This window comes from Pseudomonas sp. VE 267-6A, from assembly GCF_024126555.1.
Lineage (GTDB): Bacteria > Pseudomonadota > Gammaproteobacteria > Pseudomonadales > Pseudomonadaceae > Aquipseudomonas > Aquipseudomonas palmensis.
Window position 1 is genome coordinate 56,821 of sequence record NZ_JAMYBY010000011.1, and the last position, 57,275, is coordinate 114,095.

At 64.9% G+C, this 57,275-nt stretch carries 48 protein-coding genes and 1 pseudogene (1 of these 49 running past the window's edge); 22 read left to right on the forward strand and 27 right to left on the reverse strand.

Translation table 11 applies throughout. The features are described from left to right. On the forward strand, positions 1–42 hold the final stretch of the coding sequence (locus tag NJH59_RS14620) for a tripartite tricarboxylate transporter substrate binding protein (protein ID WP_054914351.1). Its footprint begins 933 nt before the window's first position; 42 of the gene's 975 nt are visible here — the last part of the coding sequence; its start codon lies beyond the left edge, outside the window; it ends in the stop codon at positions 40–42. Positions 43–81: 39 nt separating this feature from the next. Here the strand turns inward: NJH59_RS14620 and NJH59_RS14625 are convergent, their stop codons facing one another. The 4 genes from NJH59_RS14625 to NJH59_RS14640 all read right to left on the reverse strand — a co-directional run bounded on the left by NJH59_RS14625 (position 82) and on the right by NJH59_RS14640 (position 6,206). After that, positions 82–972: a LysR family transcriptional regulator gene (locus NJH59_RS14625; protein ID WP_253086920.1), complete on the reverse strand. Its 891-nt coding sequence runs from the start codon at positions 970–972 to the stop codon at positions 82–84. 89 nt (positions 973–1,061) lie between these two features. Beyond that, positions 1,062–3,461: a hybrid sensor histidine kinase/response regulator gene (locus tag NJH59_RS14630; RefSeq protein ID WP_043864032.1), complete on the reverse strand. Its 2,400-nt coding sequence runs from the start codon at positions 3,459–3,461 to the stop codon at positions 1,062–1,064. 9 nt (positions 3,462–3,470) lie between these two features. Further along, entirely contained in the window at positions 3,471–3,932 is a 462-nt protein-coding gene (locus NJH59_RS14635) for a response regulator (RefSeq protein ID WP_043864031.1), read from the reverse strand. A gap of 18 nt (positions 3,933–3,950) precedes the next feature. Continuing rightward, positions 3,951–6,206, reverse strand: coding sequence for an ATP-binding protein (locus NJH59_RS14640; protein WP_253086921.1), 2,256 nt, complete (start codon positions 6,204–6,206; stop codon positions 3,951–3,953). Positions 6,207–6,501: 295 nt separating this feature from the next. Here NJH59_RS14640 and mqo point away from each other — a divergent pair, with 295 nt between their 5' ends. Then, positions 6,502–8,148, forward strand: a complete 1,647-nt coding sequence (gene mqo / locus NJH59_RS14645) for a malate dehydrogenase (quinone) (protein ID WP_058540324.1) — start codon at positions 6,502–6,504, stop codon at positions 8,146–8,148. A 35-nt stretch (positions 8,149–8,183) separates the two neighbouring features. On the opposite strand, the gene NJH59_RS14650 is transcribed toward mqo, so the two are convergent. From NJH59_RS14650 to NJH59_RS14685, 8 genes are all read right to left on the reverse strand, one after another. Beyond that, a complete protein-coding gene (locus NJH59_RS14650; protein ID WP_253086922.1) occupies positions 8,184–9,551 on the reverse strand; it encodes an ATP-binding protein in 1,368 nt (455 codons plus the stop codon). Beyond that, the gene (locus NJH59_RS14655; protein WP_054914356.1) at positions 9,548–10,210 is read right to left on the reverse strand and encodes a response regulator; all 663 of its coding nucleotides are present in this window, start codon (positions 10,208–10,210) and stop codon (positions 9,548–9,550) included. Before NJH59_RS14655 ends, NJH59_RS14650 begins: the two co-directional genes overlap by 4 nt. An 11-nt stretch (positions 10,211–10,221) precedes the next feature. After that, positions 10,222–10,866, reverse strand: a complete 645-nt coding sequence (locus NJH59_RS14660; protein WP_116053715.1) for a tetratricopeptide repeat protein — start codon at positions 10,864–10,866, stop codon at positions 10,222–10,224. Then, on the reverse strand, positions 10,863–11,672 hold the full coding sequence (locus NJH59_RS14665; protein WP_058540321.1) for an SDR family oxidoreductase: 810 nt from the start codon (positions 11,670–11,672) through the stop codon (positions 10,863–10,865). Before NJH59_RS14665 ends, NJH59_RS14660 begins: the two co-directional genes overlap by 4 nt. Beyond that, positions 11,659–12,330: an iron-containing redox enzyme family protein gene (locus NJH59_RS14670; RefSeq protein ID WP_210014125.1), complete on the reverse strand. Its 672-nt coding sequence runs from the start codon at positions 12,328–12,330 to the stop codon at positions 11,659–11,661. The genes NJH59_RS14665 and NJH59_RS14670 overlap by 14 nt, the downstream gene beginning before the upstream one ends. Next, complete coding sequence (locus NJH59_RS14675; RefSeq protein ID WP_054914360.1) at positions 12,327–13,808, reverse strand: AMP-binding protein; 1,482 nt, start codon at positions 13,806–13,808, stop codon at positions 12,327–12,329. The genes NJH59_RS14670 and NJH59_RS14675 overlap by 4 nt, the downstream gene beginning before the upstream one ends. Next, positions 13,798–14,475 (reverse strand): thermostable hemolysin, encoded by a 678-nt coding sequence (locus NJH59_RS14680; RefSeq protein ID WP_253086923.1) that lies wholly within the window; start codon positions 14,473–14,475, stop codon positions 13,798–13,800. The genes NJH59_RS14675 and NJH59_RS14680 overlap by 11 nt, the downstream gene beginning before the upstream one ends. Positions 14,476–14,594: 119 nt before the next feature. Beyond that, the gene (locus tag NJH59_RS14685) at positions 14,595–15,413 is read right to left on the reverse strand and encodes a LysR family transcriptional regulator (RefSeq protein ID WP_253086924.1); all 819 of its coding nucleotides are present in this window, start codon (positions 15,411–15,413) and stop codon (positions 14,595–14,597) included. A 101-nt stretch (positions 15,414–15,514) separates the two neighbouring features. On the opposite strand from NJH59_RS14685, the gene NJH59_RS14690 reads away from it, so the two are divergent. Further along, positions 15,515–16,240 (forward strand): SDR family oxidoreductase, encoded by a 726-nt coding sequence (locus tag NJH59_RS14690; protein WP_043864027.1) that lies wholly within the window; start codon positions 15,515–15,517, stop codon positions 16,238–16,240. 18 nt (positions 16,241–16,258) lie between these two features. Here the strand turns inward: NJH59_RS14690 and NJH59_RS14695 are convergent, their stop codons facing one another. From NJH59_RS14695 to NJH59_RS14720, 6 genes are all read right to left on the reverse strand, one after another. Next, complete coding sequence (locus NJH59_RS14695) at positions 16,259–18,763, reverse strand: TonB-dependent receptor (protein ID WP_253086925.1); 2,505 nt, start codon at positions 18,761–18,763, stop codon at positions 16,259–16,261. A 126-nt stretch (positions 18,764–18,889) separates the two neighbouring features. Further along, positions 18,890–19,870: a FecR domain-containing protein gene (locus NJH59_RS14700; RefSeq protein WP_054914364.1), complete on the reverse strand. Its 981-nt coding sequence runs from the start codon at positions 19,868–19,870 to the stop codon at positions 18,890–18,892. Positions 19,871–19,925: 55 nt separating this feature from the next. Beyond that, on the reverse strand, positions 19,926–20,423 hold the full coding sequence (locus NJH59_RS14705; protein ID WP_043864025.1) for an RNA polymerase sigma factor: 498 nt from the start codon (positions 20,421–20,423) through the stop codon (positions 19,926–19,928). Between the two features lie 147 nt (positions 20,424–20,570). Then, on the reverse strand, positions 20,571–21,101 hold the full coding sequence (locus NJH59_RS14710; protein WP_078481125.1) for a cupin: 531 nt from the start codon (positions 21,099–21,101) through the stop codon (positions 20,571–20,573). A 92-nt stretch (positions 21,102–21,193) separates the two neighbouring features. Next, positions 21,194–22,024, reverse strand: a complete 831-nt coding sequence (locus NJH59_RS14715; RefSeq protein ID WP_253086926.1) for an alpha/beta hydrolase — start codon at positions 22,022–22,024, stop codon at positions 21,194–21,196. Positions 22,025–22,170: 146 nt separating this feature from the next. Continuing rightward, positions 22,171–24,030: an ABC transporter ATP-binding protein gene (locus NJH59_RS14720; protein WP_054914368.1), complete on the reverse strand. Its 1,860-nt coding sequence runs from the start codon at positions 24,028–24,030 to the stop codon at positions 22,171–22,173. A gap of 220 nt (positions 24,031–24,250) precedes the next feature. On the opposite strand from NJH59_RS14720, the gene NJH59_RS14725 reads away from it, so the two are divergent. Further along, entirely contained in the window at positions 24,251–25,036 is a 786-nt protein-coding gene (locus NJH59_RS14725) for a PhzF family phenazine biosynthesis protein (protein ID WP_253086927.1), read from the forward strand. 81 nt (positions 25,037–25,117) lie between these two features. After that, on the forward strand, positions 25,118–25,336 hold the full coding sequence (locus tag NJH59_RS14730) for a hypothetical protein (protein WP_043864019.1): 219 nt from the start codon (positions 25,118–25,120) through the stop codon (positions 25,334–25,336). A gap of 45 nt (positions 25,337–25,381) precedes the next feature. Here the strand turns inward: NJH59_RS14730 and NJH59_RS14735 are convergent, their stop codons facing one another. After that, a complete protein-coding gene (locus tag NJH59_RS14735) occupies positions 25,382–26,257 on the reverse strand; it encodes a helix-turn-helix transcriptional regulator (RefSeq protein ID WP_253086928.1) in 876 nt (291 codons plus the stop codon). 218 nt (positions 26,258–26,475) lie between these two features. Here NJH59_RS14735 and NJH59_RS14740 point away from each other — a divergent pair, with 218 nt between their 5' ends. The 7 genes from NJH59_RS14740 to NJH59_RS14770 all read left to right on the forward strand — a co-directional run bounded on the left by NJH59_RS14740 (position 26,476) and on the right by NJH59_RS14770 (position 33,645). After that, complete coding sequence (locus NJH59_RS14740) at positions 26,476–27,330, forward strand: hypothetical protein (protein ID WP_100632652.1); 855 nt, start codon at positions 26,476–26,478, stop codon at positions 27,328–27,330. A 163-nt stretch (positions 27,331–27,493) separates the two neighbouring features. Continuing rightward, complete coding sequence (locus tag NJH59_RS14745; RefSeq protein ID WP_253086929.1) at positions 27,494–28,729, forward strand: MFS transporter; 1,236 nt, start codon at positions 27,494–27,496, stop codon at positions 28,727–28,729. Positions 28,730–28,915: 186 nt separating this feature from the next. Next, a complete protein-coding gene (locus tag NJH59_RS14750; protein WP_043864016.1) occupies positions 28,916–29,746 on the forward strand; it encodes a dihydroorotate dehydrogenase electron transfer subunit in 831 nt (276 codons plus the stop codon). Next, positions 29,746–30,681, forward strand: a complete 936-nt coding sequence (locus NJH59_RS14755) for a dihydroorotate dehydrogenase (protein WP_253086930.1) — start codon at positions 29,746–29,748, stop codon at positions 30,679–30,681. Before NJH59_RS14750 ends, NJH59_RS14755 begins: the two co-directional genes overlap by 1 nt. Beyond that, positions 30,678–31,934: a Zn-dependent hydrolase gene (locus NJH59_RS14760; RefSeq protein ID WP_253086931.1), complete on the forward strand. Its 1,257-nt coding sequence runs from the start codon at positions 30,678–30,680 to the stop codon at positions 31,932–31,934. The genes NJH59_RS14755 and NJH59_RS14760 overlap by 4 nt, the downstream gene beginning before the upstream one ends. Further along, on the forward strand, positions 31,931–33,289 hold the full coding sequence (locus NJH59_RS14765) for a dihydroorotase (RefSeq protein WP_253086932.1): 1,359 nt from the start codon (positions 31,931–31,933) through the stop codon (positions 33,287–33,289). The genes NJH59_RS14760 and NJH59_RS14765 overlap by 4 nt, the downstream gene beginning before the upstream one ends. Positions 33,290–33,315: 26 nt before the next feature. Further along, positions 33,316–33,645: a hypothetical protein gene (locus NJH59_RS14770; protein WP_253086933.1), complete on the forward strand. Its 330-nt coding sequence runs from the start codon at positions 33,316–33,318 to the stop codon at positions 33,643–33,645. A 39-nt stretch (positions 33,646–33,684) separates the two neighbouring features. Here NJH59_RS14770 and NJH59_RS14775 read toward each other — a convergent pair whose 3' ends face one another. After that, on the reverse strand, positions 33,685–34,587 hold the full coding sequence (locus NJH59_RS14775) for a LysR substrate-binding domain-containing protein (RefSeq protein ID WP_253086934.1): 903 nt from the start codon (positions 34,585–34,587) through the stop codon (positions 33,685–33,687). Positions 34,588–34,735: 148 nt separating this feature from the next. On the opposite strand from NJH59_RS14775, the gene NJH59_RS14780 reads away from it, so the two are divergent. From NJH59_RS14780 to NJH59_RS14825, 10 genes and pseudogenes are all read left to right on the forward strand, one after another. Beyond that, positions 34,736–36,319, forward strand: a complete 1,584-nt coding sequence (locus NJH59_RS14780) for an amidohydrolase (RefSeq protein WP_253086935.1) — start codon at positions 34,736–34,738, stop codon at positions 36,317–36,319. A gap of 93 nt (positions 36,320–36,412) precedes the next feature. After that, complete coding sequence (locus NJH59_RS14785; protein ID WP_253086936.1) at positions 36,413–38,149, forward strand: amidohydrolase; 1,737 nt, start codon at positions 36,413–36,415, stop codon at positions 38,147–38,149. 14 nt (positions 38,150–38,163) lie between these two features. Beyond that, entirely contained in the window at positions 38,164–39,165 is a 1,002-nt protein-coding gene (locus tag NJH59_RS14790) for a GTP-binding protein (RefSeq protein WP_253086937.1), read from the forward strand. A gap of 186 nt (positions 39,166–39,351) precedes the next feature. Next, positions 39,352–40,953 (forward strand): 5-guanidino-2-oxopentanoate decarboxylase, encoded by a 1,602-nt coding sequence (locus NJH59_RS14795; RefSeq protein ID WP_104572546.1) that lies wholly within the window; start codon positions 39,352–39,354, stop codon positions 40,951–40,953. Positions 40,954–41,041: 88 nt separating this feature from the next. Then, positions 41,042–41,806 (forward strand): annotated as a pseudogene (locus NJH59_RS14800) (ABC transporter ATP-binding protein); the annotation flags it as partial. 80 nt (positions 41,807–41,886) lie between these two features. Next, positions 41,887–42,663, forward strand: coding sequence for a transporter substrate-binding domain-containing protein (locus NJH59_RS14805; RefSeq protein ID WP_054914377.1), 777 nt, complete (start codon positions 41,887–41,889; stop codon positions 42,661–42,663). Positions 42,664–42,699: 36 nt separating this feature from the next. After that, on the forward strand, positions 42,700–43,413 hold the full coding sequence (locus NJH59_RS14810) for an ABC transporter permease subunit (protein ID WP_043864005.1): 714 nt from the start codon (positions 42,700–42,702) through the stop codon (positions 43,411–43,413). 10 nt (positions 43,414–43,423) lie between these two features. Next, positions 43,424–44,113 (forward strand): ABC transporter permease subunit, encoded by a 690-nt coding sequence (locus tag NJH59_RS14815; protein ID WP_043864004.1) that lies wholly within the window; start codon positions 43,424–43,426, stop codon positions 44,111–44,113. Between the two features lie 44 nt (positions 44,114–44,157). Then, entirely contained in the window at positions 44,158–45,339 is a 1,182-nt protein-coding gene (locus NJH59_RS14820) for an aminotransferase class I/II-fold pyridoxal phosphate-dependent enzyme (protein WP_043864003.1), read from the forward strand. A gap of 21 nt (positions 45,340–45,360) precedes the next feature. Further along, positions 45,361–46,821 carry an aldehyde dehydrogenase family protein gene (locus NJH59_RS14825; protein WP_229590181.1) on the forward strand — a complete coding sequence of 487 codons (1,461 nt, stop codon included), beginning with the start codon at positions 45,361–45,363 and terminating at the stop codon, positions 46,819–46,821. A gap of 45 nt (positions 46,822–46,866) precedes the next feature. Here the strand turns inward: NJH59_RS14825 and NJH59_RS14830 are convergent, their stop codons facing one another. The 7 genes from NJH59_RS14830 to NJH59_RS14860 all read right to left on the reverse strand — a co-directional run bounded on the left by NJH59_RS14830 (position 46,867) and on the right by NJH59_RS14860 (position 57,164). Continuing rightward, positions 46,867–47,886: a radical SAM protein gene (locus NJH59_RS14830; RefSeq protein WP_196933054.1), complete on the reverse strand. Its 1,020-nt coding sequence runs from the start codon at positions 47,884–47,886 to the stop codon at positions 46,867–46,869. Further along, complete coding sequence (locus tag NJH59_RS14835; protein WP_185061928.1) at positions 47,886–48,776, reverse strand: cupin domain-containing protein; 891 nt, start codon at positions 48,774–48,776, stop codon at positions 47,886–47,888. Before NJH59_RS14835 ends, NJH59_RS14830 begins: the two co-directional genes overlap by 1 nt. An 11-nt stretch (positions 48,777–48,787) precedes the next feature. After that, the gene (locus NJH59_RS14840; protein ID WP_185061925.1) at positions 48,788–50,008 is read right to left on the reverse strand and encodes a hypothetical protein; all 1,221 of its coding nucleotides are present in this window, start codon (positions 50,006–50,008) and stop codon (positions 48,788–48,790) included. A gap of 20 nt (positions 50,009–50,028) precedes the next feature. Then, complete coding sequence (locus NJH59_RS14845) at positions 50,029–50,199, reverse strand: hypothetical protein (RefSeq protein WP_157811395.1); 171 nt, start codon at positions 50,197–50,199, stop codon at positions 50,029–50,031. A gap of 169 nt (positions 50,200–50,368) precedes the next feature. Further along, positions 50,369–54,688: an AAA family ATPase gene (locus NJH59_RS14850; RefSeq protein WP_236176194.1), complete on the reverse strand. Its 4,320-nt coding sequence runs from the start codon at positions 54,686–54,688 to the stop codon at positions 50,369–50,371. 5 nt (positions 54,689–54,693) lie between these two features. Then, complete coding sequence (locus NJH59_RS14855) at positions 54,694–56,274, reverse strand: hypothetical protein (protein WP_100632663.1); 1,581 nt, start codon at positions 56,272–56,274, stop codon at positions 54,694–54,696. Positions 56,275–56,291: 17 nt separating this feature from the next. Then, positions 56,292–57,164, reverse strand: a complete 873-nt coding sequence (locus tag NJH59_RS14860) for a YafY family protein (RefSeq protein ID WP_043863996.1) — start codon at positions 57,162–57,164, stop codon at positions 56,292–56,294. Positions 57,165–57,275: the final 111 nt, after the last annotated feature.

Genomic DNA, 57,275 nt, shown 5'->3' on the forward strand with positions numbered 1-57,275 from the left:
TGGGGCGAGGTGATCCGGGCGGGCAACATCACGCTGGAGTGAGGCCCGCTGCCTTGGCTGATGCGGGGCAGGGCGGGGCTGCTACAGCGCCAGCCGCTGCGCCGTGACGCTGCCGAACAGCTCCACCGGCTCCTGCAGGTTGCCCAGGTAGCTGGGGTGAAACAGCCACAGGTCGACCTGGGGCTTGAAGTCGCTGACGTTGACCACTTCAAGCAGGTCGCGATGACGGCTGGCGGCCAGCAGCGGCTCGGGCACCAGCCCCAGGCCCTGGCCGTTGGCGACCAGGCCCAGTTGCAGTTCGGTGCCGAAGGTTTCCAGGTTGATCTGCAGCGACAGCCCCTGTTCGCTCAAGGCGCGCTGCAGGCCGGCGCGAAACCCGCAGCCGTCGGGGTTGAGCACCCAGCCCTGGCTGTAGCAGTCCTTGAGCTTGTAGCTGCGCCTGCTGGCGCTGCCCTTGGCGGCCACCACCCGCAGGTGCATGCGGCCGATGGAACGGCTGGCGATGCCTTCGGGGAAGATCTTGCCGGAGGGGAACAGCGCGGCGGCCGCATCCAGCTCGCCGTTTTCCATCCTGGCGATCAGCGCGCTGCCCCAGCCGCTGGCGACCTGGGTCCGCAGCTCGGGGTAGGCCTGGCGAATCTGCGCCAGGGCATCGAGCAGCACCACATCGCCGATGGTCTGCGGCACGCCCAGGCGCAGGGTGCCGCTGGGCGAGCCGTGGCTGGCCACCAGCTCGCGCAGGGTGTCGATCTCGCGCAGGATGGCCTTGCACTGTTCGTACACGCGCCAGCCCATGGGCGTGGGCTTGAGCGGCTTGGTGTTGCGGTCGAGCAGGTTGGTGCCCAGGTCTTCCTCGAAGTTCTGCACGCGTCGTGTGATGGCCGGCTGCGTCAACTGCAGCGACTGCGCCGCAAGGTTGGTCGACTGGCAGCGGATGACGGCGACGAAGGCGTCCATGTCATCGATCTTCATATTCGGCTCTCACATAGTCTGGCGTTGAAAAATGTCTTTCAAGAATAATCTTTTTTGCTCGGCCAGGTAGAAAGCGTGTACAGGTTTTTTCAACGCGCCAGCGCTGCCCAGATCTTGCTGCGCAAGTCGCGCTCGCTGAACGGCTTCTGGATCACCGTCGAATGGCTCAGCCCCAGCACGTCGGTATTGGCATAGCCAGTCACGAACACCACCGGCAACTGCGGGTAGGAGCGCTTGACCAGGGCCGCCAGCTCGCCGCCGGTCATGCCCGGCATGGCGTAATCGGTCAGCAGCAGGTCGATCTCGGGGCTCAGCATGTTCAGTGCATCCGGGCCGTTGCGCGCCTGCACCACCTTCAGGCCAAACGATTCCAGCAAGGTGGCCGTGAGGGTACGCACGGTGCTGTCATCGTCCACCAGCAGGATGGTCGAGCCCAGCGGCTGATGCGGTTCACTCACCGGCGCAGGGCTGGGCAGCACGGCCACCGCGTCGCCCTGGATCCGCGGCAGGTACACGCTGACCGTGGTGCCGACATCCAGGGTGGTTTCGATGCGCACCCCACCACCGGACTGCTTGGCGAAACCGAACACCTGGGCCAGCCCCAGCCCCGATCCATGCCCCACCGGCTTGGTGGTGAAGAACGGCTCGAACGCCCTGAGCAGGGTGTCCTCGTTCATGCCGCTGCCCGAGTCGACGATGGAGAACACCACGTAGTGGCCGGGTTCCGGGTCTTCGGGCCGCAGGGGCGCGGCCTCCACGGTGACGTTGTGAGTACGCAGCAGCACCGAGCCGGGCCCGTTGGCCATGGCGTCGCGGGCGTTGATGATGAGGTTGAGGATGATCATCTCGGTCTGGGTCAGGTCCGCCGAGGCGGTCCACAGGTCCGGGGCCAGCGACATCTCTACCCAGATATTGGCCCCCAGCGCCTTGTTCAGCAGGCTCTGCATGCCGCGCACGGTGGCGTTCAGGTCCACCGGGCGCGGTTGCAGGCGCTGGCGGCGCGAGAACGACAGCAGCTGGGCCGTGAGCCGGGCGCCACGTTCACCGGCATCGGTGATGTGTTCCAGCCGGGTGCGGGCCTTGTCCAGGTTGCCGCGGGCAATGTCGCGCGTGGCAAAGGTCGCGCTGGTGAGGATCACCGTGAGCAGGTTGTTGAAGTCGTGGGCCACTCCAGCCGTCAGCTGGCCGACCACTTCCAGGCGCTGCATCTGCTGCAGCGTGGCTTCCACGCGTTCCTTCTCGTCGATCTGTTCGCGCAGGCGCTTGTTGGTGGCGGCCAGTTCCTCGACCACCGCACGCTCATCGGTGATGTCGCGCACCGCGGCGTACATCAGGCCGTTCTCCGGCACGATGGTCCAGGACAGCCACCGGTAGTCGCCGTTGGCGTGGCGCATGCGGTTGACGAAGCGGGTCGATACGTTGCCGCTGGCGATGCTGCGGGTTTCCTTGATGGTGGCGTCCAGATCGAGGGGGTGGATCAGCTCCCACAGGCGCAGGCTGCCGATCTGGTCCCGCGACCAGCCCAGCGCCGCCTCCCAGGCCGGGTTGAAGTTGATCGGGGTCATGTCGAAGCGCAGCACCCCCAGCAGTTCACGCGACAGCTCCCAGGTGCGGTCGCGCTCGCGGGTGCGTTGCTCCACGCGCTCGCCCAGGGTTTCGGTCAACTGCACCAGGGCCTGGGTGGCGACCTTGCGCTCGCTGATGTCCTGCATCACCCCGCTGAAACGCACGCAACGGCCATCCTTGAACAGCGAACGGCCGTTGGAGTTGATCCAGCGCAGGCGACCGCCCGACAACTGCACGCGGTACTCGGCATGGAACACCGATTCGCAGCTCAGGGCCTGCTCGACCTTGGCCCGCAGCATAGCCCGGTCGTCGGGGTGGCAGTGCTCCAGCACCTGGTCAAGGTGCAGGTTGCAGCTGGGCGTGACTTCGTACAGGGCGCGGCAGCGCTCGTCCCACAGCACCGAGCCGCTGGGCACGCTCAGTTCCCACACGCCCATCTCCGCAGCCTGGATGGCCAGGCGGGCGCGGGTCTCGACCTCTTCGAGGGCGTTTTCCGCAGCGCGGCGCTTCTCGCGTTCGCGCACTTCGAGCACGGCGCGGCGGATGGCCTTGGGCAGCACCTTGAGGTTCTGCTTGAGCACGTAGTCGACCGCGCCCAGGCGCATGGTCTCCACCGCCTGCTGTTCGCCGAAAATGCCGGACAGGAAGATGAACGGCGTTTCCGGGGCCGCCCGCTGGGCCACCTCGAGCACCTGGATGCCCGACGAGGAGGGCAGCAGGTAGTCGCACACGATCACGTCGAAGGTGTGCTGCTGCATGGCCTCGCAGGCGCCGATGTGATCGTGCACCACCACCGGGTCGACCTGCAGGCCATAGCGCTCCAGCGTCAACAGCGTGAGCTCGACGTCGTGGGTGCTGTCTTCGATCAGCAGCAGCTTTATTCTGGGGAGCGGCGTCGGCGCTCCGGGCTCTCGTCTAGGCATGTCTTGTCATCATGACTTGGGGCGACGCACGACCCGGGTGGAACCGGGCGGTGGCTCGTTGAGCACGGCCCAGAAAATCCCCAGGTCGGAGATGGCGCCGACGAACTCCTTGAATTCCACGGGTTTGACCACGTAGGCATTCACGCCCAGCTGATAGGCGCGGTCCAGGTCCGGCTCTTCGCGGGACGAGGTCAGCATCACCACCGGAATGCTGCGCAGGTCGGCCGAGTCGCGCACCTGTTCGAGCACCTCCAGGCCATCGACCTTGGGCAGCTTGAGGTCGAGCAGCAGCACTGCCGGGTTGCCTTGCGGGCGGTCGGCATGGCTGTTCCTGCGGAACAGGTAGTCCAGCGCCTCGGCGCCGTCGCGTACCACGATCACCTCGTTGGCCAGCTGGCTGCGCTCGAGCGCGAGCAGGGTCAGTTCGAGGTCGTTGGGGTTGTCTTCTACCAGGAGTATCGGTTTGAGCATGGAGCGCCCTCGTGTGGGTCATGCAGTGGGCATGAGGGTTTTCTTTGGAAGTGAAAAATAGAACGTCGCGCCCTGGTCCGGGACACCGTGGGCCCATACCGTGCCGCCATGGCGCTCGATGATGCGCCGCACATTGGCCAGGCCGATGCCGGTGCCTTCGAACTCCTCCATGCGGTGCAGGCGCTGGAACACGCCGAACAGCTTGTTGGCGTACTGCATGTCGAAGCCGACGCCGTTGTCGCGCACGCTGATCACGTGGGCGTCGTCGCGTTCCTGCACGTCGACCTCGATCAGCGCCACCGGCCGGCCGCGGGTGTACTTGATGGCGTTGGCGATGAGGTTGCGCAGGGCCAGGTGCAGGAAGGCCGGGTCGGCCACCACGATCGGCAGGGCGTTGAAGGTCCAGCGGATGTCGCGGCCCTCGTAGTCGGGCAGCATCTCCAGCTTGATGGAGGCGACCATCGCCGACAGGTTGACGTCGGACAGGTGCATGGCGCACCGGCCCATCTGCGAGAAGCTCAGCAGGTTGTCCACCAGGGTGCCGGCGAACTTGGCGGAGTTCTCGATGGTGCCCAGAAAGCGCAGACTGCGCTCGGACATGTTGGCGCCTTCGGCATCGCTGAGCAGCTCGGCGTAGCCGGCGATATGACGCAGCGGCGCGCGCAGGTCGTGGGAAACGCTGTAGGAGAAGGCTTCCAGTTCCTTGTTGGTCTTTTCCAGGGATTCGGACAGTTGCGCCAGTTCTTCGGCCTTGCGCAGCACGATGCCGAGGATGGCCTGGCGCAGCTCCTGCACGCCCTCGATTTCGCTGGGGTCCCAGGGGGTCGAGAAGCCTTCGACGATCTGCTGCCACTGCTCGAAGCTTTCGCGCGGGTTCAGCGAGCCGCTCTGGGCGATGCTTTTTTCCGGGCGGCCGGCCCAGTGCACCACCTGGGACTGCTGGGGTTTGAACCAGATCAGGTAATGCGGGTGCAGTTCGGAAATGGACACGGCAAGGATGCCGCTGGCCATGTCGGCCAGCCCTGCCAGGTGCGGGATATCGCGCCCGGCGTTGTCGGTATGGAACACCTCGGCGTCGCCGCGGGCGGTCAGCCAGCCCACCAGGGCCATGATCCGCGCCTGGGGCGGGGTGTGCCCGTAGGTGTCGCAGCCGGTGCTGGACACCACTGCGGCACCGGCGGCGCCGACGAAGTCGGTGAAGATGTCGGGCAGGGCGCGCAGGCCCAGGCGCACGCTGTCCTGGTCGGCGATGGCGCCCAGCAGCTGCACGATGCGCTGGCGGATCTCGAGCATGCGCGCGTTGCGCAGGTGGGCTTCGCGGGTCTCGATCTGCAGCGACAGCACCCGGCCCAGCAGTTCGCAGGCGGTACGCACCTGAAAGCTCACGCTGCGCGGGGTACGGTGATGACACGACACCAGCCCCCATAACCGGCCCTCGACCACGATGGAAACCGACATCGAGGCCCAGGTCTGCATGTTGCGCATGTATTGCAGGTGCACGGGCGAGACGCTGCGCAGGGTCGAGAAGCTCAGGTCCAGGGGTTGGCCGGTGAGCAGGTTGGCGGCCGGCAGCAGGCGCGCCGGCTGGTAGTCGGCATCCTCGATCACGCGGATGCGGTTGGCACAGTACAGCGCCCGGGCCTGCGCCGGGATGTCCGAAGCAGGGAAGCACAGGCCCTTGTAGCTGGGGTAGTCGTCGTCGACCAGTTCGGCGTTGACCAGCCCGTTGCCCTCGGTGTCGAAGCGGTAGGACTTGACCCGGCCGAACCCGGTCAGGCGCTTGATCACGCGCACCGCCCGCTCGCACAGCTCGTCGATGCTCTCGCTGTCCGGTGCGCCGCCAACGAAGGAGCGCACCAGCGGGTACAGGCGCGAGCTCGGCGCCGGCACAGCGGCCGGGCGCTGGAATTCGGCGATCAGCACCTGGTCGTGGCGGTGCAGCATCATCGGCAGGCGCTGCGCCTGCTGGCCGATCAGAAACTGTACGTCGGCCACGTGATAGGGCTGGGACTGGTCTTCGTCGAGTTCGCCCAGCTGCTCGACGAAACTGCAACCGTCCTGCACCACCGCATCGAAATGCACGCCCAGCAAGGCGTCGATCTCCACCCCCAGCCAGTCTGGCAGGTTCTCGCTGACCTGGCGGATCAACATGGCCGGCTCCTGCACCACGACCATGAACCCCTGGGGCTGAATGCTGCCGGGGGTACGGATCTGTTCACGGGCGCAGTTGGCCAGGGCGATCTGGAAAGCGTCGCTGGGGTGGGTGGTGGTCACAAGATCCCTCCTGAAGGCGTGTTGGCAGGCCGTGCAGGGGAAGGGCACAAGCGATCCCGGCCAAGTGTAGAAAGCGCGGACAAGGTATCAAATCCTGTGGTTTCACGATGCTAAAACTGATCCTTAGCTGATGAATTGGTTCAGTTTGATAGCGTTTTGCCCGTGCCCTGGCGCCGCCGCGGCCCGATCCAAGGGAACCCCACTGACCGCATCGGGTCGCTTGTACGGCTTGTCATGCGCGATCCATGAGCCACACTCACTGGATCGTCTCGTAATGCAATTGGGGGGATATGCCATGAAGTTCGCAAGGAACGTGGCCACATTGGGCCTGGCCGTGTCACTGGCGGCCGGCCAGGCGCAGGGGGCGGAATCGAAGAAGGTCGATGTACTGCTGGTGGGAGGCGGCATCATGAGCGCCACGCTGGCAATCTGGCTCAACGAGCTGGAGCCGGGCTGGTCGATGGAGATGGTCGAGCGCCTGGACGGGGTGGCCGAGGAAAGCTCCAACGGCTGGAACAACGCCGGCACCGGGCACTCGGCGCTGGCCGAGCTGAACTACACGCCCGAGGACAAGGACGGCAAGATCAACATCACCAAGGCGGTGGAGATCAACGAGGCGTTCCAGGTGACGCGCCAGTTCCTGGCCTGGCAGGTCAAGAACGGGGTGCTGAAGAACCCGCGCTCGTTCATCAACTCCACGCCGCACATGAGCTTCGTGTGGGGTGACGACAACATCAGTTTCCTCAAGCGCCGCTACGAGGCGCTGCAGGCCAGCCCCCTGTTCCGGCCGATGCAGTATTCCGAAGACCCGGCGCAGATCCGCAAGTGGGTGCCGCTGATGATGGAGGGCCGCGACCCCAACCAGAAGATCGCCGCCACCTGGACGCCGATTGGCACCGACGTGAACTTCGGCGAGATCACCCGCCAGTTCGTGGCGCACCTGCAGCAGCAGGAGAATTTCTCGCTCAAGCTGTCCAGCGAGGTCGAGGACATCCGTCGCAATGACGACGGCTCCTGGCACGTGGAGTACAAGAACCTCAAGAGCGGCGAGAAGTCGACCGCCGATGCCAAGTTCCTGTTCATCGGTGCCGGCGGCGCGGCGCTGCCGCTGCTGCAGAAGTCCGGCATTCCCGAGGCCCAGGACTACGCGGGCTTCCCGGTGGGCGGCTCGTTCCTGGTCACCGACAACCCCACCATCGCCCAGCAGCACATGGCCAAGGCCTACGGCATCGCCGCCACGGGCGCGCCGCCGATGTCGGTGCCGCACCTGGATACCCGGGTACTCGATGGCAAGCGGGTGATCCTGTTCGGGCCGTTCGCGACCTTCTCCACCAAGTTTCTCAAGGAAGGCTCGTACCTGGACCTGTTCTCCAGCATGACCACCCATAACCTGTGGCCCATGACCAAGGTGGGGATCGACCAGTTCGACCTGGTGCAGTACCTGGCAGGCCAGCTGATGCAATCGGACGACGACCGCTTCGAGGCGCTGCAGACCTACTTCCCCCAGGCCAAGAAGGAAGACTGGCGCCTGTGGCAGGCCGGGCAGCGGGTGCAGATCATCAAGCGCGACAAGGAAAAGGGCGGGGTGCTCAAGCTGGGCACCGAGGTGGTGAGCGCGGCCGATGGCAGCATTGCCGGGCTGCTGGGCGCATCGCCCGGCGCATCCACGGCGGCGCCGATCATGCTCGAAGTGCTGCAGAAGGTGTTCAAGGACAAGGTCGCCAGCCCGGCCTGGCAGCAGAAGCTGCACCAGATCGTGCCCAGCTACGGCACCCACCTGAACGACGACCCGGCCCGGGTGCAGCAGGAGTGGGCCTACACCAGCGAGATACTGCAGCTTGCGCCGCCACCGGGCATCGATACCCAGGCGCCGCAGCAGTCGCCGGCCACCGACCCGATCGGCCAGAAGCACAGCGACTCGGACCCTGACCTGGCGCCATGACCGTCGATGGCTACCTGTCAGCGGGGGCGGCGGGTTCAGTCCAGCGCAATCTCCAGGGTTGCGCACAGCCCGCCGGTGGCCATGTTCTCCAGCCGGACCTGACCGCCCAGCCGCATGGCGACCGCTTGGACGATGGCCAGGCCAAGGCCGGCGCCCTGTGCATTGCCACGACTGTAGAAGCGCTCGAACAGGCGCTCGCGTTCAGCTTCGTCGATACCAGGCCCCTCGTCCTGTATCGACAGCACGAAATGCGTCGGCTGGCGGTTCAGGCGAACGCTGATGATCCCTCCCTCGGGGGAGAAGTTCGCGGCATTGGTCACCAGGTTGTTGAGTGCGATATCGATCGCCCCGCCATCCACTCGGGCAAGGTAGTTGCCCGGGGCGGCCTCGAACACCAGTTCAAGGCCCTGGTCCAGTAGCCATGGGGTCATCTGCACCAGGCTGTCGCGCACAGTGTGTTCAAGGTCGATTCGCGGGGCATGGGCATGACCCGGCTGCGGTTCCAGGCGTGCCATGGTGAGCAGCTGGTTGACCAGTCGGCTGGCGCGGTCCACCCCGTGTATCAGGTGCGCCAGCGATTCACGGTGCTCCTGTTCGGTCCCGGCCTCCTGCAGGTTTTGCGCGTGCACCCGCAGGACCGCCAGGGGCGTACGCATTTCATGAGCCGCGTCGGCAATGAAGCGGCGCTCGCGTCCCAGCACTTCCTGGATCTGCGCCAGCATGCGGTTCAGCGCGGCCTGCATCGGTTCGAGTTCTGCAGGCAATGGCATCAGTTGCAGAGGTTCAAGCGACCCTGAATGACGGGCACGCAGGGTGGCTGCCATGTTGGCCAGGGGTTTGAGCCCCCAGCCAATGGCCAGCCAGACCATTGCTGCCAGGATCAGGCTGCCGAGCATATTGGGCCACAGGGTGTGGCGTACGATGCGGTTGACCAGGTCAGTGCGTACGTCGTCGCGCTCGCCCACCCAGATCCGCACCTGGTTGATTTTGTCTTCGAGCAGGAAGGCGCGCCACTGTCGGCCATGCAGGTCATGCACGTCACTGAAGCCCGGTGCCGACGGTGGCGAGGTGAAGGCGGGGGCGCTGTTGGTATGTACCAGCACCTGGCCCTGCGCATCCCACACCTGAAACGCGATCTTGCTTTCATAAGGGTGGCCGTCAAGCCTGGGTGTGGCTTCGCTCAGGGCCTGGTTGAACGCCTGGTACAGTTCGGTGTGTTGGTCGCCAGCCAGCGGCATGCGAATGACGCCCTGCAGCAGCCGCGCATTCTGGGCCAGTTGTGCGTCATACACCTCGGCTATTTCATGGTTGCTGTCATGCAGGTTGAAGGCGCTGAGAATCATCAGGCCGGTAAGCATCAGGCCGATGATCAGGGTCAGGGTACGGCGTCGGATCGACATCATCGGCGCTCCTCCACCAGATAACCCACGCCGCGTACGGTTCGGATCAGGTCGGCGGAGAATTTTCTGCGCAGGTGATGGATGTGCACCTCCAGGGTGTTGCTTTCTGCTTCTTCGTTCCAGCCGTAAAGCAACTGGGTCAGCCGCTCGCGGGTCATGACACGCCCCGGCGGTGAAAGCAGCTCATGCAGCAGCTGATACTCCTTGGGCGTCAGGGGCACGTTCTGCCCATGGAAGGACACCTGCTGAGTGCCGGGGTCCAGGCTGATGCCTGCATGCTCGATTCTTGCCTTGGCCCGCCCGGCGCTGCGGCGCAGCAGGGCCCGCAGGCGCGCCTTGAGCTCCGCCAGGTCGAAGGGCTTGATCAGGTAGTCGTCGGCACCGGCATCCAGCCCGGCAATGCGGTCTTCGGTGGCATCGCGCGCGGTGAGTATCAGCACCGGCAGGGTGGAGCCGCTATGACGCAGGCGACGCAGCACCTGGAGGCCGTCCATACGCGGCAGCCCCAGGTCGAGCACCGCCAGGTCGAAGGTTTCACTGAGCAGCGCATGCAGGGCGCTGCTGCCGTCCCGGAGCCAGTCGACGGTGTAGCCTTCGCGCCCCAGGGCCTGATGAATGCCTTCACCCAGGGCCACGTCATCTTCTATCAGCAGCAAGCGCACGGTGACTCCTGTCAGTCGAGTTTCTTGTCGATGTCCGCCAGCAGCGCGTTGATTTCATGGCGACGTCCGCTATCGGCGATTTCACGCCCTGGCCTCGGGGTGGCTTGCAGTGCCTTGAGCAAGGCTGCCCTGGCCTCGGGGTAACGCTTTTGACGGTAGAGGTGATCGCCCCAGAAGTACAGGCTGTCGATGCCATCGGGATTGATCAGCAAGGCCTGCTTGAGCAGCTGTTCGGCCTTGTCGGCGTCACCAAAGCCGATTGGCCAGCCTGGTACGCGATCATACAGGGCTGCAAGGCTGGTGTAGGCGGAGCCCTGCAGCGCCCTGGGGTCCAGCGTCAGCGCCTTTTCAAGGTCGGCCTTGGCCGTCTTGGCCTTGCCCAGCGCGCCCAGCCCGCCCTGCGCACCGGCCCAACTGCTGGTGACGATGCCCGCCCAGATCCAGGCTTCAGCCGTGGTCGGACGTTCCCGGGTAAATGCCGAGGCCTGGCTGGACAATTGCTCGAAGGCTGTCGCGCGTTGGTCTGGCGGCAATTGGTATTGGATGTGTGCCCAGCTGTGCTGAAGCATGTTCAGGCGTTGCTGGTCGGCATTGTCCAGGGCCCAGGCGCCTTGGCTCAGGCCCCAGACCAGCAGGCAGGTGGCGATCTTTTTCATGGTTTGGGCGGCTCGCGGTCGGTCTTGTGGCTGAGGCGGCGGATCAGTGGCAACTGCTTGCGCAGACCGCGGTCCACCAGGTGCGGCAGCAGGTTGTTCAGGCGCACGAAAAAACGCTCCTGCCAACCCAGGTAAAGGTCGCGCCGATCACCGGCAATGGCGTGAATCACGGCGCTGGCCACGGTTTTCGGATCATCGACATTGGCCTTGAGGGCAACGTTCAGGGCCTGCGCCGCCGGGCTGTTCATGGGGGTGCGGGTGGCCCGCGGGGCGACGTACAGGACGTTGACCCGGGTGTCGGCCAGTTCCCGGCGCAGCGCTTCGGAAAACCCGCGCAGGGCGAACTTGCTCGCGCAGTAGGCCGCGTAGCCGGGGTAGCCGATCGAGCCGTAGGTAGACCCGACATTGACCACCATGGCGCTGTCGGCCTGTTTGAGCAGCGGCAACAACAGCCTTGTGAGGCACATGGGGGCACTGATGTTCACTGCCAGCATGGCATTGATGTCACTGTCGTCCAGTTGCTCGAACATGGCGAAATGGTTCACGCCCGCGGCATTGATCAGCAGGTTCGCGCCGCCCAGGGCCTGGGCCGCGTTGAGCACCTTGCGCCTGTCCACGAGAAAGGTCAGGTCGGCGCCCATCCAGGTCAGTTGCGCGGGGTACTCTTGCAGCAGCGATTGCAGGGGTTCGGCATGCCGGGCCACCGCCAGCACGCGGGCGCCGTTGGCGCAAAGGGCGGCGGCTATGGCCAGGCCGATCCCGCCACTGGCACCGGTCAGGACCACGCGGGCGTCAGACAGGCGCATGCTGTGCTCCATCGTGCGGCAGGCCGCGAAACATGTCGGCATACAGGCGGTAGACCACGCGCGACGCATCGATCACCGCGGCCTGGTCATCAGGGGCCTGCAGGGTGTTCATCAAACGGCGATAGGTCTGCATGTGCTCGAGGTCCAGCGAGCCATGGGAACTGAGGTAGCTGAAGGCGGCCTCCGGCAGCGCCAGGCGCGCGCGGATGCTGTGCGCGGCATGGGTGGCCAGGGCGATACTGGTACCTTCCAGCACATTGACCATGCCGAACAGCCCTACCGGGTTGCCCCGCGCGATCAGGTCGTAGAGGTAGGCGACCATCAGCTCGATCGGCAGTGAAGGCCGACCTTCGCGCACGGCATCGCTGTCACCGCCGCAGGCAGCAATGTCGTTGAGTATCCATTGCTCGTGGCCATACTCCTCTTCGATGTACTCGCACACGGCTTTGCGCAGCCACTCCAGCCGCGAGGGCAGGCGGGCGCCGCATGCCATCATCAAGGGTACGGTGTGACGCACATGGTAGTAGGCCTGGGCCAGGAAGGCCTGGTAGCTATCGAGGCTGACCTTGCCTTCGAGGGCATCGCGAATCACCGGCAGGCTGAACAGCGCATGGCGTTGCTGATGGGTTGCTTCTTGCAGCGTGTCGAAAAAGCTCATGGTCGGGTAGCCTCGCAGGCAAGGGGGTCGGTGAGTTGGGAGCGGTAGCGCTCGACGATGGCATCGCGGCGCGGGCGGCCATTGGCCGTGAGCAGGCCATTGGCGGTCGTGAACGGTTGTTCCAGGCGCGTCCAGCGATGCACCTGGGCGTAATCGGGCAGGGCCTGATTGGCCTGGGCCACGGCCGCTGCCAGTTCGGTGTCGGTGCAGCCCGGTTGATGTGGCCACAGCAATGCGTGGTTGTAAGCCATGGCTTCGCCATAGACGAAGGCCTGGGCGAACACCCCTCGCTGGGTCAGTTCGGCTTCGACCCATTCGGGGTTGATGTTGCGGCCGAAGCTGGTGACGAACTGGTGTTTCTTGCGCCCCTTGATGTACAGGAACCCTTCGGCGTCCAGCTCGCCCAGGTCACCGCTGGGCCACCAGGCGTCGGTGTGCGGCGGTTGGCCCAGGTAGCCGAGCAGGGCCGAGCCCTTGATCAGCACCTCGCCGTCTTCGGCCAGCCTGACCTGCAGGTGGGGCAGTGGCTGACCCACGCTGCCGGGGCGATGGGCCTGTGGCCGGTTCAGGCACACCACCGAGGCGCATTCCGACAGGCCGTAGCCTTCATACACCGGCAGGCCGATGCGCTGCGCGCGGATCAGCAGTTCGGTGGCGACCCTGGCCCCGCCCACCGCGGCAAAGCGCAACGTGCGCGGGTCGAAGGCACGCTGTTCAGCGGCGCTGACCAGCACCAGCAGCAGTTGCGGCACCAGGATCAGGCTGTGGGGCGCACGGTCGGCGAGGGTGCCGAGCAGGCGCGCAGCATCGACGCCACTTGCGCCCTGGATGCCCAGAGCCGCCAGGCTGGGGACACTCACCGTGGCCCCGGCCATCAGCGCGGCGTAGCCACCCAGGTTCTCCAGCAGGATCGCCAGCGGCAGCAGGGTCAGGTGGTGCTGTGGCGCGGTGATTCGGCTGGCCTGCTCCAGCGCCCGGGCAACGCGCAGCATGCTCTCGGCGCCCAGGCATACGCCCTTGGGGGTTCCGGTGGTGCCGGAGGTGAAGGTCAGCTTGGCGGTGCCCTCGGGCATCAGGTCGGGCCCCGACCATTGCCTGCGCCAGAACGCGCCGTCTTCGACATAGCCGCACGCCAGCAGTTCGGGGGCCAGGGCCGGCTCGGCAATCACCAGGCTGGCCTGGCTCTGCGCCAGGCAATGGCTGCGCTGTGCGGGGCTGAAAAAGGGCGGCAGCAGCACGCAGGTCACGCCTGCAAACAGCAATGCCAGATCCCACAGCATGGCTTCCACACCGTTATCCAGGGCCAGTGCCACGACCCTGGCCGACTCATCGCGCAGGCGTTGCTGGCGGTACTGCACCTCGGCCTGCAGCGTGGCGTAGTCCAGCTTCAACTGGTCGCCCCACAACGCAATGGCGTTGGGCGTGTGTTCGGCGTGCCTGCGCAGCACCTGTTCGAAATGCTGCAGTTCAGGCGACATGACAGGCCTCCCCGACGGAGGTAGGCAGGCCCAGGCGTGTGAACACGCCCATGTTGCGCAAATGGATGAAGCCTGCACGGATGTTGCCAACATGCACCTGGGGCTGGCTCTGGTAGTAGCTGCCCCAGTTATGGCGTTCTTCGCCCAGGCGCAGGGGGTCGGCCGTGCACAGCCTCACTGGCTTGAGCCCAAGGCGGTGGAAGCTGTTTACCAGGCCGATGCTGCCGGTGAACGCTACCCACTCCAGACCGCCCATGGCCAGCAGGTAGGTAACGGCAATGATGCTCAGGCGCGCGCTGCCGGTATCGGCGGCCGCCAGGTTGCCGACCTCGACGATGGCGCTGCGATCGACAGGGTTGTTCTCGGTGGCGCTGATCAGGGGGGCGATCGGCTCGTCCAGGTAGCGCTCCAGAAACAGCGCCTCACTGCTGGCCAGCCGCACACCGGCCACGGCGCACAGCGCGCCAGAGGCATCGCTGATGCCGAACAGCTGCGGCATGAAGTGTGCGATATGCGCACCATGGGCCTTGCGAAAGCGCTGCTGGATGAAGGCCTCGTAGGCCGGGCGCAGGCTATCGCCGGGCAAGGCCCTGGCAAGGCTCATCACCGAACCGCCTGCGGCTGCGAAGTGCAGGGGCAGGGGGATGTTCCAGTCAGAATCGGGCATCGATCACGCCTCCCAGGATGTGTGTCGGGAGGAGTATCCGAGGCAATTCTTAACGGAGTCTGAAGATCGCGAAAACAGCCAGCGGTCTATTCAGACCGCGGCTTTCGATGCCTGTCGCATCATTGCCAGGTACCGGCCGGGGCGTCGCGCAGCGCGGCGTGCAGCAGGCGCAGCACCGGGTGCTCCAGCGCAGTGCCGCTGTAGCACAGGCCCACCCGGCGACTGGGTAGCGGGCTGTTGAGCGCATGCACCTGCACCCCTTGTGCCGCGCTCACCAGCGAGTGCGGCAGCGCCGCCACGCCGACCCCGGCCGCCACCAGCAGCAGAGACTGATGCAGCGAGCCGCTGCTGGCCACCGCCGACGCGGTGGAGTTGCCATACAGCGCCATCAGGCGCTGGTGGGAGGGGTGTTCGGGGCAGATGACCCAGGGGTACAGGCTGGTGACCGTGCCCGGTTGCCTGCCGGCTGCGCTCACCAGCACGAACGGGTCGTCCCACACCGGCAGGAACAGCTCGTCTTCGCAGCACTGTTCTTCTACCGCCAGGCGCGCATCGCCGGCACAGCCCTCGTGCAGCGTGATGTACAGGTGCGCCACCACCTGGTGGGCAAAGCGCAGAAACGCAGCGACCTGCGCGGGGCTCAGGTCCGGCTCGATGCCCAGGCTCAGGTGCTGGCGCGCATCGCTGGTGCGAAAGCGCTGGCGCAGGGCCTCGGCCTCGCTGACCAGCGCGCAGGCCTGCGGGTACAGCGAACGCGCCGCCTCGCTCACCTCCACCCCTCGCGACTGGCGGTTGAACAGGGTGGCGCCCAGGGCTTCTTCGAGCTGGCGGATGGTCACCGACAAGGTCGGCTGGCTGATGCACAGGCGCTGGGCGGCGCTGGTGATGTTGCGTTCTTCGAACACCGCCACAAAGGCTTTGAGGTGCCGGATATCCATAGGTAAGGCCGATGTCTGCAAGAGGAATTAAGCATTTTATCTGCTGTGGCCGGCACTATACGCTTTGCGTCATCTGATAAACCAATGACGGAAGCACTTTCATGAACAAACCCCTGATCATCGTGACCGGCGCCAGCTCGGGCATCGGCGAGGCCGTCGCGCGCCTGTTCTCTGCCCAGGGCCACCCCCTGCTGCTGCTGGCCCGGCGCGTGGAGCGCCTGCTCGCACTGGGCTTGCCCGCCACCCTGTGCAAGGGTGTCGACGTCACCGACCGCGAGGCGCTGCTGGCTGCGGTGAAGGAGGCCGAGGCGCAGTACGGCCCGGCCGATGCGATCGTCAACAATGCGGGTGTGATGCTGCTGGGTGATACCGCCACCCAGGCCCCCGAGCAGTGGGAGCGCATGCTGGATGTGAACGTCAAGGGCCTGCTCAACGGCATCCATGCGGTACTGGGCGGCATGATCGAACGCAACCACGGCACGGTGATCAACGTCGGCTCGGTGGCCGGGCGCAAGACCTTCCCCAACCATGTGGCCTACGTGGGCACCAAGTTTGCCGTGCACGCGATCTCGGAAAACCTGCGCGAAGAAGTGGCGGCGCACAACGTGCGGGTCATCACCATCGCGCCGGGTGCGGTGGAAACCGAGCTGCTCGGCCACACCACCGATGAGGCGATCAAGTCCGGCTACCAGGACTGGAAGGCCGGCATGGGCGGCGTGGTGCTGTCGGCGGACGATGTGGCCAATGCGATCCGCTACGCCTACGAACAGCCTCAGGGCGTGTGCATCCGCGAGATCGTGCTGGCGGCGACCCGCCAGCAGGCCTGATGGCGTGCGCGTTGCGCGTCAGAAACTGTACCTGACGTTGAACATCACGTTGCGCGGGTCGCCGTAGTAGACCGAGTAGTAGTTGCCGATGCCGCTGTAGTACGTCTTGTCGAACAGGTTGTTGAGGTTGGCCGACACCTTCAGTTGCTTGCTCACGTCATACGCGGCCATCAGGCCGACTACGCCGTAGGCGTCCTGGAAGAACTTGTGGCTGGGCAGCGCCACGTCGTTGACGTCGTCGTAGAAGGTGTCGTCGACGAAGTAGGTGCGGCTCTGCCACTGCCAGTTGCCGCCCACGGTGAGCTTGTTCAGCTCGGCCGGTAGGCGGTAGCTGGTGGCGACCTTGAGCAGGTGCTGGGGCTGGTTGGTCGCCACGCGCCGGTGATCGGCGTCGTAGGAGGCCTGATAGACGTAGCCGGCGTTGATGTTCCAGTCGGGCAGGATCTCACCGGACATTTCCAGCTCCACACCGCGGGTGGTGGCGCCCTGCACGGCGCGCATCACTTCATTGCCGAACTCCCCGGTGGTGCCGGTCGACTGCGCCAGGTTGTCCTGCTTGAGCTCGAACAGCGCCAGGCTGGCATTCAGGCGACGGTCGAAATACTCGCCCTTGATTCCCACTTCGTAGCTTTGCCCGGTGAGCGGGTCCAGCGGCTTGTTGTCGGCACCCCGGTTGTAGGGCTGCGGCTTGAAGATGTCGGTGTAGCTGGCGTACACGGTGTGCTGGTCGTCGAGGTCGTAGGTGATGCCGGCATAGGGGATCACTTCACCGGTGTCGCGGGTGGCGGTGCGGCTGCTGCGCGGCAGCGCGTTGATGCTGTCCAGGCTCCACGCGTAGTCGGTGACCCGCGCCCCCAGCACCAGGTTGAATGCGTCGGTGGGCTTGAGCACGACCGCAGCATAGCCGACCTTCTGCGTGGTCTTGATATCGAAGGTCGACCACCAGGCCCAGTCGGTGGGGTAGGCGGCGTTGTTGTTCCAGTCGAAGGCATCGGGTGCCACGGCGTCGGTGCTGCCGTCGGTACGGTCCGATTGCGCGGTGGTGTGGGCATAGGTGTAGCCCACCACCAGGTCGTGGCTTCTGCCCAGCAGCGAGAACGGGCCCTTGGCGTAGATATCGAAGGACTTCTCGTCGGTATCGGTGTTGAACTTGGCCGCACCGCCCGGGTAGTAGCCGTGGGCGACGCTGTTGTCGTTCGGGTCGACATGGGCGGTGGCCAGGCCTGCGATGATCTCGCGCGAGGCATAGTTGCGGTAGCTGGCGGTGGCCTTGAGCGACCACTCGTTGTCGAACTGGTGATCGATGCTGGCGAATGCGCGCTGGGTGCGATGGTTGCGGTAGGCCCACTTGTCCGCCGGGTTGGTGGAGCGCGAGAAGCGCACCGGCGTGCCGTTCTTGTAGAAGGCCGGCAGGTGGGTGGTGGAGGACGCGTCGTTGTCGTTCTGCTGGTACTCGTAGCCCACGCTCAGCACGGTGGCGTCAGACAGGTCGCCGTCGAGCACGCCGTAGAAGATGTCCTGCTGCTGCTTCTGGTAGTCGATGAAGGTGTGCTGCTGTTCACGGGCCGCGACGAAACGCCCGCGCAGGGCGCCGCTGTCGAGCAGCGGTCCGGACACGTCCAGCTCGGTGCGGTAGTGATCCCACGAGCCTGCGCCGGCGGACACATGGCCCTGAAACTGGGCAGTGGGCCGCTTGCGCACCAGGTTGATCACCCCCGACGGGTAGCCGATGCCGTTGACCAGCCCGGTGGCGCCCTTGAGCACCTCGACGCGGTCGTAGATCACCGAGTTGGTGATGCTGTAGTTGTCGCGCAGGTTGCCGGCGTCGGTGCTCAGGCTGGGCACGCCGTCGTACTGGAAGTTCTGGATCTCGAAGCCGCGCGAGTAGAAGGTGAAGCCTTCGGAGTTCTCGCGGTTGACGGTGATGCCCGGGGTTTGCTGCATCACCTCTGACAGGTTGTTCAGGCCCTGGTCGTCCATCTGCTGGCGGGTGATCACGCTGATCGACTGCGGGGTCTTGCGCAGCGACATGTCCAGGCGCGTGGCGGTGCTGGTCTGCCCGGTGGTGTAGGAGCCGCTGCCCTCGGTGGTGCTGCCCAGGCTCCAGGCGCTGTTGATGGTGGTGGCGCCCAGTTCGATGTTGTTGCCGGCGCTGTCTGGCAGCGGTACCAGGTACAGGGTCGAGGCGTCACTGCGCCCGAAGGTGAAGCCGCTGCCGGCCAGCAGTTGGGCCAAGGCCTGATCGGCGGAGTAGCTGCCCTTGACCGGTGCGCTGCGCAGGCCGGCGTCCAGGTTGCCGTCGAGCATCACGTTCTGCCCGGTCTGCTGGCTGAACACCAGCAATGCCTGGCGCAGTTGCTGGGCGGGGATATCGAATGCCGTGTGCACGCTGACCGCCCCTGTACCGGGCGCGGGCAGCTGGGCCTGGGCCGGTTGGGCCAGCAGCGCGCAACTGATCGCGGCGCCCAGCGCCGACATGCGCCAGCACGAACCCTGGGGGAACAACGTCTGGGGTGTTGCCATTTCCTTGACTCCTCGGCAGAACGACTTCGCCTGTTTGCGAATGGGTTTCATCTGCTGGTGATGACGCACGAGGAGTGCAAATGTCTGATGGGTACTGCAAATAATTTTCAATCAGCCATCGGCGGGTCAGGCAGGGCGGATGATGGTCACCAGGTCGGTGTAGCGGCTCAGGCGAATCGGCAGGGTGCGTGCCAGCACATCGAGCATCTGCTCGGGGTGCTGGCGATTGAGGATCAGGCTCACCGGGCGTGCCGCCAGGCGCTCGTCGGCGATGAAGATGCGGCCCTCGCGCCAGCGCTGCAGGTGATTGACCACCTTGGCCAGGGGCGTGTCGAAGAACACCAGGCTGCCGTTGCGCCAGGCCAGCACCTGGTCGAGTTCGGCGCGCTGCACCGGGCCGAGCCCGGCGGCGCCGAAGGTCACGGCCTCGCCCTGGCCCAACTGTGCCTGCTGGCCGGGGATTTGCACCCCGGCATTGTGCTCACTGACGGCCAGGTCGGCGCTGCCGGCGTCGCAGGACAGGCAGAACGCACCCTGGTGGCTGACCACGGTGCCGGCCTCGGTGTCGATGCGCAGCGGGCGGGTATCGGCGGCCACCTTGAAATAGGCCTGACCACGCAGCATGCGCAGGCGCCGCGTGGTGCCGGAAAAGTCGAGGTCCAGGGCGGTGTTGCCGGCCAGTTCGATCACGCTGCCATCGGGCAGGCGCTCGGTGCGGGTTTCACCCACGCGCGTGTGCAGGTCGGCAAACGACAGGCCGTCGCCCTTGAGCCACAGCGTGGCCGAGCCGGTGGCGACTGCGGCGGTGCACGCCGCCATGGCCAGCTGCATGAAGCGCCGCCGCGAGACGCCGCGGGCCTTGGGGGCAGGCGGCGCCTGCACGGCAGGCAGCTCGGCGGCCAGGGCCCACAGCGCTTCGAGTTCCAGGTAGGCCTTGGCATGGCGCGGGTCGGCCAGCATCCACTCAAGCCACTGCTCGTGCTCGGCCTGGCTGGCCGAGCCTTCGAAGATCAGCGCGAACCAGGCGCAGGCCTGCTGCGAGATGGGGTCGGCCTGGGGCTCGTCGGGCGAGGCCGGGGCCGGCGTGGGGAAGGGCGGTTCAGCCATGGGTCGGGTCACTGTGCGGGCGGTGAGGTGTACAGGGGCGCATGATAGTCCACTCTCACTCGGACATGCCCAGCTTGAGCAATTCCAGTGCCCGCACCATGCGGCTGTAGGCGGTCTTGGGCGAAATGCCCAGGCGTTCACCGATCTCCACGTAGGTCAGGCCTTCGCCGCGCGCCAGCAGAAACACCTCGCGGCAAGGCTCGGGCATGCGCTGCATCACGCGGTTGAGCGTGGCCAGCTGGTCCTGGGCGATCACCGTGCGTTCCAGGCTCGGGGTCTTCTGCTCCAGCGCCTGCAGCTCGGTGGGCTCGACCACCTCGCCCTTGCGGTGGCGCTCGCGACGCAGGTAGTCGATGAACAGGTTGCGCGCGCACAGAAACAGGTATGCGCGAAAGTTGTCGATGGGCGTGCGCCCCAGCTGTTCGGACAGGCGGATGAAGGTTTCCTGAGTCAGGTCTGCGGCGGTGTCCTTGCAGCGCACCTGACGATTCAGGTAGTCCTGAATTTCTTCACGGTGGGCAAGGTACAACGCCTTGAGGTCTGCGCTTGACACGAAACACCTGCGAGCTGGGGGTCAGGGAGCGCAGGAAGATAACAGGAATTAATATCATTTAAAACAACGCGGCCGAGGCGCTGGGGTAGCGTCTCTAGCGGTTCGGGAGCAATCGGGCCTGTGCCCTCTGGAGCCAGACGCTGCCCTTCAACGCTGGTTGAGCCAATGCTGCTGGTAGGCCCCTTGCGGGTCCTGCACCGGGCCGTGATCGGGAAAGGGCAGGTTGGCGATACACGCAAGCTGGGCCTGGGTTGGCGCTTCGCGTCGGATGTCTGCGTGCTGCCCGGGCGGGTAGGCCCCCACCACCAGAAAGCCCGGGCTGCAATCGAGTTTGCAGTGGCCCGTGCCGGCGGGCAGCAACAGCACATCGCCTGCACTCACCTGTACTTCGCGGCCCCGCGGGCCGCCCAGCATCAGCCTTGCCTGGCCACACACCACGCCGAGCGCTTCGTGGCCCTCGGTGTGGTAGTGGTGGTAGGCGTAGATGCCATCGCGCCATTGCGCCGGCCAGCCATTGGCCTCGAAAGTGCGTTCGATTTGCGCCGCCGGATCACTGCCATGCAGCGCAATCGCGTGGGGGTAGATCAGCACCGGCAGCCGGGTGTTGTTGGGCACCCAGTCGTCGGGTTGCAGCCTCAGTACCTGCGAGGCTGTTGAAGGTGTGTGTCGAGTGTTCATGGTCGACCCTCGGCGATGAAGCCGGGGCGGCATCGGGTTGCCAGCCCGGCGTGGTGACAGGGAAGGGGCAGGTGGATGCCTGCCCCGGTCATCTAGCTTCGCAGGAACGCGAGCAGATCGGCGTTGATCGTGTCGGCGTCGGTGGTCGGCATGCCATGCGGCAAGCCCGCATAGGTTTTCAGGGTGCCGTTCTGCAACAGCTTCGCTGACCGCGGCCCTGAGTTTGCATAGGGCACGATCTGGTCATCGTCCCCGTGCATCACCAGGACGGGAATCGTGATGCGCTTGAGGTCGTCGGTGAAGTCGGTCTGGGAGAAGGCCACGATCCCGTCAAGGTGTGCCTTGGCGCAGCCCATCATGCCCTGGCGCCACCAGTTCAGGATGGTGCCCTCGCTGGCGTTTGCGCCTGGGCGGTTGTAGCCATAGAACGGGCCTGACGGCAGGTCATGGTAGAACTGTGCGCGGTTGGCCTTGAGCTGCGCCTGCAAGTCATCGAATACCGACCTGGGCAAGCCGTCCGGATTGTTCGGGGTCCGGACCATCAGCGGTGGCACGGCACTGATGAGGACAGCCTTCGACACACGCTCCTGGCCATGGCGAACGATGTAGCGGATCACCTCGCCGCCGCCGGTGGAGTGCCCCACGTGGGCTGCACCCTGCACGCCAAGATGGTCGACCACGGCCGCAACGTCGTCCGCATAGTGATCCATGTCGTGCCCGTCCCACACCTGGCTGGAGCGCCCGTGGCCGCGGCGGTCGTGTGCGACGACCCGGTAGCCGTGATCAAGGAAGAACAGCATCTGCGCATCCCAGTCGTCGGCACTGAGTGGCCATCCGTGGTGAAAGACGATCACCGGCGCATCGCGTGGGCCCCAGTCCTTGTAGAAGATCTCGACACCGTCCCGCGTAGTGACATACCCCATGTTCGTGGCTCCCGAGTGAAGTGGAGGGCGTGGTCAGTATCGTGTTGTGATCATGACCAGGTGAACAAAGTGCAGATCAGCGGATGAACGGCCTGCGCCGACGCTGCGATAGCCGTTGACCACGGACCATCGCAGGCTTGTACGGCTCAGTCCTGGTGCATGGCCTGTGCTACCCCCTGATCCTCACCCAGGAACCCGCCACTCTGGTGGTGCCACAGCTGCGCATAGGTGCCATTTCTGGCAAGCAACTCGGCGTGGGTACCCTGCTCGATGATGCGCCCGTCATCCATCACCACCAGCCGGTCCATGGCCGCAATGGTGGACAGACGGTGGGCGATGGCGATCACGGTCTTGCCCTGCATCATCTCGTCGAGGCTTTCCTGGATGGCCACTTCGACCTCGGAGTCCAGTGCGCTGGTGGCTTCGTCCAGCAGCAGGATCGGGGCGTTCTTGAGCATCACTCGGGCGATCGCGACGCGCTGGCGCTGGCCCCCCGACAGCTTGATGCCGCGCTCACCCACCAGGGTGTCGTAGCCGCTATGGCCTTGCTGGTCGCTCAACTGGCTGATGAAACCGTCGGCCTGGGCACTGGCGGCTGCGCTGCGGACCTGTTCGTCGGTGGCGTCGGGCCGGCCATAGGCGATGTTGTCGCGAATGGAACGGTGCAGCAGCGAGGTGTCCTGGGTGACCATGCCGATGGCGCTGCGCAGGCTGTCTTGAGTCACATGGGCGATGTCCTGCCCGTCGATGCGGATCTGGCCGCTGTCGACGTCATAGAAGCGCAGCAGCAGGTTGATGAGCGTGGACTTGCCCGCGCCGGAGCGCCCCACCAGGCCGATCTTTTCACCCGGGCGAATGCTCAGGCTCAGGCCGTCGAGCACCTGGCGCTCGCCGTTGTAGTTGAAGCTCACCTTGTCGAAGGTGACCGCGCCGCCGCGGGTCTGCAGCACCTTGGCGTCCGGGGCATCCTTGACCTTGGGGCCGCGGGTCAGGGTGGCCATGCCGTCCTGCACGGTGCCGATGTTCTCGAACAGCGAGGTCATCTGCCACATGATCCAGTGCGACATGCCATTGATGCGCAGCGCCATGGCGGTGATCGCCGCCACGGCACCTGCGCCGACCTCGCCCTGGTGCCACAGCCACAGGGCATAGCCGCCGGCGGCCATGATCAGGGCCACCACCAGCGCCTGGTTGACGATCTCGAACTGGCTGACCAGGCGCATCTGGCGAAAGCCGGTCTGCTTGAAGTCTTCCATCGCCGCACGGGCGAAGTGCGCCTCGCGGTTGGAGTGGGAGAACAGCTTCACCGTGGTGATGTTGGTGTAGGCGTCGGAAATGCGCCCGGTCATCATCGAGCGGGCGTTGGCCTGCTCCTGCCCGACCTTGCCCAGGCGCGGCACGAAGTACAGCATGGCCAGGCCGAACAGCACCACCCAGGCAACGAAGGGCAGCATGAGCTTGAGCGCGAAGCCGCCGGCCAGCGCGATGATCGCGATGAAGTACACCCCGATGCCGGGGGCGATCTCGATCAGGGTGAACAGCAGGTCGCGCACCGCCAGTGCGGTCTGCATGACCTTGGTGGTGACGCGCCCGGAGAATTCGTCGGAAAAGAACGACAGGCTCTGGCGCAGCATCAGGCGGTGGAAGTCCCAGCGCAGGCGCAAGGGCAGGTTGATTGCCAGTATCTGGTGCTGAACCATGGTGCGCAGGGCCACCAGCCCGACGCTGCACAGCATCACGATGCCGATGCCCCACAGCACGCGGCGTTCCTGCGCTGCCGCATCGCCCCCGGCCTGCCAGGTGGAGAGCAGGTCCACGACCTGGCCCAGGAACGAAAACAGCCAGGCTTCATAGATGGACACCGCAGCGCTGAGCAGTGCGAACGCCAGGATGTAGCCGCGCGCACCCCGCGTGCACGCCCACAGAAAGCGTGCCAGGCCCACGGGCGGCGGGGGCACCTCGTCAGGAGGGAAAGGGTCGAGCCTTCGTTCAAATGCACGAAGCATGGTGGTCTCCAAAACGATCGAATGGGGGCAATTCTGACATCGAACGGCGGGCTTGCGGGATTTGTGGGGAGTGAAGAGGCGGTGGTGGTTTGCTGCGCTGGTTGAGAGAAAGCCGCAATCGACCCAACGCGGGTTCCCGCTTCAGGATTTCAACAATAAATTGATAATTCAACGCCTGGTTGATATTTTCTAGGCCCGACGATCATTACTTGGGTGCCCGATGCAACTCGATATTTTCCAGGTGGACGCTTTTTCTTCCGAGACGTTCGGCGGCAACCCGGCGGCTGTGTGCCCGCTGGACGCCTGGCTGCCTGATGCAACGCTGCAACGGATCGCAGCCGAGAACAATGTGTCCGAGACGGCCTATTGGGTACGCAACGGTGAGGTGTTCGAGCTGCGCTGGTTTACCCCCGCAGTGGAGGTCGATCTGTGCGGGCACGCCACGTTGGCCGCCGCCTGGGTGCTGTTCGAACAGCTTGGTGAATGCCGCGACACGCTGCGGTTTTCCACCCGCAGCGGTGAATTGCGAGTGCGCCGCGAAGGCGGTCGCCTGGCCATGGACTTTCCGGCCAAGCAGCCTGAAGCCGTAGCCCTGCCGCCTGGCCTGCTGCAGGCGCTGGGGCTGCAAGAGGCCGAGGCGCTGTATCGCACGGACGATTACCTGGTGGTGGTCGAGGATGAAAGCATCGTCTCCGGGCTCGACCCCGACTTTGCCGCCCTGGCCGCATTCGAGGTGCGCGGGGTTGCCGTGACCGCGCCGGGTCGTCACATGGACTTCGTCTCGCGCTGGTTCGGGCCGCGAGTGGGGGTCAACGAAGACCCTGTCACCGGCTCGGCCCACACTTCGCTGGCGACCTACTGGGCCCAACGCCTGGGCAAGCGCAGCCTGAGTGCCGAGCAGGGCGGGGCGCGCAAGGGCCAACTGCACTGCGAAGTCCTGGACAACGACCGGGTCATCATCAGCGGTCACGCGGCGCTCTACCTGCGCGGCACCATCTTCATCTGAGGCCGGCCGGCCAAATCACTTCAAACTTTTCCTACCTCACGGGTTCTGCTTAGTAACACCCCGCACTCGAAGGAGAACCCGATGAAACCCACCGATACCAAGCAGGGCGACAAGGTCCCGCGGCCACTCTCGTCGGACCAGGCGCAGAAGGGCACGCCATCCCCCGACCCGGTGCTGGAACAACCGGACCCGGATACCGAGGCAGTGGACAAGGTGATCACGCCGACGTCCATCAAGGAGCAGGAAGAAAAGACCCGCGAAATCCAGCGGCGCCTGGCCGAGGCGCAAAGGAAGGGCTGAAAGCGGCCCTGCCGGGCCCTGCGTGCCTTGGCGTGCCAGCGCCAGTCACAGCTTGGCGAGCAGGTGCTGCAGTTTTATCGTGGCTTCGCGCCCGGAACAGGCGCGGCTGAGCAGGTCGCTGGACATGTTCTTGTACATGTCCACGGCCTGGGCAGAGGAGGTGACGCTGGCAATGCCCACATGCAGGTTGGGCAGCTCCCCTAGGCGGTAAGGGCTCACCGCCACGTAGCTGGTGGTCTTCTGCTCGAAGATCTGGAAGGTGGCGCTGGGCAGTGCCTCGTCGATCAGGTAGATACCCGGGTGATCGCTGTTGGTCTCGACGATGGAGATCAGGTTCTCGATTTCCTTGCGTGCCAGCAGGGCGCGCTCCATTCGCACGCTGGGGGGCAGGTCCAGGCGACCGACCAGGCCGATGTGCAGGTAACGCTCGATCTGACGCAGGCTGACAATCGACCTGACCTGGAATTTTTCGCGAAAGAAGGTGGATTTGCGCTCGTCCAGAATGCTCAGAATCTGGCTCTCCATCGCTTCCTGTGCCGGGCTGAAGCCCTGCGGTCGAGCCTCGTGGAGCATGGTCTGAAACAGCGCCGAGTATTCGGGCGTGGTCAGCAGGTAGGAAAAGGGGTCGAAGTAGGAGATGACGCTGCTGGAACGGGCCTCCAGCTGGCGCATGCGCTCGAAGTAGCCGAGGGCGTTGTCAAAGTACTCCGTATCGGAACCCAGCAGGCTGGTCAGCGACACCTTCAGCAGGTCGGCCAGGCGCTCCAGTGTGTCGAGTTTGACGATCTTGCCCAGTTCCAGGCGGTACACCGCAGCCCGCGAGATGCCGAGCTTGTCGGCCACCTGGTCGGCGTTGAGCTGGCGGCCGATGCGAAAGGCCCGGAGGCGCTCGCCGATTGCCTGGTAATCAATCTGGTTCACTGGGGGATCCTTGTCGTTTTTCGTGGTGGCATGTTCTACCAGATCGGCTTGACGAGGCCATGGCGCGAGTGTATCAATATTTAGACATGAACTGTTGCTTGTCCAAAAAATATAAAAAAGGCCGACACATGTCCACACCACTCTGCACCTGCTGCGGCATCGCCTGCGCTGCCACCTGACTCCAAAACCCCACCCCCCACCTGATAGGAGCTTCCCTGATGAAGACTCGCATCGGCGCGCCCGCGTTCGCGCTTTTCATGACCCCGATGGTGATGGCTGGCCCGCCGCCAGCCTTCAGCGATACCTTTATCGGCTATCGCTACAGCAGCCATTTCTCGGACCCGGGCAAGCGCCAGGACATAGCCAAGCACATTGTCCAGCTTGCCCATGTGAGCAGCTACGCCCTGGGCCAGCAGTTCGCCAACGTGGATGTGTTCAAGTCCGACCGCGATGACCCGCGCAAGGACAGCAGCAGCGGCGCCACCGAGGTCTACCTGACCTACCGCAATCAGTTGCAGCATGCACGGGTGTTCGATCGGCCGCTGGCCTTCGGGCCGGTGAAGGACGTCGCGCTGACCCTGGGCATGGACTGGAACACCAAGAACAACGCGTTCCAGTCGCGAAAGCGCATGATTTTGATAGGCCCGACCCTCAAGTTCGCGCTGCCGGCAGGGTTTCTCGACCTCAGCCTGTTCTACGCCAGGGAATGGAACCACTGCGGGCTCGACAGCTGCCGGCAGCCGGGCAACCATTCGCGCATGGCCTTCGACCCGTTCTACCAGCTGAACCTGACCTGGGGCATACCGTTCGCGCTGGGCAGCCTGCCGATGAAATTCCAGGGCTTCTACAGCTACAGCGGCGAGAAGGGCGATGACTACCGGCGCAACCCGACGGCGGATGAACAGCTGATGCGCACCTCGCTGATGCTGGATGCAGGGGCTGTGCTGGGCGGCGCAAGAAACACGCTATGGGTCGGGCCCGGATACGAGTACTGGCGCAACAAGTTCGGCAACCGCCGTGGCGACGGGATCGACGTGGACGCCTTGTCGATCAACCTGGAGTGGCATTTCTGAGCGCGGCGTTTTTTTTTGCGAGCCCACAATCTAAATATTTAGACAATCGCGCAGGCTGGCAGTACGCTTTGTGAAGCCTTGCACGGGCGGACCGGCGGCGATCCTGGGCAGGTTCAGGCGTCAGCTGTCTAAAAAACCATACAAAAACAAGAGGTAAAGCAAGATGGCTTCTTCCGAAAAGCGTCCGAAAAAGGACGCGTCACCCAAGAAGGCCCTGATAGCCAGCGTGACCGGCTATGCGATGGACGGCTTCGACCTGCTGATTCTCGGGTTCATGCTGCCGGCGATCACCATCGGTCTCGGTCTGAGCTCCTCGGAGGCTGGCTCGCTGGTGACATGGACGTTGCTCGGCGCCGTGGCCGGGGGGCTGATCTTCGGCCAATTGAGCGACCGCTATGGCCGGGTACGCATGCTGACCCTGTGCATCCTCACCTTCTCGATATTCACCGGGCTGTGCGCATTCGCCCAGGGCTACTGGGACCTGCTGATCTATCGAACCCTGGCCGGGTTCGGCCTGGGCGGGGAGTTCGGCATCGGCATGGCACTGATCGCCGAAACCTGGCCGGCCAACCGGCGCAATCGTGCTTCTTCCTATGTGGGCATGGGGTGGCAGGCCGGCGTGCTCGCCGCTGCATTGCTCACGCCATTGCTGCTGCCCTACATCGGCTGGCGCGGCATGTTCCTGGTCGGGTTGCTGCCAGCGTTCGTATCGCTCGTGGTTCGCCATACCATGAGCGAGCCGGCAGAGTTCGTGAAGGCCGCAGCCGACCCGGTGCCTTTCGCACGGCGCTTCACCGACCTGTTCAAGGACCGGCAGACCAGCAAGGCGAGCCTGGGGGTGATGGTGCTCACCTCGGTGCAGAACTTCGGCTACTACGGGCTGATGATCTGGATGCCCAGCTACCTGTCGAACAAGTTCGGCTTCTCGCTGATGGCCTCCGGAACCTGGACCGCAGTGACGGTGATGGGCATGGCGTTCGGTATCTGGCTGTTCGGGCACCTGGCCGACCGTTTCGGACGCAAGCGCATGTTCCTGCTGTATCAGGCCGGCGCAGCGTTCATGGTCATCGCCTATGCCAACCTCGACAACCCCACGGTCATGCTGTTTGCCGGCGCGATCATGGGCATCTTCGTCAACGGCATGATCGGTGGCTACGGCGCATTGATCTCCGATCTGTACCCCGCGCAGATCCGTGCCACGGCGCAGAACGTGCTGTTCAACGTGGGCAGGGCCGCCGGTGGCTTCGGGCCGCTGGTGGTGGGCGCCGTAGCGCTGCACTATTCGTTCTCGGCGGCCATCATGCTGCTTGCCTCGCTGTATGGGGTGGCGATGCTCGCGACGGTGTTGCTGCTTCCCGCCTGCCAGGCCCACGACGTGCCGAAGCCGCAGCCGGCCTAGCCCGGCGGGATGGTTATGAATTTGCTCTGGCTTATACGTATCAAAAATTAGACAGAAACACCGAGCTGCAGTACAGTCAGCTTACGCAATCGCTGAAACACCGCTTCATCTGCCGCTTCATCACTGAGGCGGCATTTACTTTTGACCGTGCTGTATAAAAATTTAGACAAATGCGAGGCCACCTCAATGAACGTGATTTCCGGCTGCTGCCAGGCGAGTGCCCTGACTCCCCCAGACGACACCTTGGCGGTCGTGATTTCCAACCAATGGGTCAACGATGAATACAAGCGCCTGGTGCTACAGGCCGACGGCGCCGCCAGCCAGTCGTTGCCGGGGCAGTTCTTCAACCTGCTGTGCCCGAGTGAAGGCGAGCACAAGCCGTACTTCCGTCGCCCCATGAGCACCTACAAGGCCGACCCGGCCACGGGCCAGGTGGAGTTTCTGTACAAGGTGACCGGCAAGGGCACCTATGGCCTGGAGACGCTTGGCCAGGCGCAGACCGTGGAGATTCTTGGCCCGCTGGGCAAGGGCTTCGACCTGCAGCCGGGGTGGCAGCACATGATCATCGTGGCCCGGGGCGTGGGGCTGGCCACCCTGGCGCCGCTGGCCGAAGCGGCGCATCGGCTGGGCATCCGCCTGACCGCAGTACTGAGTGCCCGCAGCGAGAAGAGCCTGCTTTCCCGCGAGCGCTTCGCCTCGCTGGGGGCCGACGTGCGGGTGGTGCTGGATGAGGATGGCAGCAGCTCGCCCGAACGGCTCGAACCGCTGCTGCGCCAGATCATCGCCCGTGAAGGCACCGATGCGCTGTTCACGTGTGGCTCCAGGCGGCTGACCCAGTTGCTGAAGAAGCTGAGCGCCGAGCTCGGCCTGGTGGGCCAGGTAGCGCTGGAGCAACAGATGGTGTGCGGCCTGGGCATGTGCCAGTGCTGCGTCGAGGTGTTCGAGGTGGACGGGCTCAGGGTGGGCAAGCGGGTATGCCTCGAAGGCCCTGTATTCGACCTGGCGGAGGTGGTGTGATGATCAATCTGAGCGTACAGGTCGGCAGGTTGCGCCTGAAGAACCCGGTGATGCCGGCATCGGGCACCTTTGCCGAAGAGCTTGCCCACCTGCTGGACTTCAACCAGCTGGGTGCACTGGTGACCAAGACCATCACCACCGAAAAGCGCAGCGGCAACCCGATGCCGCGGGTCTGCGAGCTGAACGACGGGATGATGAATGCCATCGGCATTCCCAGCAAAGGCGCGCAGCTGTTCATCGACAAGGTGGTGCCGTTCTACCGCGACTACGACGCGCCGTTGATCGTGAGCATTTCGGCGCCCACGGCCCAGGGCTTTGCCGACCTGGCGGCGCGGCTGAGCGATGTGCCAGGCGTGGCCGGCATCGAGGCCAATATCTCGTGCCCCAACCTGGAAGCGCATGGCCAGTCGTTCGGCATGCAGGCTGAAAGTACCCGCGACGTGGTGGAGTTGATGCGCCAGGTCACCTCGTTGCCGCTGTGGGTCAAGCTGACCCCCAATGCCGGCGAGGTGGTGCCGGTTGCCCTGGCTGCGCAGGAGGCCGGGGCCGATGCCGTCGTGGTGGGCAACACGCTGCTCGGGTTGTCGGTGGACATCGAGCGAGGCCGCGCGCGGCTGGGCAACTTCATGGGCGGCATATCCGGCGCCGCCATCCGCCCGCTGATGGTGCGCCTGACCTATCAATGCGCCCAGGCGCTGGAAATTCCGGTGATTGGCTGCGGTGGCATTGCCACGGCCGACGATGCGCTGGAGTTCATCTATGCCGGCGCCTCGGCGGTGCAAGTGGGTACGGCCACCTTCCTGCACCCGAAAACCATGAACACCATGGTGTCTGAACTGGAGGCCTACTGCCGGCGCAAGGGCGTTGCCTCGATCAGCACCCTGATCGGCGCCCTTGACGATTTGCCCGCCGAGCCGTTTGGAGCCTTGCCATGATCGCGCAATGGCCTGAACAGGCCGCCAGACTGTTCGACACCATCGCCGCCTTGTCACGCGATCCCCAGGAGGGGATCACCCGCGAAAGCTACGGCCCCGGCGAGAGTGACGCCATCGCCTGCCTGAGCGACTTCGCCTTGACCCAGGGGCTGGAGGTGGCAACCGATCGTGCGGGCAACGTGATCTTCACGCGCAAGAGCGACAATGGCCAGCCCGCGCTGTGGTACGGCTCGCACCTGGACTCGGTGCCCCAGGGCGGCAACTACGACGGCCTGGCCGGCGTTGTGGCGGGCCTGCTGTGCCTGTGCCGGCTCGACCGCGAGGGCGTGGCCACGGCGCAGCCGGTGCGGGTCATCGGGCTGCGTGGCGAGGAGAGCGCCTGGTACGGCAAGTCGTACATCGGTTCGCGTGCGCTGGTCGGCGGGTTGAGCGAGCACGACCTGCAGCTGACCAACCGCTTCAGCCAGCGCACCCTGGGCCAGGCCATGCAGGCCGTGGGCGCCGACCTGGCAGCGATTGGCCGTCGGCAGTGGCTGGTCGATCGCACCCAGTTTGCCGGCTATCTGGAAGTGCATATCGAGCAGGCGCAGTCGCTGGAGCGCATGGGGCAGGCCGTGGGGATCGTGCCCGGCATCCGCGGCAACCTGCGCCATAACCAGGTTCGCTGCCTGGGCGAAGATGGCCATTCGGGCGCCGTGGCTCGGGAGGACCGCCACGACGCCGTGTTTGCCGTGAGCGAGCTGGTGGCCCGCATCGACCAATGCTGGCGTGAGTACCTCGCCGCCGGGCGAGACCTGGTGGTTACCGTCGGCACACTGGGGACCAACGCGGCGCACCATGCCGTCTCGCGTATTCCCGGCGAGGTCAGCTTCAGCCTCGAGATGCGCAGCCTCGACATGGCCACGCTCGAGGCCTTTCACGCGGTTGCGCTGCACGAGGCAAAGGCCATCGAGCAGGCCCGCCAGGTTCGCTTCGAGTTCGACCTGCGTATCGATACGGCCCCGGCGGCCATGCACGCCCCCTGGGTCGAGGCGCTGGTGTGCCAGGCCCGCCAACAAGGCTGGCAGGGCGTGCTCACCCCCAGCGGGGCCGGCCATGACGCTGCGGTTTTCGCCAACGTCGGCATCCCCAGCGCCATGCTGTTCATCCGCAACCAGCACGGCTCGCACAACCCCCACGAGGCCATGGCCCTGGACGACTTTCTGGTGGCCACCGAGGTGCTCTATCACACGACACTGGAGCTGACACCATGAGCGTACCCAGCAATGCCTGGCTGATCCGCAACGCGACCCTGGTGAATGAAGGCCGCACCTGGGCGGCCGATGTGCGGCTGCGCGAGGGCCGCATCGACTGTATCGGGCAGGCCCTGCAGCCGCTTGCCGGGGAGGGCGTGATCGAGGCGCACGGCCTGTGGCTGCTGCCGGGAATGATCGACGATCAGGTGCACTTCAGGGAGCCCGGCCTGACCCACAAGGCGGACATCGCCAGCGAGTCGCGGGCCTGTGCAGCGGGCGGCATCACCAGTTTCATGGAGATGCCCAACACCAACCCGCCCGCGCTCGATCGGGCCAGCCTTGAAGCCAAGTACGCCATCGCCGCCGCATCGAGCGCGGTCAACTACGCCTTCTACATGGGGGCAAGCAACGACAACCTGGCCGCCATTCGCGCCATCGACCCGGCCAGCACGCCAGGGCTGAAGGTGTTCATGGGGGCCTCGACCGGCAACATGCTGGTGGACGACCCCGAGGTGTTGAACGAGATATTCCGGGTTTCGCCGGTGCCGATCATCACCCATTGCGAAGACACGCCCATGATCAATGCCGAGCTGGAAAAGGCCAGGGCGCGCTTTGGCGAGGACATTCCGGCCCGCGAGCACCCGCTGATCCGTTCGCGCCAGGCGTGCATCAGGTCCACTCGGCTGGCCATCGAGCTGGCGCGCAAGCACGGCACGCGCCTGCATGTGCTGCACATCTCCACGGCAGAAGAGCTGCTGCTGTTCGAGCCCGGCCCCCTCAGCGGCAAGCGCATCACCGCCGAAACCTGCGTGCACTTTCTGCACTTCACCGATCAGGACTACGAGCGGCTGGGCTTTCTGATCAAGTGCAACCCGGCGATCAAGTCGGCCAGCGACCGCGACGCCATCGTCAAGGCGCTGGCCGAAGGTCGGCTCGACGTGCTGGCGACCGACCATGCCCCGCACCTGCTCGAAGAAAAGCGCAGCACCTACGCCAAGGCGCCGTCAGGCATTCCGCTGGTGCAGTACGCGCTGCAGGCCGCCCTGGAGCGCGTCTTCTGCGGGGAGCTGAGCCTGGAGCGTCTGGTTGAGGTGGTCAGCCACGCACCGGCGCAGCTGTTCCAGGTCAGTGGCCGGGGCTACCTGCGCGAGGGCTACGCCGCCGACCTGGTGCTCGTCGACCCGCAGCGCCCGCACCGGGTGAGCAATGACCAGGTGCTGTCCAAATGCGGCTGGACGCCGTTTGCCGGTACCGAGTTCTCATCGAGCATCGTCGCCACGTTCGTCAATGGCGAACGGGTGTGGGACGGCGCCACGGTGAACAGTGCAGTCCGTGGGCAACGACTTTCCTTCAACCGCGCCACGCCTGCCTAGTGGCGCAACAAGAGGTACGAACAACGATGAATTTTCATGAAATGGTGCAACGCTTCGCCGCCGCGCTGCCGGGCACCGACTCGTTCAAGCAGGCCAACGCCGACTGTGAGGCCATCATCCGTGACCAGCCGTTCCAGGCCGGCGCGGCCTTTCTGGTCGCGGGCTTTTGCCGCAGCTACGTGCTCATCTACGAGGATCAGGGGCTGGAGCACGACTTCGCCCTGCGCAACCAGCGCCAGCTGCTCGAGTACATTAACAGCCTGCAGGCGGCCCTGGCGACGTGCGATCACGCGATTGCGCACCAGGCGCTGATCGAGGTGGTGACCCATTACGCCAGGAGCGAGCGGATTTTCTAGGGCGGCGGCTGGCGGCGCCAGCAGGCCGGAGCCAACGGCCTAGAGCGCCGTCCAGGACTGCCTCGAAGCCTGCAGCTGGTTCTTGATCCAGTTGGTAAAGGCCCGCACGGCGGGCCGCTCGCACTTCTGCAGGTCGGTGACCAGGTAGTAGCCGCGGTGCGAGTGGATGACGATATCGAAGGGGCGCACCAGCAGCCCCTTGGCCATGGAGTCGCCACACAACAGGTTGTCGCCCATGGCAACGCCCTGGGCCGCGATGCACGCCGCCTGTGCGCAATGTGCATCGGAAAACAGGATGCCCGTGGCCACGTTCAACTCCGGGGTGTTCGCCGCCGCCTGCCACACCCGCCAGTCGCTGTAGTCGCTCATGTGCAGCAATGGGAACGCGGCCAGGTCCTGCGGGGTCTTGAGCCCGCCCAGGGCGTTGATCAGCCGCGGGCTGCAGACCGGAAAGTAGTTCAGCGCCGCTATCTGCTCCACCTGCATGCCAGGCCAGTCGCCGATACCGTAGGAGATGAACAGGTCGGCGTTGTGGTTGCTGACGTCATCCGCCGTGGTCGGTGTGACCATGTGCAACTGGACCTGGGGGTATTCCTTCACGAAGCCGCCGATGTGATGGCACAGCCAGTAGGTGGAAAACCCCGAGCTGCAACTGATGATCAACTTGCCATACACCTCCTGGTCATCGACCCGCCGGCCTGCATCCTCCAGGTTGGCCAGCAGGCGCTGGATCTCCCGGGCGTAGCGTTCGCCGCGAAACGTCAGCGAGATACCCCGGCCCTGGCGCTCGGTCAGGGCAAAGCCGAGGGTGTCCTCCATGCCCGTGATCTGATGGCTGATGGCGCTGCGGGTGAGGTTGAGCTCAAGCGCCGCGGCAGTCACGCTGCCCAACCGGGCAACCGCTTCCAGGGCACGTAACGCGGGCATCGAGGGTAGACGCATGGGGCGCTCCACTGACTTATTGTTGAGCAAATATAAACATTAATGGCGAAATAAATCGATTGTCGTATTTTCTGGTTCAACAATACTAGGCAGGCCTTGCGGGTCCGAGCCGCTCAGCGGGGTCACATACCAATAAGGAATGCCCTGCATGATCGAGCCCAAGGCCTTTGCCCAGAACTGGGTGGACCAACAGCAAACGACCCTGTCCGACTGGCACCAGGTGATCTGGCACTATGCCGAGCCGGCCTTTCGCGAGTACAAGTCCTGCGCCTGGTACGTCGAGCTGCTGCGCAGGCAAGGGTTCGAGGTGGAGGAGGGCAGCGGCGGCATGCCTACCGCCTTCTGCGCCACGTTTCGCAACGGCGACGGCCCTGTGCTGGCGACCTACGCGGAGTACGACGCGGTGCCGGGCAACAACCAGGCGGCGACCACCCGGCGCCAGCCGCGCGAAGGGCTGTCGCGTTTCGCCCCGGGGCATACCGACCCTCATTCGGCGCTGGGCATCAGTGCCCTGGGTGGCCTGCTGGCCGCCAAGGCCGCCATGCTCGAACATGGCATCGCGGGCACGCTGAAATTCTTCGGCGAGCCGGCGGAAAAGCTGCGCGCCTCCAAGCCGGTGCACGCGGCCAAGGGCTATTACGATGACCTGGACGCGGCCATCAGCTTCCACCCCACGTACATGCTGCCGCTGAACAACACCACTACCTGGGATACGCACTGCGGCATCGCCTACGCCTACATCTATACCTTCACCTGCGATTCGCCCCAGGACTGGATCGCAGCGGACAAGTACAGCCCGATTCCGCAGAACCACCTGGCCGCCAGGGCGCCTGGGGCCAACGACGCGCTGGTGCACTTCTATACCCTGAACGAAAGCATGCGCCGCTCCACGTTGCCGTTCACCGGGCTGTGGAGCTACAACGAGGCGATCCTCACCGCCGGCCAGGCCACGGCCGACAACCTGCCACCGCACATCGCGCAGATCCAGTACCTGTCGCGCTGCGACTCGCTCGAGCAGGCCGAGGCCATCTCCCAGGTGATGGACAACAACGCTGCCGCCGCCGCCCTGGCCACCGGCTGCCAGTGGAACAAGACCTGGGTGTGCAAGTCCCGTGGCGGGCTGCCCAACCATGTGCTGGCGCAGGCCACCTACGACAACCTGCAGGCCATCGGCGCCCCCACCTGGGACGACGAGGCCATCGCCATCGCGCAGCAGATCCAGGGCAACCTGGGGCTCGAACCCATGGCCCGGCCGTTTCTGCCCGAAACCGAAACCCTGATCGACCCACAGGAGTGCGAGCGCCTGCTGCGCCAGCAGATGCCCGCCTGGCAAAAGCACCTGACCTCGGACGACTACCCCGAATACACCTGGCATTGCCCGACCGTGCGCCTGCTGGTGGCCCGCCCGATGCTCTCGGCACCGCCTGGCTACACCTACCCGGACTGGGTGCCCAATGCCCTGGGCGGCATCCGCCAGACCATCGACCCGATGATCCAGGTGGCGGCCAAGACCATCGGTGCCACCCTGATCGACCTGCTCACGCGGCCCGAGCTGCTGGCCGCCGCCGGCCAGGAATTCACCGAGCGTACCGGCGGCGGCATTGGCGGCACACGCTGGCAGGCGCCGCTGCTACCCCGGGACTTCAAGGTCCCGCATGACTTCCGCTGGCCCGAATACATCCGCACCGCCCGTGGCGAGGAGTGGTGGATTCCGGCCCGGGCCGACGAATAGCCGACCGGCGACGGCGCCTGCGTCGCCTTTTACCCAACCTGGTTTTCTTGGACTGGTACCGCGCGGCGGTGCCATGCAAAGGTGTTCCCTGCGATGAGTGCGATGACCGATTACCGCTCCAGCCATGTGCCCGGCCCCCAAGGCGCCGCCGACCTGGTGTTTCTGAATGGCCGCATCTACACGGTCGATGAGTCTGCCCCCTGGGCCGAAGCCGTGGCCATTCGCAATGGCAGCTTCGTCGCGGTGGGCAGCAACGACGAGGCGAAGGCGTTCGTCGGCCCGCGCACCCAGGTGGTGGACCTGGACGGCCGTTTCGTGATGCCGGGTATCTACGACATGCACACCCACCCGGACCTCAAGCTTGCGCCCGGGTACTCCGGCTACCTCGAAGTCGGCCTCAGCGATCCGACCCCGGAGCAGGTGCGCCAGGCCATTCTCGACTATGCGGCCGAGCACCCGGGCGACGGCTGGGTGTATGGGCAGTACTTCGTGCGCTACACCTTCAAGCAGGCCGGGCTGGTGCCGTCGCGCCAATGGCTGGACAGCGTGCTGCCGGACCGCCCGGTGGCGATCCTGGATCGCTCCTGGGGCTGCATGATGGTCAACTCCAGGGCGCTCGAGATCGCCGGGATCGACGCCGACACCATCGACCCGCGCCACGGCTACATCGAGCGCGACAGCGTCACCGGCGAGCCGACCGGCATCCTGGTGGACGGCGCCTATGCACTGATGCACGCCGCCATGCCGCCCACGCCGCAACACGCCCTGAAGCGTGCCTACCGCGAAGGGGTGTGGTTCCAGAGCGGTCATGGGGTGGTGGGCACCAAGTATGTGCACGTGTGCGAGCACCGTCTCAATGCGCTCAAGGCCATCGACCAGGCGGGCGAGCTGTCGGTGCGCGTGGAGGCCGCGATCAGCTGGCAGGACGACATCTTCCCGGTCAAGCGGCGCTGGGAGCTGCTGGCGGGTGAGCGTCACTTCTATCGCAGCGCACGGCTCAACGCCAATGCGGTCAAGTTCCACTTCGACGGCACCCACGAATCGCGCTCGTCGTACCTGTCCAGCGCATGGCCGGGGGAGGAGCGCTGGCGCGGCCACCTCAACCTGACCCCCGAGCACATCACCGACATGGTGGTGGACATGGACCGCCGGGGTATCCGGGTCATCGCCCATTGCACCGGTGACGGCGCCTCCGACCTGTTCCTCGATGCCGTGGCCATGGCGCGGGCCAAGAACGGGCCCGACGGCGTGCGCCACCAGTGCGCGCACAGCACCACCTTGCTGGATGCCAACCTGCCGCGTTTTGCCGCGCTCAACGTCACCGCCGAGTTCTCCCCGGTGGGCTGGTTCCCTTCATCGTTCGCCAACGCCCGCGCCGTGTTCGGCGAGGACCGCATGCAGCGCGCCTACAACTTCAAGGGCGTGTTCGAGCATGGCGGCGTCGCGGTGATGGGCACCGACTGGCCGGTGTCCAGCATCAACCCCTGGATCGGCTTAGAGGCCATGGTCACCCGGCAGAACCCGTTCGGCGAGGAGCAGGGCAGTTTCTACGGCTCGCCCATCAGCCTGGAGCAGGCCATGCGCGTGATGACCATCAACGGGGCGTGGTGCATGGGTATCGAGGACAAGGCCGGCTCCATCGAGACGGGCAAGTCCGCCGACCTGATCGTGCTCGATCGCAACCTGTTCGAGGTGGAGCCCAAGGGCAACATCCACAACACCCAGGTGCAGATCACCGTGCTCGAAGGTGAAATCACCTGGGACCGCAACGGCGAGTTCGATGCCGGCACCCACGCGGCCACCTGGCGCCGTGAACTCCCCAACTTCTGAGGCGGGCCGTTTTGATGAACAAGCAGTCTCCCATTCCGGTGACGCTGGTGTCGGGGTTTCTCGGCTCCGGCAAGACCACCCTGCTCAACAAGATCCTGGGCAGCGATCACGGCTTGCGCATCGCGGTGATGGTCAATGACTTTGGCGCGATCAACATCGACAGCGAGCTGATCGTCAGCCAGACCCAGACCACCCTCAGCCTGGCCAACGGCTGCATCTGCTGCACGGTTGAAAGCGACCTGATCGAGCAACTGGGGCGCCTGCTCGGCGACCGGCAGAACCGCCCGGAGTACATTCTGATCGAGGCGAGCGGGGTGTCTAGCCCGGGCAAGATCGCCCGCACGCTGAAGTACCCGCAGTTTCGCGATGCGCTGTCGATCGACAGCATCATCACGGTGGTGGACACCGAGCAGTTCGGGCAGCTCGAGGGCGAGATGGCGCAGTTGGCCATGGACCAGCTGGACGTGGCGGACATCATCGTGCTGAACAAGGTGGACCGGGTCGAACGCAGCCAGATCGAGGCGCTCAAGAGCCGCTGGCTGTACCCCCGGGCGCGAATGCTCGAATGCCAGTATGGCGATGTGCCGCTGGAGCTGGTGCTGGGCGTGGGGCGCGGCAACCCGCTGGAGTCCTTCACGCCGGCCAAGACGGCCTCAGCGCCGAGCCTGGGCGGGCACGCGGCAGATCACGCCAGCGTGTTCGAGTCCTGGAGTTTCGCCAGCGACAGACCGATGGCGCTCGACACGCTGCGCGCGACGCTGGCGCAACTGCCGGCGTCGATCTATCGGGCCAAGGGCACGCTGCACATCGCCGAAGTGCCGGGCAAGCGGTTCATCATGCACCTGGTCGGCAGCCGCTGCGAGATCCTGCCCGACCGCGCCTGGGGCGATGAAACGCCCCACACCCGGCTCGTGTGCATCGGCAAGCGCGGCACCCTGGCCCCCGAGGCGCTCGAGGCCGGCTTCCAGGCGTGCGTTGTCCACACAAATGACAAGCTTTATTCACATCATGGGTGAAGCGGAATTGGCGACGGCCTCCGGCAGGTTCAGCAATGTGGGTGGTAGTGGCCTTCTGGCCTGTGCGGAGGGGGCAGGAGTGGTGAGCAGATATCAACAATCAGCCAAATTTAATTCGATTGTGGTTGCCCAGCATCTACTGAAAAATGCCTCGGCGGTCTGGTAAAAATAACAGGAGAAGACCCAATGACTAGTTGTGCTCAGGCGCTCGTCAAACTGCTTGAAGGTTATGGTGTGGACACCGTGTTCGGTATTCCGGGCGTGCACACTGTTGAGTTGTATCGCGGATTGCACGGTAGCCGGCTTCGCCATGTCAGCCCTCGCCACGAGCAGGGCGCAGGGTTCATGGCGGACGGCTATGCCCGAGCCAGTGGCAAGCCGGGGGTGTGCTTCATCATCACAGGCCCCGGCATGACCAACATTCTGACCGCCATGGGCCAGGCCTACGCCGACTCGGTGCCGATGCTGGTGATTTCCACCACCAGCCGTCGCGAGCACCAGCGGCTGGGGCACGGTTACCTGCACGAACTGCCTGACCAGCGCGCCATGGTGGCCGGCGTGTGTGCCTTCAGCCATACCCTGCAGCGCCCGCAGGAACTGCCGGAGGTGATTGCCCGTGCCTTCGCGCTGTTCGGTTGCGCCCGGCCGCGCCCGGTTCATATCGAGATCCCGCTGGATGTGCTGGAAATGCCGGCCGATGGCCTGGACCTGAGCCCTCGCGCATTGCCGCTGGCCAGCGCGCCTGCCGAGGCGGCCGTACAGCAGGCCGCCGCCTTGCTGGGCGCGGCACGGCGGCCGCTGATTCTCGCCGGCGGCGGCGCGCGCGGTGCCAGTGATGCACTGCGGGCACTGGCCGAGCGTCTCCAGGCCCCCGTTGCGCTGACCACCAATGCACGCGGCATCCTGCCGCCTGCGCACCCGCTGCTGCTCGATGGCGTGCAATCGTCCGCCCATGGCCGTGCACTTTTCGCCCAGGCGGATGTGGTGCTGGCGGTGGGCACCGAGCTGGGCGAAACCGACTACGACTTCTTCGGCCTCGGGCCACTGGCCCTGCAGGTGCCGGTGATTCGCCTGGACATCGACCCGATGCAGATCCTGGGCGTGCAACGCGCAGCCGTCGGGCTGCTTGGCGACGCACGGTTGGGGCTGCAGGCCCTGATCGCAGCGCTGCCCGGGGCGGCCGCAGACAGTGACTGGGCCGCGTTGAACGTGCAGCGGGTCAATGCCGCCGAGCGCGGCAGCTGGACCGGCAGGCAGCAGGCCATGCAGGCGCTGCTGGATACGCTGCGCGACAGCCTGCCGGCGCCGATTCTGGTTGGCGATTCGACGCAGCCGGTGTACCAGGGCGCGCTGGGCTATCGCGCACCGGCCCCGTGCACCTGGTTCAACGCCGGTACCGGGTACGGAACGCTGGGCTACGGCCTGCCGGCGGCCATCGGTGCCAAGGTTGCCCTGCCTGAACGTGCCGTGGTGGCGCTGGTGGGCGATGGTGGTTTGCAGTTCTCGAGCGCCGAACTGATCGCGGCGCGCGAGCACGGCATCGGGGTCATCCTGGTGCTGTGGAACAACCAGTGCTACGGCGAAATTCGCGACTACATGACGGCGCGCGACATTGCGCCGCTGGGCGTGGACATCCTCACGCCGGACTTCGCGGCGTTCGCACGCTCCTGTCATGTGCAGTACCACACCGCCGGCAGCCTGGACGGGTTGCGCGATCTGCTGCAAGGCCTGGAGAGCGGCGAGCCGCATGTCATCGAACTGAACGCCTCGGACTTTCTGCCTGCCTGACGGGGCTGTCCGGTCGGGTTGATCAACAACAATGGGACATCGAAGCATGATCCACGAAAAAGGGCTGCCAAGCGTGCAGTCGACCCCCGTCGTCGCCATCGATGACCTGCACAAGAGCTACGGCGACCATCACGTCCTCAAAGGGATCTCCCTGCGTGCCCATGAGGGGGACGTGGTGTCCCTGATCGGTTCCAGCGGTTCGGGCAAGAGCACCTTGCTGCGTTGCATCAACCTGCTGGAGATTCCCAACGCCGGCAGCCTGCGCGTGAACGACGAGGAAGTCAGGTTCAGGCAGGGGCGTGGCGGGGTGCGCGAGATCGCCGACCTGCGCCAGGTCGAGCGGCTGCGTGCGACCCTGAGCATGGTGTTCCAGAACTTCAACCTGTGGCCGCATCGCACCGTGCTGGAGAACGTGATCGAGGCCCCGGTGCATGTACTGGGTGAGAAGCGCCAGGACGCGATCGCGCATGCCGAGCAGTTGCTGGAGAAGGTCGGGCTGGCCCACAAGCGCCACGACTATCCCTCGTTTCTGTCCGGTGGCCAGCAGCAACGGGTCGCCATCGCGCGGGCACTGGCGGTACGGCCCAAGGTGATGCTGTTCGACGAACCTACCTCGGCGCTGGACCCGGAGCTGGTGGGCGACGTGTTGAAGGTGATCCGCGACATCGCGCAGGAGGGCCGCACGATGATCCTGGTGACCCACGAGATGGCGTTCGCGCGGGATGTCTCCACCCAGGTCGTGTACCTGCACCAGGGCCAGATCGAAGAGCAGGGCCCACCGCAACAGGTGATGCTCGACCCGCACAGCGAACGGTGCCGCCAGTTCGTGATGGCGCAGAACAATCGCTCATAACAACACTATTCATCCGCGGGGGCGTGCCCCTGCATTGTCCGCTGCCAAAAACCAAACAATAGCTGCATAAGGACTGTTAAATGAAAAAGACACTCGTTGCTGTCGTGCACTCGCTCCTGCTGGCCGGGGCGATCAATGTCGCTCACGCCCAGGACAAGGTGGTGTTCGCGATTTCCCAGGAACCCTACCCGCCGTTTTCCTTCAGAAACAGCAATGGTGCGTGGAGCGGTTTCGAGCCTGACCTGATCAGCGAAGTGTGCAAGCGCATGCAGGCCGAGTGCTCGCTCAAGGGAATGGCCTGGGACGGCCTGATTCCGGCGCTGCGCTCCAAGCAGGTGGACGTCATCATGAACTCGATGTCCATCACCCCCGAACGTGAGCAGGTGGTGGACTTCAGCGACCCGTACATCGAGACGCCCGCACTGTGGGTCGGGGATGCCGCCCTGGAACTGACGCCCACCCCGGAAGGGCTCAAGGGCAAGATCATTGGCGTGCAGGGCTCGACCAGCCATTCGGCCTACGTCAAGGAGTACTTCGGCAAAGGCTCGACCATCCGCTACTACAACGACCAGGACGACCTGCTGGCCGACCTGCGCAGCGGCCGCATCGACATCATGCTGGCCGACAAGATCTCGGTGGAGCCGATGCTGGCACTGCCCGACAACGCGATGCTGGCCGGCAAGGGCATCGCGCCGGCCGACCCGCTGTTCGGCAAGGGCATCGGCGCGGCGGTGCGCAAGGGCGACGATGCCCTGCGCGAGAAGCTGAACCAGGCGCTCAAGGCCGTGCGCGAAGACGGCACCTACGACGCCATTGGTGCGCGCTACTTCAAATCCAGTGTCACAGCCGCCCAATGAGGCGGTTGAAACCTGCGCGGGTGATCGGGTGCCTGTATGACCATTTCTGAAATGTCCAATCTGCTGTTCGCCGAGGGCTGGATTCAAACCCTGGCCCAGGGCGCGGTGAAAACCCTGGGTATCTCCCTGGGGGCCTTCGCGCTGGGCCTGTGCATCGGCCTGCTCGTCGCGTTGATCAAGCTCAGGGGGCCACGCTGGATGGTCGCCTGTGCCAACTGCTACACCACGCTGTACCGCGCCGTGCCGGAACTGCTGCTGATCCTGCTGCTGTACTACGCAGGCACCGACCTGCTGAACCTGGCGATGGCCGCGATGGGCCGGCCCAGTGTCGAGATCAACGGGTTTCTGGCTGCGGTCGTGGTGCTGGGGATTGTCCAGGGCGCCTACTCGGGTGAGGTGATTCGCGGCGCCGTCGAGGCCATTCCTGCGGGGCTGGTGGAGGCCGGCAGGGCCTACGGCATGTCGCGGGCAAAGCTGTTGAGCCGGATCATCCTGCCGTGCATGTTGCCGTTCGCCATCGCGGGCCTGTCGAACCTGTGGCTGGTGCTGGTCAAGGAAAGTGCGCTGATCAGCGTGGTGGGCTACAGCGAACTGCTGACCGCCGGGCGTCAGGCGGCGGCCAGCACCAAGCACTACCTGCTGTTCTACCTGGTGGTCGCGGCGTTCTATTACGTCATCACCCTGGTTTCCAGCATGGTGTTCCGCAAGTTCGAGGCCGGCTTCGAACGCTGGATGCCCAGGAACGTATAAGGGGACGATCATGGATTTGACTTGGCTGAATGATTTTTCCAGTGAACTGCTGCGCGGTGCCGGCCTGACCGTGCAGTTGCTGCTCATCTCGGCAGGCTTCGGGTTTGTACTGGCCATCGCGATGGCCCTGGGGCGCCTGTCCAACAGCGTCGTGCTGGCCAACGCCTGCCGGTTTGTCAGCAGCGTGATTCGCGGCACGCCGCTGCTGGTGCAGATCTACATCCTGTATTACGGCGTCGGCAGCGTGCTGGCCAGCTACCCGCTGATCAGGGGCGGGGTGTTGTGGCCCTACCTGCGCGAAGGGTTCTGGTATGTGGCCCTTGCACTGACCTTGAGCGTGGGGGCGTATGTGGGCGAAGTGCTGCGCAGTGGCCTGCGCGCCGTACCCAGGGGCGAGCTTGAAGCGGCACGCGCCTATGGCATGCGCCGCGGGCAGATCCTGCGCAGGGTGTGGTTGCCGCGGGCATTGCAGATGGTCAGGCCGACCCTGGCGGGGGAGAGCGTGATGCTGCTCAAATCCACGGCGCTGGCCTCCACCGTCGCGGTTACCGACCTGCTCGGCGCCGCCAACATCGTGCGTTCGCAGACCCTGCGGGTCTATGAGCCGCTGCTGTTGGTGGCGATCACCTACATCGTCCTGGCGCTGATCATCGAAAAGAGCTTCAAGTTGATGGGCACCACCTCGCAGCGTCGAGTCTAGTGGCTAACGTATTGGCGTCGGTCTGCACGCCACAAGGAATTCAAATGAAGTATTCATCTCTGGTTCAACGCATCAGCGGCGAGAGCGTAGCCGCATGGGACATCCACTATGCTGCCTGCCAGGCGCAGGAGCGGGGCGAGAACGCGATCATCCTCAGCATCGGCGACCCCGATTTCGCGACGGACGATGCGATCTGCGAGGCCGCGATCCAGGCCCTGAAGGCCGGCGATACCCACTACACCCCGGTAGTGGGCCGGGAAAAGCTGCGCGAAGCCATCGCGGCCAAGCAGCGCAAGCTGCTGGGCATACCGGTGGCCGCCGAGAACGTCGCGCTGGTGGCCGGTGCGCAGAACGGCCTGTACGCCGCAGCCATGTGCCTGTTCGAAAGCGGCGATGACGTGCTGGTGCCCGAGCCGATGTACCTGACCTACGCTGCCAGCGTGCAGGCATCCGGTGCGCGGCTGGTGTGCATCGAGCAGCCTGCCGAGAAGGACTTTCGCCTCACGGCCCAGGCGCTTGAAGCCGCACTGACCCCCAACACCCGTGGCATCGCCCTGGCCACGCCGAACAACCCCACCGGCAACGTCTACACCCGCGAGGAGCTGGAGGCGGTGGCGCAGGTGGCCCGGCGTCACGACCTGTGGGTGATCTCGGACGAGGTCTACTGCCAGCTGACCTACGACGCGCCGCACATCAGCATCGCCAGCCTGGAGGGCATGGCCGAGCGCACGGTGGTGCTCAACAGCCTGTCCAAATCCCACGCGATGACCGGCTGGCGGGTCGGCTGGGTGGTGGCGCCCACGAGCCTTGTCCAGCACCTGGACAACCTGCTGCTGTGCATGCTCTACGGTCTGCCGGGCTTTGTTCAGGAAGCCGCGCTCAAGGCCATCGAGCTGGACGATGAGATCGTCGCCTCGGCCCGCGAACTCTACACCCGCCGCCGTGACCTGATCGCCCGGGAGCTGGACGGGGTGCCGCTGATCAAGGGCAAGGTGCCCGAGGCGGGCATGTTCATGCTGCTGGACATTCGTGCCACGGGCCTGTCGGGCGTCGATTTTGCCTGGGCGCTGTTCCGCGAGACCGGCGTCTCGGTGCTCGATGCCCAGGCCTTTGGCGCCAGTTGCGCGGGCTTCGTGCGGGTGTCGTTCACCGTTGCCGACAAGGACCTGCTGGACGCCTGCCAGCGGATCCGCCAGTTCATCGAGAAGCTGCAGGCCGGCCTCTGAGCCGCTTGCGAAGGAATGACGATGCTGCCTCCTGAATGTTCATCCGAAGTGCTCGCCGGCGTGCTGATCGGCGAGCAATGGCTCGCCGACGGCCCGCCGCTCGAGGTCATCAACCCCTCCACCGAGGCGCTGATCGCCACGGTGGGCGGGGGCAACGCTGAAACCGTCGAGCTTGCCGTGCAAAGCGCCGCTGCAGCGTTTGCTCAGTGGTCAACCAGCACTGGCGCGTTGCGTGCCCAGGTGTTGCGCCGCATTGCCCGGGGCATACAGCAGAACCGCCAAACCCTGATGGCGCTGCAATCGCGCAACAACGGCAAGCCATTGGCCGAAGCGGGGCTGGACGTGGACGACGTGATAGCCACCTTTGACTATTACGCCGACCTGGCCCAGGGCCTTGACGCTGCACAGGACCGCGATGTGGAGCTGCCTGCCAGCGACTATGCCGCGCGCTTGCGGCGCGAGCCGTGTGGCGTGGTTGCGCTGATCGTGCCGTGGAACTTTCCCATGGTCACCACGGCCTGGAAACTGGCGCCGGCCCTGGCGGCGGGGTGCACGGTGGTGCTCAAGCCATCGGAGGTCACGCCGTTGCCGGAGCTTGCACTGGCGCGGATCATTCTCGAGGCGGGCCTGCCGGCGGGCGTGTTGAACATCGTGTGTGGTACCGGCCTGGCCGTGGGCGCACCCTTGTCGGCGCACCCGCAGGTGGCCAAGATCTCTTTCACCGGCAGCAACGCGGTGGGGGTTCAGGTAATGCAGCGCGCGGCAGAGACAGTGAAGGGTGTCAGCCTGGAGCTGGGCGGCAAGTCTGCGTTGATCGTGCTGGAGGATGCCGACCTGGAACTGGCGGTCGAGCTGACCTGTGGCGGCGGCTTCTACAACGCCGGCCAGATGTGCTCGGCCACCAGCCGGGTGCTGGTCGCCGAGCACCTGGCGGACGCCTTCGTGGCAAAGGTCAGGGCCCGCGCCCAGGCGATCACCGTTGGCGACCCCTTTGTCGACGGGGTGCAGATGGGTGCGCTGGTCAACCGTGCCCAGTACGAGCGTGTGCTGGCGCACATCGCGCGCGGGCTGGCTTCGGGCGCCCGGCTCGAGTGCGGCGGTGGGCGCCCGCAGGGCTTGGCGCAGGGGTTCTACGTTGCGCCGACGGTGTTCACCGACGTGGCGCTGGACAGCAGCTTGTGGAACGAGGAGATCTTCGGCCCGGTGATCTGCATCCGCCGTTTCGGCACCGAAGCCGAGGCCATTGCGCTGGCCAACCAGGGTGATTTTGGCCTGGTGGCCACGGTGGTCGGCCGCGACCGAGTTGCGGCCAACCGGGTAGCGGATGCCTTGCAGGCCGGCATGGTCTGGATCAATGCGCCTCAGGTGATCTTCCCGCAGACCGCCTGGGGTGGGTACAAGCAGAGCAGCATCGGGCGCGAGCTCGGCCCCTGGGGGCTGGCAGCGTTTCAGGAGTTGAAGCATGTGGTGAGTGCTGGTTGATTGGCGCTGGCCGCAACACACCCAGCGCAAGCATCACCTCTGGCATCAGATGTTGAATGCCGGTATTGCACCACGTGCTGCCTGGATCTGCGGACACCGGGGGTCGGGCTCTCCCAGCTCGCCGGTATGCTGGTAGCCGCTACCCAGGCAGCCACCGTTGCATACGGCAAAGTAGCGGCAGCCCTGACAGGTGGGATGCTCCACCTTGATCTGCAGTGGCTGGGCAAGAATGGCCGATAGCGGTTGTTGGTACAGGTTGCCCATGGGGTGGGCCTTGAAGCAGGTGCAGGAGCACACGTCGCCATTGGGGTAGATATAGACCTTCGCCGTCGCAGCACCGCAGTTTTTTGTGGTGATGGTTCGGCCAAGTTCGGCGATGGCGTCGTCACCCAGCGCTTGCAGCCGACTGAAGTCGTACATTGGAAACGCCAGGATGCGCGTTTTGTAGGGCTGCTTGCGCAGCGCATAGACATGCTGGTTCCAGGCCTGGCTGCAGACCTCCATGCCTGATGAGGCGCGCCCTGCGTAAGTTGCCCGCTTGATTGCGATATGGGTCAGTTCAAGGTCATCCAGCGGTTGAATGAACTGTTCGATGCGCGCGAAAAAATCGAGGTCGATGACGGTCGCCGACACACTGCACGAAATGCCTTGTGCCCGCAGCCTGGCGAGTGTGCGCAGCGCGCGCCTGTAGGTGCCGGCCCCACGCACCAGGTCATGTTCGGCTTCTGTGCCATCCAGGGATATCTGTACCGAGAGTGACGGCTGCCCGGCCCATTGCTCCAGGATGTTCTGCTTGTAGAACGACGTCACGCCGTTGCTGTTGATCTTGGTCTGCAGTCCGAGCGCAAGGCTGTGCCGCAGAATGCTGTCGAAATGGCGATGCAGCGTGGGCTCTCCGCCCGTGAGCAGCACCAGGCTATGCGCATGGTCCTGGCGGATCTGCGACAGCGTGTCGAGGATCATCGCCTTCTCGGCGGTTTCGTCGCGATAAGGCGAAGAGTCGCGGATACAATGGCTGCAGGCCAGGTTGCAGCGTTCGGTCAGTACGAAATAGAACTGTTCCATCATTCAAGCTCGAGATAGGGCCGTGCGTGCAGGTCGAGGTCGAAATCTGCCTGCGAGGTGGCGCTCAGGTGATCGACCAGGGCCTGCACCGGCGCCTGTTGGATGGGCGAGGTCGAAGGTTGGAACGGTTGGCGCACGTAGGTTTCCAGCAGTGTGGCGAAGTTCTCATCCTGCTCCTGGCGCACCAGCCACTCCCTCAAGGTCAGTGGGTACAGCCCCACAGCCAGGTGCGCCGAGTGCCGGGCTTCGGTACGAGTGAAGTGCCAGAGGCCGCGAGGGCAATAGAAGACATCGCCCTGTTCGAGCAGCACCGAAGACCAGCCGGTGGCAGCCGCATCGATTGCAGGAACGCGCTGATGACGGATGGCCTTTGACAACACATGCTGTTCGTCGCGGTAGTACCAGCGTTTGCTGCCGTGGATCTGCAGCACCAGTACATCGTGCCTGTCGAAGTGAGGATTGACGCCTCGCTGGTTGGCGGCGGTGTAGTAGCCGTTCATGCCGATGCGCGTATTGAGTTCCGAGGCGAGCGTATCGGTGAAATTCTCCAGTCGCGCACTGTGTTGCTGGATGTTGTCGAAAACCAGCGTGCCGCCGCGGGCAATCGCGTGCAGCATCTTTTTCTTGTTCAGCGTGTTGTTCTGGTTGTTTGCATAGCGATCCACATCATCGATCAGATCGTATTTGTGAATGGTGTTGTTGTGGTTGGTGATGCGCACCTTCGGGTACAGCAAGGTGTTGCTGTTGAGAATCTGGTTGAAGGCCTGCATATCCAACAGGCTGGAAAATTTCTGCGGGCTGCCCTTGATGTGCAACGCAGCGCGATCGAAGTATTCATCCAGAAACTGCTGCTGGCTGATGTGTTCGAAGATGAAGTTGAATAGGGTCATGGGGCAGGGCTCTATCTGGGCTTGTTTATGAGCGTGATACCTGAATCGATCAACTTGCCAAGTTGCGCGGGCGGCAATTGGTCTTCGATATGACTGATATCGATTTCCACCAGCGCGGGCAGCTCGAACAGCCAGTCCGGCAGGCGGCGTATGTGAGTCCGGGCAATGCCCAGACAGCGCAGATGACGGGCCTGGGCCAACTGCTCGGGCAGTGCCTCGACAGGGTTGGCTCCCAGGTTGAGCCGCTCGATGTCCAGCTGATCGACCGGCCAGTCGATATGTCGAAACCTGTTGCGATAGAGGCTCAGGTGCTTGAGGCGACACCCAGCAGTGGCGGGCCATCGCAGCTCCCGCAGACTGTTCTTGTACACCAGCAGGGTATCGAGCCCGGGGGGTGCAGCGGTGAGGTCCAGAGTCTGCAAGCTGTTCGCCCCCAGGCCGAGCCATTTGCAGCCGGGAAACACCGTGGACGCGCTCTGCAGGCTCATGCAGTTGCTGCCCAGCTCTGCCGCCAGGACGCTGGGGATGGCAGGCAGCCGGGTCATATCGCTGTCGCACAACCGTGCCCGATTGAGCTTGAGTGTGCGGGGGGTCAATGCCCGGATGGCGTGAAAGATATCGTTCAACCGCGCTCGGGGAGTCTCGAGTAGCAGGCTCGACCCATTCTCTTCGTCATCGAAGTCGAGCAGCTTGCGGTCGTGGGCCCACATGGGGGGCCTGCCGGTGAGCTGCGCCAGATGGTCCCACGCTTTGCAGGGGGCTGTGCTGCCTGCTTGCAGTTCTGCGGCGATGAGCGATGCAATGCGTGCCGGCGTGTCGCTGTCCAGCTTGATGGGCAGAATCTTCAACCCACCGAGAAAATAGAACAGCTTGCGCAACTTGATGTGGATGGGGTGGTGTGGGGATACGAATTCATCCGATACATGACGATCGCCCTTGAGGGTGACAAAAATGCGTCGGCCCGCCAGGCTCCGGGTATCGCGCCAGTGCCGCAGGCTCAGCAGGTGTTCGTCCGACAGGTCGTTATCGCCCAGGATGGGAAGCACCAGCACGATGGCTGCAGTAGAGGGTGTGTCCGGGTGCCTTGCACATCCAGCAGCGCCGGTATCGAGTGTATCGATACGCTGGTGCACAGGATGTCCAAGGGCTTCAAGATGCGCCCCGAGGACGCCGGGCAAAGCGGCGGCCGACGACAAGCCTGAAACGATCTGCAAATCAACTGACATTGTCATTGCCGCCACCGCCCTTGGCGTCAGTCGCGCAGTTCCTTGTCGCAGTGATCCGCTTCTTTCCACAGGCCGAACATGGCCTCGAAGTCACTGAGGGTACCAGGATCCAGCTCGCTCAATTTCAGTGCCGGGCGCTTGATTTCGGTCATCGAGTCCAGTGCCGGGGATTGAAGTTCAACTGTTTTCGATTGCATCACGAGTGTCCTTTATCGGATTGGGCGGGGTTTAACCGCACGATGCTAGGGGTAATACTTTCCGTTGGCAACAGAGGGGCCTGTCGAGCGGAAAGTTCGTTTGCGCAGGTTGCAACATAGCGGCAACCTGCGCGAATAGGTTGCTCGGAAGATACCACTCGGGGAGGGCTCAATCTTCCTCGCAGCTGTCGAGCATCTCTTCCACGGTCTGGCGGGTGTCGTGGTCCAGCCCTTCGATCAACCGCGCCCTGACTGCATCGCTTACGCGGGTGCTGTTGTAGCGCAGGGAAACCAGGATCGCCAGCCTGACCTCTGTGTCCGGGTCGCTGGCCAGGGTCAACTGCACGTCTTCTTCACTGGGCATGGCCAGCAGGCCAAACAGCCTGTTTGCCAGTTCCTGGCGGACCTTGCTGTCCTTGTCCCTGGCCAGGATCCGCTGCGCCTCTGGGGTGAGCTGATTCATGTAGCTGGATGACTCCACCAGTTTGAGCCTCACGCTTGCCAGCGCGTTCTGGGCCAGCAGCGCCTGGGTTGCGGGAGACAGCCGGCGGTTTTCAGCCAGCGCCAGATGCACGCTGCTTTCCTCGTCGCGCAACAGCTGCAGTTGTGCTTCCTCGCACAGGTCACCTCCATTCCAGTCCTTGTTGCCCCTGGCCAGTGCGATGCGCACGCAGATCTCGTCGTCCTTGGCCAACACCAGTTGCGCCGATGGTTTGAGCTTGGGGTAGGTAGCCAGCGATTCGCGGATGTCCTGTTCGACGTCTTGTGCCAGGATCTCCTGGGCCCGCGAATGCAGGGTGAACATGAAGTGGCTGTCACGTTCTATCAGGCGCGCACGCACGGACTCGTCCGGGTCGTTGGCCAGCAGCAGTTGTGCGGCTGTGCCGACGTGTTGATTGGCGGCCACGGCGAAGCGCACGTTGACATTCTTGTCCTGTGCCAGCTCCAGTTCCATGTCGCGATCCATCCACCAGTCGCGCAGCAGTGCGATGCGCACGTCGGGTTCGGGGTCGCGCAGCAACTGACGCAGAATGTCGCTGTCGACGGCCTTGTTGGCGGCCAGTCGAGCTCTGACCTTGGCGCTCTTGTGCGCCGCCAGGGCCTCTTGCACGGGCCTGGTCAGCGTCGAGTTGTCGGCCAGCGCTTCGAGCAGGGGTTGCGCCTGTGCGCCTTCGGCCAACAGGTCGGCCTGCAGATGAGCAGGCAGCTTGCCTTGCGCAGCCAGCACCAGCTTTTCCTTGCCTGGAGGCTGCTCCTGCCCGCTCACGGGCGATTGTTGCGCGCCCATGTAACCAGAGAAGATCATGCCGATGGCCCTTCCTACCGAATCACTGGCCTCGGTTGGCGCTGCTGTTTTCGTCTGGCAGATCAGGGTCATCAGGGTTTCACCGATGGCCGTGTTTGCTGCCAGGGTTTGGCGGACGTGCTCGCTGCCGATCTTGTACAGACGCAGACACTGTGCCTCGCTCAGGTGGCGGTTGCCGGCCAGGGCGCGTTGCACCGCTTCCACGTCGCCGATCAGCTTGTCGGCGACCGGCCCGGCCAGCGCCGGGTTGCTTGCCAGGCGGGTTCGTACATCGATGTTGCTGTCATCGGCCAGCCGGGCTTGCAGCGGTGCTGTCACGGCCTGATTGCCCGCCAGCGCACACAGGGTCTGCGCATCGCCTCGTTCCAGCAGGCGCTGCTGGATGTCAGTGCCGAGGGCGGCGTTTTCCGCCAGTTCCTGCTGGATCTCGGGCAGGTCACCGGCCAGTTGCTGCTGCACGTCATCCAGCAGGTCTGCTACGCGTGCCAGGCATCTGCGGACGTCGGTGCTTGGGTCTGCTGCCAGATGGCGCTGCACGCTTGGCTGTACCGTGTCGCGCCAGCGCACCAGACGCTCGCGCACATCGTCCTGCTCATCGTACATCAGTGCCTCGAGGATCTGCTCGGCCAGGTGGTCGTTGCCTGCCAGCGCCTCGCGCACGTTGGGCTCGGGGTCCTTCAGCAGCCGCGCCTGCACCTCGACATTGAGCGCGCTGTTGCCTGCCAGAGCGCGACGCACGTCCTCCGATTCATGCTGGCTCAGGCCCATCTGCAACAAGGCGGACCCCAGGTTGGTGTTGCCAGCCAGGCTTGCCTGTACCTCTTCTACGTCTGTGGTCAGGCATTGCAGGGCGGCGCTGGTGAGGTTCGGGTGGTCGGCAAGAATGCGCCGTACCTGCAGGCTTGGGTCCCGAGCCAGCAGCAACTGGGCAGGGGCACCCAGGTTGTCGTTGCGTGCCAGGGCCTCGCGCACATCAGGGTCGCATTTGACCAGCTCCAGTTGTACCGCGTCGGGGAGGGCGGTCGCGCCTGCGCGGCGGGCCAGCGCTTCGAGTACATCCTGGTCTTCATCACGGGTCAGCAGCAACTGCACGGTTTCGCTCAGTTCGTCACGCCGAGCCAGGCGCTCGCGTACCTCGAAGGAAGGATCGCGGGCCAGTTGTTCCTGTACCTCGGGATGCAGGTTGTCGTTGCCGATCAGGTAATCGCGCACGGTAACGGCTGTGTCCTTGGCCAACTGTTGTTGCACGACCTTGCTCACGGCCTTGTTGGTCGCCAGTGCCCTGCGTACCAGCGGCTCCTGATCCGCCAGCAGACGTTGCTGCAACGATTCGTCGTCGGTTCTTTTCGCCAACTGACGGCGTTGCTCGGCGTCCAGCTCGAGGCGTTCGAACTGCGCCGCTATCAGGTCATGCGGCGCGTGGGCATGCAGGCAGGCGAGGTGCAGCAGGGCGCGATCGAAGCCGGGTTGGCCTTCTTCGATGTTGATCCGCAGCGTCAGCAGCTTTTCCGGGCAGTTGGGGTTGCCGTAGGCCGCGGTGCGAACCTTGGCGTCGGTATCGCCGACCAGCCTCTCCAGCAGGTCGTCAGGGCAGTCTTCATGCCGGGCGACTTCCTCGCGGCGCAGCGCATTGTGGTTTTCGGCCATCTGAATCATCTGCGCCACGCTCAGGCCGTCGCTGGCTGAAGCTGGCTTGAGCTTGAACTTCTCGAACAGCTCTTCGTACTTGGCCACCTGATCGCGCAGGGTTTCACGCAGCGGCACGGTCAGGTCGATGGCGGCTTCGAGGTCTTCGAATTTCAGCGGGCGACCGTCCAGAAAGGCGGTTTCGCGTGCTTCGTTGATGGCGTTCTGGATGTCCGCCCCGGCGTAGTCGCGGCACTGGGTCACCAGCTTGCTGCGCTGCGCGGGTTCGAGCTGCACCGTCTCACCCTTGAGGTGGATATCGAGAATCGCGCCGCGCTCGACCGCATTCGGGAAGCCCACATAGAACACTTCGTCGAAGCGCCCCTTGCGCAACAGTTCCGGCGGCAGGGTAGCGATGTTGTTGGCGGTGGCGATGACGAACACTGCGCCGGTCTTCTCCTGCATCCAGGTCAGGAAGTAGCCGAACAGCCGCGACGAGACTTCGGAGCCGCTGCCGCTGGTCAGGCCGACGAAGGCTTTCTCCAGCTCGTCGATCCACAGGATGCACGGGCTGACCGACTCGGCCATGCTCAGGGCTCGGCGCATGTTGTGCTCACTTTCCCCGACGTACTTGCCCAGCAGCGAGCCGATGTCCAGGCGCAGCAGCGGCAACTGGAACAGGCCGGCGGCGGCCTTGGCCGTAAGCGACTTGCCGCAGCCGGGCATGCCGGCGATAAGCACGCCCTTGGGCGCCTGCACCCGCGCGTCACGCGCTTCGCCGAGGCGACGGAAGATCTGTGCGCGGCGGCCCAGCCAGGTCTTGAGGTTTTCCAGGCCGCCGATGTCGGTGGCGTTCTCGTTGACCCGCAGCATTTCCAGCACGCCGCTTTTGGCGATGATCTGCTCTTTTTCATGCTGGATCAGTACCAGGGCGGCATCGTTGATCTGCTCGTGGTGCTGGCGGACCATCGCCAGTGCCGAGCGGATCTCTTCCTGGTTCAGGCCGCTGCACGCTGCGTGCAGGCGCTGACGCAGGCCCTCGGGTACCAGCAGGTCAAGCTGCTGGCACACCGCTTCAAGCTGGCTGGTGATTTCCTCGCCCCGGGGCAGCGGCAGGGGCAGCAGGGTGATCTGCGCTTCGATCTGCGACGGAATGTGCAGGGTCTCCGAGACCAGTACCACCGCCGACGTGCCGCGATGATGGCGCTGGATACGGTTGAGCAACTGCTTGAGCCGAGCCACCGCCAGCGGCTGGTTTTCCAGCGCACTGCGGGCGTCCTTGATGATGAACAGCTTGTGGTCCAGATCGTCGTCCAGCAGTGATGGCAGGCTTTCGGCCAGGTCTGTCCTAGGCCCCTGGCTGCCCCGTGGCTGCTTGTTGACGAAGTCCACCCAGCCATAACCCAGGTTCCATTCCTTGGGGTGCATGCCCAACTGGCTCGCGACATCCTGCAGCATGGTATCGACCCTGGCTTCTTCGCCGGAGTGGATGTACAGCCCGGGATAGCCGGCGACCAGATGGGATTTGATCTTGTCCTTGAGTTCGAGCAGGTTCATGGCAGTCACCACAGGGACAAGAGGCTGGAGGCGAGGTTACGCAGGCCGCTGCCCACCGATTCGAGTGCACGGCCTGTGCCTTCGAGCACCACGGCCGCGACCCGGGTAGCCGTCCTGGCGACCGACTTGCCGGCTTCGTACACCACTTCGCCGATCTGCCCGCCGGCGATACCACCGGCCACGCCACCGACAAAACCCCCAATGGCCGTACCTGCCGGGCCGAACACCGTACCCAGCGCTGCACCCAGCGCCGCGCCCTTGGTTGCACCAGCGATGGCCATGGTGGTGGTTACCGTGGTGTTGCCGATGGCGTCGATGGCCTCTTCGCCGGTCAGCTCGCCCTTGCCGAACTTGTAGAGGACCTTGGCGTTCTGCAGACCGACGCACGCGATGTTGGTGATCAGCCCGGCCGGGGTGTTGCGCAGCGCCGCGCCGAGCCAGCCGTTTTTCACTGCCACCACCACGGCACCGGAAACCGCCACTTGCGCAGCGGTGTTGGTGCCGGCGCGCAGCGAGCTCTCGAAGAATTCCTTGAGGTCGTCCTGGCTGCTGGGGTTTTCCCGGCCGTTCAACCGGTTCCAGAAGCGCCGCGCCAGAATCCGCGTGCCCTGCATGCCCACTGCGATGCATGCGCCCATGACCGCCTGCTTGCCGATCTGGCGGGCGATGGTGGCGCGGTTGGTGTCGTTCCAGTCGTACTGGCGCGACTCGGCTTCCTGCTGGGCCTTTTCCTGCAGCTTGCGGGCTTCTTCCTTTGACAGCGGGCGGGATTTCACGCCATCGGCTTCGATCACCTCCGCGCTGTCGGGCACGTCCGCACCTTGGCCTTCGGGTACCAGCGGTTTCTGCCCTTCGTAGTCGCCGCGGTTGAGCAGCTCTTTGGTGGCGTCGGCATCGGCGCCGTACTTGGCCTGGTACTTGCCGACCACATTGCCGTTGCCGTCGACGATCTCGATGTCCACCGAGTTCGCTTCCTGGGAGCCCACCACGCGGGCGCGGTAAGGGCTGCCCTTGCTGACGGCGTCGATGTTGAACGTGTCGACGTGGTGCTGCTCGGCAATCAGGCCGTTGAGGTGCGGGCTGCGGTTGATGTCACCCTTGAGCGTGGTGACCATGTCCCGTGCGTTGGTCGTGGCATCGGCCAGCGCCTTGTCGATGTGTCCGGCGTACTGACCCACGTGTACCGAGCCGGAGAGGCCCGCGTTCTTCTCGATTTCGCCGGCCAGCCACGAGGCCTTGCTGCGGCCCTTGTCCATGTGCGCGTGCAGCGATTCGCGGGACTGGTTGAAGGCCACGGTGGAGGCGATCACCTGCTGGCTGGTGCTCAGCAGTTCCTCTTCGTTGCTCCACAGATGCGGGTACTTGCGAAACTCGTCGCTCAGCCATTGGTCCAGCGGCTTTTCACCCCGCGCGTTGCACGAGTCGACGAAGGAGGCGACCACCGCCGTGGTCTTCTCGCCGTTGCTGCTGTCGCCGTCGAACAGCTCGGCCTCGAGGTAGCGGGCCTGATCCTGATTGACCTGCTCGAAGTCGATGCTGTCGTCCCGGTTGTAGTCATCGCCCAGGGGCTTTTCCATTTCGGTCATGTCAGTCGTCCTGCTGTTCAGTGCAAGTAGTCGGTGAGCTCGTCGCGCAGTTGCTGCTGCAACCAGGCGGGCTCGAGAATGCGTACATGGGGGATCCAGTAGCGGATGATCGGCAGCAGCTGGTTCGGGTGATTGACCCGGCAGCGCAGCAGCAGGCGACCGTCGGCCTGCTGCTCGATCAGTTGCTGGTGCGGCAGCACGTTGCGCCGAAGAAAGTAGTAGGCGTTGCTGGCGGCGACCTGGACGGTGACCTCGAGGCGGTCTTCGCCGAACCAGATGTCATCGTCGCTCTCGATCTGCGCCTGGGTGGCCGGGTCGGCAACGAAGGATTCGTCCAGCACCTGCAAGGCATCGATACGGGCGAAGGCGAAGCTCTTGAGGCGACCGTCTTCGGTGGCGGCCAGGTACCAGATGCCCTTGTTGTGGATCAGCCTGTAGGGCTCGATTCGGCGTTGCTTGCCGGTGTAGTTCAGCTGGCAGCGGCGCTGTTGCTCGATCGCCCGTCCCAGCTCGCGGAAGTCGCAGCTGTCCGGGCGTTGGGCGGCGAAATGCCCGTCGCGTACCAGGAAGCTGGTGGGGCCGGGTTTTAGCAGGTCCAGCCAGGAGCGTCGGTCGTTGGCCGGGAACAGCTGCTCGACACCGCTGATGCGGGCGAAGGTCTGCAGGTCGGCGGGGGACAGGCTGCTGCGGTGATGGCGGGCCAGTTGGTAGACCCCGTTGGCGCCGGGCTCGATCACATCGCCCAGACGGTTGAGGTCACGGTAGATGGTGCGCTCGCTGACCCCGAAGCGCTCGGCCAGTTGCAGGCGGGTAGGGCGCTCGCCGCTTTGCAGCAACCGCAGGGTATCGGCCAGGCGCAGGGCCAGGGTGTCGTGATCGGTGGCCGCCATGGCGGGTCCTTGTCGATGGGCTTGGCGGCGACTCTAGCGAGGACGACTGACAGGCTGTGTCAGTGGCACTGACACGATTAGAGCGCCTCTGCCGGGAAAAATGTCGACAAT

Excerpts from the sequence above, each read along its gene's own strand:
- NJH59_RS14625 (WP_253086920.1), bottom strand. The coding sequence starts at position 972 with ATGAAGATCGATGACATGGACGCCTTCGTCGCCGTCATCCGCTGCCAG.
- NJH59_RS14630 (WP_043864032.1), bottom strand. The coding sequence starts at position 3,461 with ATGCCTAGACGAGAGCCCGGAGCGCCGACGCCGCTCCCCAGAATAAAG.
- NJH59_RS14635 (WP_043864031.1), bottom strand. The coding sequence starts at position 3,932 with ATGCTCAAACCGATACTCCTGGTAGAAGACAACCCCAACGACCTCGAA.
- mqo (WP_058540324.1), top strand. The coding sequence starts at position 6,502 with ATGAAGTTCGCAAGGAACGTGGCCACATTGGGCCTGGCCGTGTCACTG.
- NJH59_RS14650 (WP_253086922.1), bottom strand. The coding sequence starts at position 9,551 with ATGATGTCGATCCGACGCCGTACCCTGACCCTGATCATCGGCCTGATG.
- NJH59_RS14660 (WP_116053715.1), bottom strand. The coding sequence starts at position 10,866 with ATGAAAAAGATCGCCACCTGCCTGCTGGTCTGGGGCCTGAGCCAAGGC.
- NJH59_RS14665 (WP_058540321.1), bottom strand. The coding sequence starts at position 11,672 with ATGCGCCTGTCTGACGCCCGCGTGGTCCTGACCGGTGCCAGTGGCGGG.
- NJH59_RS14670 (WP_210014125.1), bottom strand. The coding sequence starts at position 12,330 with ATGAGCTTTTTCGACACGCTGCAAGAAGCAACCCATCAGCAACGCCAT.
- NJH59_RS14675 (WP_054914360.1), bottom strand. The coding sequence starts at position 13,808 with ATGTCGCCTGAACTGCAGCATTTCGAACAGGTGCTGCGCAGGCACGCC.
- NJH59_RS14680 (WP_253086923.1), bottom strand. The coding sequence starts at position 14,475 with ATGCCCGATTCTGACTGGAACATCCCCCTGCCCCTGCACTTCGCAGCC.
- NJH59_RS14685 (WP_253086924.1), bottom strand. The coding sequence starts at position 15,413 with ATGGATATCCGGCACCTCAAAGCCTTTGTGGCGGTGTTCGAAGAACGC.
- NJH59_RS14690 (WP_043864027.1), top strand. The coding sequence starts at position 15,515 with ATGAACAAACCCCTGATCATCGTGACCGGCGCCAGCTCGGGCATCGGC.
- NJH59_RS14695 (WP_253086925.1), bottom strand. The coding sequence starts at position 18,763 with ATGGCAACACCCCAGACGTTGTTCCCCCAGGGTTCGTGCTGGCGCATG.
- NJH59_RS14700 (WP_054914364.1), bottom strand. The coding sequence starts at position 19,870 with ATGGCTGAACCGCCCTTCCCCACGCCGGCCCCGGCCTCGCCCGACGAG.
- NJH59_RS14710 (WP_078481125.1), bottom strand. The coding sequence starts at position 21,101 with ATGAACACTCGACACACACCTTCAACAGCCTCGCAGGTACTGAGGCTG.
- NJH59_RS14715 (WP_253086926.1), bottom strand. The coding sequence starts at position 22,024 with ATGGGGTATGTCACTACGCGGGACGGTGTCGAGATCTTCTACAAGGAC.
- NJH59_RS14720 (WP_054914368.1), bottom strand. The coding sequence starts at position 24,030 with ATGCTTCGTGCATTTGAACGAAGGCTCGACCCTTTCCCTCCTGACGAG.
- NJH59_RS14725 (WP_253086927.1), top strand. The coding sequence starts at position 24,251 with ATGCAACTCGATATTTTCCAGGTGGACGCTTTTTCTTCCGAGACGTTC.
- NJH59_RS14730 (WP_043864019.1), top strand. The coding sequence starts at position 25,118 with ATGAAACCCACCGATACCAAGCAGGGCGACAAGGTCCCGCGGCCACTC.
- NJH59_RS14740 (WP_100632652.1), top strand. The coding sequence starts at position 26,476 with ATGAAGACTCGCATCGGCGCGCCCGCGTTCGCGCTTTTCATGACCCCG.
- NJH59_RS14745 (WP_253086929.1), top strand. The coding sequence starts at position 27,494 with ATGGCTTCTTCCGAAAAGCGTCCGAAAAAGGACGCGTCACCCAAGAAG.
- NJH59_RS14750 (WP_043864016.1), top strand. The coding sequence starts at position 28,916 with ATGAACGTGATTTCCGGCTGCTGCCAGGCGAGTGCCCTGACTCCCCCA.
- NJH59_RS14755 (WP_253086930.1), top strand. The coding sequence starts at position 29,746 with ATGATCAATCTGAGCGTACAGGTCGGCAGGTTGCGCCTGAAGAACCCG.
- NJH59_RS14760 (WP_253086931.1), top strand. The coding sequence starts at position 30,678 with ATGATCGCGCAATGGCCTGAACAGGCCGCCAGACTGTTCGACACCATC.
- NJH59_RS14765 (WP_253086932.1), top strand. The coding sequence starts at position 31,931 with ATGAGCGTACCCAGCAATGCCTGGCTGATCCGCAACGCGACCCTGGTG.
- NJH59_RS14770 (WP_253086933.1), top strand. The coding sequence starts at position 33,316 with ATGAATTTTCATGAAATGGTGCAACGCTTCGCCGCCGCGCTGCCGGGC.
- NJH59_RS14775 (WP_253086934.1), bottom strand. The coding sequence starts at position 34,587 with ATGCGTCTACCCTCGATGCCCGCGTTACGTGCCCTGGAAGCGGTTGCC.
- NJH59_RS14780 (WP_253086935.1), top strand. The coding sequence starts at position 34,736 with ATGATCGAGCCCAAGGCCTTTGCCCAGAACTGGGTGGACCAACAGCAA.
- NJH59_RS14785 (WP_253086936.1), top strand. The coding sequence starts at position 36,413 with ATGAGTGCGATGACCGATTACCGCTCCAGCCATGTGCCCGGCCCCCAA.
- NJH59_RS14790 (WP_253086937.1), top strand. The coding sequence starts at position 38,164 with ATGAACAAGCAGTCTCCCATTCCGGTGACGCTGGTGTCGGGGTTTCTC.
- NJH59_RS14795 (WP_104572546.1), top strand. The coding sequence starts at position 39,352 with ATGACTAGTTGTGCTCAGGCGCTCGTCAAACTGCTTGAAGGTTATGGT.
- NJH59_RS14805 (WP_054914377.1), top strand. The coding sequence starts at position 41,887 with ATGAAAAAGACACTCGTTGCTGTCGTGCACTCGCTCCTGCTGGCCGGG.
- NJH59_RS14810 (WP_043864005.1), top strand. The coding sequence starts at position 42,700 with ATGACCATTTCTGAAATGTCCAATCTGCTGTTCGCCGAGGGCTGGATT.
- NJH59_RS14815 (WP_043864004.1), top strand. The coding sequence starts at position 43,424 with ATGGATTTGACTTGGCTGAATGATTTTTCCAGTGAACTGCTGCGCGGT.
- NJH59_RS14820 (WP_043864003.1), top strand. The coding sequence starts at position 44,158 with ATGAAGTATTCATCTCTGGTTCAACGCATCAGCGGCGAGAGCGTAGCC.
- NJH59_RS14825 (WP_229590181.1), top strand. The coding sequence starts at position 45,361 with ATGCTGCCTCCTGAATGTTCATCCGAAGTGCTCGCCGGCGTGCTGATC.
- NJH59_RS14830 (WP_196933054.1), bottom strand. The coding sequence starts at position 47,886 with ATGGAACAGTTCTATTTCGTACTGACCGAACGCTGCAACCTGGCCTGC.
- NJH59_RS14835 (WP_185061928.1), bottom strand. The coding sequence starts at position 48,776 with ATGACCCTATTCAACTTCATCTTCGAACACATCAGCCAGCAGCAGTTT.
- NJH59_RS14840 (WP_185061925.1), bottom strand. The coding sequence starts at position 50,008 with ATGACAATGTCAGTTGATTTGCAGATCGTTTCAGGCTTGTCGTCGGCC.
- NJH59_RS14845 (WP_157811395.1), bottom strand. The coding sequence starts at position 50,199 with ATGCAATCGAAAACAGTTGAACTTCAATCCCCGGCACTGGACTCGATG.
- NJH59_RS14850 (WP_236176194.1), bottom strand. The coding sequence starts at position 54,688 with ATGAACCTGCTCGAACTCAAGGACAAGATCAAATCCCATCTGGTCGCC.
- NJH59_RS14855 (WP_100632663.1), bottom strand. The coding sequence starts at position 56,274 with ATGACCGAAATGGAAAAGCCCCTGGGCGATGACTACAACCGGGACGAC.
- NJH59_RS14860 (WP_043863996.1), bottom strand. The coding sequence starts at position 57,164 with ATGGCGGCCACCGATCACGACACCCTGGCCCTGCGCCTGGCCGATACC.